General features: G+C 42.8%; 50 protein-coding genes, 4 pseudogenes and 1 riboswitch. Of the genes and pseudogenes, 43 read left to right on the top strand and 11 right to left on the bottom strand.

From position 1 onward, the window contains the following. Positions 1 to 1,196, top strand: a 1,196-nt coding sequence (locus Q0191_RS04655) for an LPXTG cell wall anchor domain-containing protein (protein ID WP_297664249.1), incomplete at its 5' end; no start/stop codon positions are given. Positions 1,197 to 1,313: 117 nt separating this feature from the next. Then, positions 1,314 to 2,462 (top strand): glycosyltransferase, encoded by a 1,149-nt coding sequence (locus Q0191_RS04650; protein WP_125371397.1) that lies wholly within the window; start codon positions 1,314 to 1,316, stop codon positions 2,460 to 2,462. Between the two features lie 172 nt (positions 2,463 to 2,634). On the opposite strand, the gene pepT is transcribed toward Q0191_RS04650, so the two are convergent. Next, entirely contained in the window at positions 2,635 to 3,858 is a 1,224-nt protein-coding gene (pepT, locus tag Q0191_RS04645; protein WP_297664246.1) for a peptidase T, read from the bottom strand. Between the two features lie 281 nt (positions 3,859 to 4,139). Between pepT and Q0191_RS04640 the strand changes: the two genes are divergently transcribed. The 4 genes from Q0191_RS04640 (at position 4,140) to Q0191_RS04625 (ending at position 9,052) form a co-directional block, all read left to right on the top strand. Continuing rightward, complete coding sequence (locus Q0191_RS04640) at positions 4,140 to 4,772, top strand: copper homeostasis protein CutC (RefSeq protein ID WP_297664244.1); 633 nt, start codon at positions 4,140 to 4,142, stop codon at positions 4,770 to 4,772. 11 nt (positions 4,773 to 4,783) lie between these two features. Further along, complete coding sequence (locus Q0191_RS04635; RefSeq protein ID WP_297664242.1) at positions 4,784 to 5,455, top strand: MmcQ/YjbR family DNA-binding protein; 672 nt, start codon at positions 4,784 to 4,786, stop codon at positions 5,453 to 5,455. Between the two features lie 112 nt (positions 5,456 to 5,567). Then, the gene (locus tag Q0191_RS04630) at positions 5,568 to 7,316 is read left to right on the top strand and encodes an ABC transporter ATP-binding protein (protein ID WP_297664241.1); all 1,749 of its coding nucleotides are present in this window, start codon (positions 5,568 to 5,570) and stop codon (positions 7,314 to 7,316) included. Then, entirely contained in the window at positions 7,313 to 9,052 is a 1,740-nt protein-coding gene (locus tag Q0191_RS04625; protein WP_297664239.1) for an ABC transporter ATP-binding protein, read from the top strand. The genes Q0191_RS04630 and Q0191_RS04625 overlap by 4 nt, the downstream gene beginning before the upstream one ends. A gap of 158 nt (positions 9,053 to 9,210) precedes the next feature. Here the strand turns inward: Q0191_RS04625 and Q0191_RS04620 are convergent, their stop codons facing one another. The 3 genes from Q0191_RS04620 to Q0191_RS04610 form a co-directional block, all read right to left on the bottom strand. Beyond that, positions 9,211 to 10,518 carry a PLP-dependent aminotransferase family protein gene (locus Q0191_RS04620; protein ID WP_297664237.1) on the bottom strand — a complete coding sequence of 436 codons (1,308 nt, stop codon included), beginning with the start codon at positions 10,516 to 10,518 and terminating at the stop codon, positions 9,211 to 9,213. Between the two features lie 138 nt (positions 10,519 to 10,656). Further along, positions 10,657 to 11,169, bottom strand: a complete 513-nt coding sequence (locus Q0191_RS04615; protein WP_297664235.1) for a transcription repressor NadR — start codon at positions 11,167 to 11,169, stop codon at positions 10,657 to 10,659. Positions 11,170 to 11,207: 38 nt separating this feature from the next. Beyond that, a complete protein-coding gene (locus Q0191_RS04610) occupies positions 11,208 to 11,732 on the bottom strand; it encodes a hypothetical protein (RefSeq protein WP_297664233.1) in 525 nt (174 codons plus the stop codon). Between the two features lie 207 nt (positions 11,733 to 11,939). Here Q0191_RS04610 and Q0191_RS04605 point away from each other — a divergent pair, with 207 nt between their 5' ends. From Q0191_RS04605 to Q0191_RS04585, 5 genes are all read left to right on the top strand, one after another. Further along, a complete protein-coding gene (locus Q0191_RS04605) occupies positions 11,940 to 12,278 on the top strand; it encodes a zinc ribbon domain-containing protein YjdM (protein WP_297664231.1) in 339 nt (112 codons plus the stop codon). A gap of 8 nt (positions 12,279 to 12,286) precedes the next feature. Beyond that, positions 12,287 to 12,916 (top strand): Pr6Pr family membrane protein, encoded by a 630-nt coding sequence (locus tag Q0191_RS04600; protein ID WP_297664229.1) that lies wholly within the window; start codon positions 12,287 to 12,289, stop codon positions 12,914 to 12,916. A gap of 284 nt (positions 12,917 to 13,200) precedes the next feature. Continuing rightward, on the top strand, positions 13,201 to 13,728 hold the full coding sequence (gene pyrR / locus Q0191_RS04595; protein WP_005590199.1) for a bifunctional pyr operon transcriptional regulator/uracil phosphoribosyltransferase PyrR: 528 nt from the start codon (positions 13,201 to 13,203) through the stop codon (positions 13,726 to 13,728). Then, positions 13,725 to 15,005 (top strand): uracil-xanthine permease family protein, encoded by a 1,281-nt coding sequence (locus Q0191_RS04590; protein ID WP_045497156.1) that lies wholly within the window; start codon positions 13,725 to 13,727, stop codon positions 15,003 to 15,005. The genes pyrR and Q0191_RS04590 overlap by 4 nt, the downstream gene beginning before the upstream one ends. A gap of 56 nt (positions 15,006 to 15,061) precedes the next feature. Further along, on the top strand, positions 15,062 to 15,979 hold the full coding sequence (locus Q0191_RS04585; protein ID WP_297664224.1) for an aspartate carbamoyltransferase catalytic subunit: 918 nt from the start codon (positions 15,062 to 15,064) through the stop codon (positions 15,977 to 15,979). A 144-nt stretch (positions 15,980 to 16,123) separates the two neighbouring features. On the opposite strand, the gene Q0191_RS04580 is transcribed toward Q0191_RS04585, so the two are convergent. Both Q0191_RS04580 and Q0191_RS04575 read right to left on the bottom strand, forming a co-directional pair. Beyond that, positions 16,124 to 16,690 carry a LytS/YhcK type 5TM receptor domain-containing protein gene (locus tag Q0191_RS04580; RefSeq protein WP_297664222.1) on the bottom strand — a complete coding sequence of 189 codons (567 nt, stop codon included), beginning with the start codon at positions 16,688 to 16,690 and terminating at the stop codon, positions 16,124 to 16,126. Positions 16,691 to 16,694: 4 nt separating this feature from the next. After that, positions 16,695 to 17,672 carry a nucleoside hydrolase gene (locus tag Q0191_RS04575; protein WP_297664220.1) on the bottom strand — a complete coding sequence of 326 codons (978 nt, stop codon included), beginning with the start codon at positions 17,670 to 17,672 and terminating at the stop codon, positions 16,695 to 16,697. A gap of 121 nt (positions 17,673 to 17,793) precedes the next feature. Further along, a riboswitch (PreQ1 riboswitch) is annotated at positions 17,794 to 17,838 on the bottom strand. Positions 17,839 to 17,971: 133 nt separating this feature from the next. Between Q0191_RS04575 and Q0191_RS04570 the strand changes: the two genes are divergently transcribed. The 4 genes from Q0191_RS04570 to whiA all read left to right on the top strand — a co-directional run bounded on the left by Q0191_RS04570 (position 17,972) and on the right by whiA (position 21,195). Next, positions 17,972 to 18,355: a RidA family protein gene (locus tag Q0191_RS04570; RefSeq protein ID WP_297664218.1), complete on the top strand. Its 384-nt coding sequence runs from the start codon at positions 17,972 to 17,974 to the stop codon at positions 18,353 to 18,355. A 67-nt stretch (positions 18,356 to 18,422) separates the two neighbouring features. After that, positions 18,423 to 19,313: an RNase adapter RapZ gene (rapZ, locus tag Q0191_RS04565; RefSeq protein WP_297664216.1), complete on the top strand. Its 891-nt coding sequence runs from the start codon at positions 18,423 to 18,425 to the stop codon at positions 19,311 to 19,313. Then, entirely contained in the window at positions 19,310 to 20,287 is a 978-nt protein-coding gene (locus Q0191_RS04560; RefSeq protein WP_297664214.1) for a YvcK family protein, read from the top strand. The genes rapZ and Q0191_RS04560 overlap by 4 nt, the downstream gene beginning before the upstream one ends. After that, a complete protein-coding gene (whiA, locus tag Q0191_RS04555; RefSeq protein ID WP_297664212.1) occupies positions 20,284 to 21,195 on the top strand; it encodes a DNA-binding protein WhiA in 912 nt (303 codons plus the stop codon). The genes Q0191_RS04560 and whiA overlap by 4 nt, the downstream gene beginning before the upstream one ends. Positions 21,196 to 21,228: 33 nt before the next feature. On the opposite strand, the gene Q0191_RS04550 is transcribed toward whiA, so the two are convergent. Continuing rightward, positions 21,229 to 22,197 carry an NAD(P)/FAD-dependent oxidoreductase gene (locus tag Q0191_RS04550; RefSeq protein ID WP_297664210.1) on the bottom strand — a complete coding sequence of 323 codons (969 nt, stop codon included), beginning with the start codon at positions 22,195 to 22,197 and terminating at the stop codon, positions 21,229 to 21,231. Positions 22,198 to 22,307: 110 nt separating this feature from the next. Next, entirely contained in the window at positions 22,308 to 23,624 is a 1,317-nt protein-coding gene (locus Q0191_RS04545; RefSeq protein WP_297664208.1) for an FAD-containing oxidoreductase, read from the bottom strand. Between the two features lie 173 nt (positions 23,625 to 23,797). On the opposite strand from Q0191_RS04545, the gene Q0191_RS04540 reads away from it, so the two are divergent. The 6 genes and pseudogenes from Q0191_RS04540 (at position 23,798) to rpsU (ending at position 27,142) form a co-directional block, all read left to right on the top strand. Beyond that, positions 23,798 to 24,154, top strand: coding sequence for a DUF1304 domain-containing protein (locus Q0191_RS04540; protein ID WP_297664206.1), 357 nt, complete (start codon positions 23,798 to 23,800; stop codon positions 24,152 to 24,154). Positions 24,155 to 24,266: 112 nt separating this feature from the next. After that, positions 24,267 to 24,644 (top strand): BlaI/MecI/CopY family transcriptional regulator, encoded by a 378-nt coding sequence (locus tag Q0191_RS04535; protein WP_125446606.1) that lies wholly within the window; start codon positions 24,267 to 24,269, stop codon positions 24,642 to 24,644. A 15-nt stretch (positions 24,645 to 24,659) separates the two neighbouring features. Further along, a pseudogene (locus tag Q0191_RS04530) lies at positions 24,660 to 25,138 on the top strand (M56 family metallopeptidase); the annotation flags it as partial. Between the two features lie 411 nt (positions 25,139 to 25,549). Further along, positions 25,550 to 26,167: pseudogene (locus tag Q0191_RS04525) on the top strand (class I SAM-dependent methyltransferase). 13 nt (positions 26,168 to 26,180) lie between these two features. After that, positions 26,181 to 26,806, top strand: a pseudogene (locus Q0191_RS04520) (Type 1 glutamine amidotransferase-like domain-containing protein). A gap of 159 nt (positions 26,807 to 26,965) precedes the next feature. Further along, the gene (gene rpsU / locus Q0191_RS04515; protein WP_000048054.1) at positions 26,966 to 27,142 is read left to right on the top strand and encodes a 30S ribosomal protein S21; all 177 of its coding nucleotides are present in this window, start codon (positions 26,966 to 26,968) and stop codon (positions 27,140 to 27,142) included. 253 nt (positions 27,143 to 27,395) lie between these two features. Here rpsU and mscL read toward each other — a convergent pair whose 3' ends face one another. Then, positions 27,396 to 27,782, bottom strand: coding sequence for a large conductance mechanosensitive channel protein MscL (mscL, locus tag Q0191_RS04510; RefSeq protein ID WP_061909123.1), 387 nt, complete (start codon positions 27,780 to 27,782; stop codon positions 27,396 to 27,398). Between the two features lie 170 nt (positions 27,783 to 27,952). Between mscL and dnaG the strand changes: the two genes are divergently transcribed. From dnaG to Q0191_RS04495, 3 genes are all read left to right on the top strand, one after another. Then, positions 27,953 to 29,722 carry a DNA primase gene (gene dnaG / locus Q0191_RS04505; protein ID WP_297664255.1) on the top strand — a complete coding sequence of 590 codons (1,770 nt, stop codon included), beginning with the start codon at positions 27,953 to 27,955 and terminating at the stop codon, positions 29,720 to 29,722. A 2-nt stretch (positions 29,723 to 29,724) separates the two neighbouring features. Next, positions 29,725 to 30,837: an RNA polymerase sigma factor RpoD gene (gene rpoD, locus Q0191_RS04500; protein ID WP_002895944.1), complete on the top strand. Its 1,113-nt coding sequence runs from the start codon at positions 29,725 to 29,727 to the stop codon at positions 30,835 to 30,837. A 122-nt stretch (positions 30,838 to 30,959) separates the two neighbouring features. Then, positions 30,960 to 31,298, top strand: a complete 339-nt coding sequence (locus Q0191_RS04495) for a metal-sulfur cluster assembly factor (protein ID WP_125381817.1) — start codon at positions 30,960 to 30,962, stop codon at positions 31,296 to 31,298. A gap of 83 nt (positions 31,299 to 31,381) precedes the next feature. On the opposite strand, the gene birA is transcribed toward Q0191_RS04495, so the two are convergent. Both birA and Q0191_RS04485 read right to left on the bottom strand, forming a co-directional pair. Next, positions 31,382 to 32,317 carry a bifunctional biotin--[acetyl-CoA-carboxylase] ligase/biotin operon repressor BirA gene (birA, locus tag Q0191_RS04490; RefSeq protein ID WP_297664198.1) on the bottom strand — a complete coding sequence of 312 codons (936 nt, stop codon included), beginning with the start codon at positions 32,315 to 32,317 and terminating at the stop codon, positions 31,382 to 31,384. Between the two features lie 14 nt (positions 32,318 to 32,331). Then, on the bottom strand, positions 32,332 to 33,333 hold the full coding sequence (locus Q0191_RS04485) for a LacI family DNA-binding transcriptional regulator (RefSeq protein ID WP_297664197.1): 1,002 nt from the start codon (positions 33,331 to 33,333) through the stop codon (positions 32,332 to 32,334). 199 nt (positions 33,334 to 33,532) lie between these two features. Here Q0191_RS04485 and Q0191_RS04480 point away from each other — a divergent pair, with 199 nt between their 5' ends. From Q0191_RS04480 to Q0191_RS04390, 19 genes and pseudogenes are all read left to right on the top strand, one after another. Continuing rightward, complete coding sequence (locus tag Q0191_RS04480; RefSeq protein ID WP_297664195.1) at positions 33,533 to 34,711, top strand: galactokinase; 1,179 nt, start codon at positions 33,533 to 33,535, stop codon at positions 34,709 to 34,711. 219 nt (positions 34,712 to 34,930) lie between these two features. Beyond that, the gene (gene galT, locus Q0191_RS04475; protein ID WP_297664193.1) at positions 34,931 to 36,412 is read left to right on the top strand and encodes a UDP-glucose--hexose-1-phosphate uridylyltransferase; all 1,482 of its coding nucleotides are present in this window, start codon (positions 34,931 to 34,933) and stop codon (positions 36,410 to 36,412) included. 76 nt (positions 36,413 to 36,488) lie between these two features. Next, positions 36,489 to 37,490: a UDP-glucose 4-epimerase GalE gene (gene galE / locus Q0191_RS04470; RefSeq protein WP_297664191.1), complete on the top strand. Its 1,002-nt coding sequence runs from the start codon at positions 36,489 to 36,491 to the stop codon at positions 37,488 to 37,490. Positions 37,491 to 37,623: 133 nt separating this feature from the next. Then, entirely contained in the window at positions 37,624 to 38,547 is a 924-nt protein-coding gene (locus tag Q0191_RS04465; protein WP_297664253.1) for a bifunctional riboflavin kinase/FAD synthetase, read from the top strand. Positions 38,548 to 38,666: 119 nt separating this feature from the next. Continuing rightward, entirely contained in the window at positions 38,667 to 39,065 is a 399-nt protein-coding gene (locus Q0191_RS04460; RefSeq protein WP_005590248.1) for a Spx/MgsR family RNA polymerase-binding regulatory protein, read from the top strand. A gap of 3 nt (positions 39,066 to 39,068) precedes the next feature. After that, positions 39,069 to 39,347, top strand: coding sequence for a UPF0223 family protein (locus Q0191_RS04455; RefSeq protein WP_297664190.1), 279 nt, complete (start codon positions 39,069 to 39,071; stop codon positions 39,345 to 39,347). Beyond that, positions 39,337 to 40,107, top strand: coding sequence for an inositol monophosphatase family protein (locus tag Q0191_RS04450; protein WP_297664188.1), 771 nt, complete (start codon positions 39,337 to 39,339; stop codon positions 40,105 to 40,107). The genes Q0191_RS04455 and Q0191_RS04450 overlap by 11 nt, the downstream gene beginning before the upstream one ends. Position 40,108: 1 nt before the next feature. After that, positions 40,109 to 41,422, top strand: a complete 1,314-nt coding sequence (locus Q0191_RS04445) for an RsmF rRNA methyltransferase first C-terminal domain-containing protein (protein WP_297664187.1) — start codon at positions 40,109 to 40,111, stop codon at positions 41,420 to 41,422. Between the two features lie 97 nt (positions 41,423 to 41,519). Next, positions 41,520 to 42,404 carry a phosphate ABC transporter substrate-binding protein PstS family protein gene (locus Q0191_RS04440; protein ID WP_297664185.1) on the top strand — a complete coding sequence of 295 codons (885 nt, stop codon included), beginning with the start codon at positions 41,520 to 41,522 and terminating at the stop codon, positions 42,402 to 42,404. Beyond that, positions 42,401 to 43,318 carry a phosphate ABC transporter permease subunit PstC gene (gene pstC, locus Q0191_RS04435; RefSeq protein WP_297664183.1) on the top strand — a complete coding sequence of 306 codons (918 nt, stop codon included), beginning with the start codon at positions 42,401 to 42,403 and terminating at the stop codon, positions 43,316 to 43,318. The genes Q0191_RS04440 and pstC overlap by 4 nt, the downstream gene beginning before the upstream one ends. Then, complete coding sequence (pstA, locus tag Q0191_RS04430) at positions 43,308 to 44,192, top strand: phosphate ABC transporter permease PstA (protein ID WP_297664181.1); 885 nt, start codon at positions 43,308 to 43,310, stop codon at positions 44,190 to 44,192. Before pstC ends, pstA begins: the two co-directional genes overlap by 11 nt. 10 nt (positions 44,193 to 44,202) lie before the next feature. After that, a complete protein-coding gene (pstB, locus tag Q0191_RS04425) occupies positions 44,203 to 45,006 on the top strand; it encodes a phosphate ABC transporter ATP-binding protein PstB (RefSeq protein ID WP_297664179.1) in 804 nt (267 codons plus the stop codon). Positions 45,007 to 45,033: 27 nt separating this feature from the next. Next, positions 45,034 to 45,792, top strand: coding sequence for a phosphate ABC transporter ATP-binding protein PstB (pstB, locus tag Q0191_RS04420; protein WP_045497249.1), 759 nt, complete (start codon positions 45,034 to 45,036; stop codon positions 45,790 to 45,792). Positions 45,793 to 45,803: 11 nt separating this feature from the next. Further along, positions 45,804 to 46,457, top strand: a complete 654-nt coding sequence (gene phoU, locus Q0191_RS04415) for a phosphate signaling complex protein PhoU (RefSeq protein WP_297664251.1) — start codon at positions 45,804 to 45,806, stop codon at positions 46,455 to 46,457. 321 nt (positions 46,458 to 46,778) lie between these two features. Further along, entirely contained in the window at positions 46,779 to 47,348 is a 570-nt protein-coding gene (locus tag Q0191_RS04410; RefSeq protein ID WP_297664176.1) for a hypothetical protein, read from the top strand. A gap of 132 nt (positions 47,349 to 47,480) precedes the next feature. Continuing rightward, positions 47,481 to 48,074: a hypothetical protein gene (locus tag Q0191_RS04405; RefSeq protein ID WP_297664174.1), complete on the top strand. Its 594-nt coding sequence runs from the start codon at positions 47,481 to 47,483 to the stop codon at positions 48,072 to 48,074. Positions 48,075 to 48,233: 159 nt separating this feature from the next. Next, entirely contained in the window at positions 48,234 to 48,827 is a 594-nt protein-coding gene (locus Q0191_RS04400) for a hypothetical protein (protein ID WP_297664172.1), read from the top strand. A 170-nt stretch (positions 48,828 to 48,997) separates the two neighbouring features. Then, positions 48,998 to 49,591 carry a hypothetical protein gene (locus Q0191_RS04395; RefSeq protein WP_297664170.1) on the top strand — a complete coding sequence of 198 codons (594 nt, stop codon included), beginning with the start codon at positions 48,998 to 49,000 and terminating at the stop codon, positions 49,589 to 49,591. 172 nt (positions 49,592 to 49,763) lie between these two features. Continuing rightward, positions 49,764 to 49,944 (top strand): annotated as a pseudogene (locus Q0191_RS04390) (hypothetical protein); the annotation flags it as partial.

Genomic DNA, 49,944 nt, shown 5'->3' with positions numbered 1-49,944 from the left:
CTGGCGCTACAGGAGCGACCGGTGCAACTGGTGCAGATGGAAAAGATGGTAAATCCTCATTAACTGAAGTAGTTAACAACAACGATGGTACGCACACTGTTAAGGTCGGTATCGATAAGAATGGCGACGGTAAGCTTGATCCAAGTGAGGTAACGTCAACGACTATCGTGAAAGATGGCGCAACTGGTGCTACAGGAGCGACTGGTGCGGATGGTAAAGATGGTAAAGATGGTAAATCATCATTAACTGAAGTAGTTAACAACAACGACGGTACGCACACTGTTAAGGTCGGTCTTGATAAGAACGGCGACGGTAAACTTGATCCAAGTGAAGTAACGTCAACGACTATCGTCAAAGACGGAAAAGATGGTAAGACACCATTAGCAGAAGTAGTTGATAACCAAAATGGAACACACACCATTAAGATTGGTTTTGATACAAATGGCAATGGTAAGCTTGATTCAGATGAAGTAACCTCTGCTACTATCGTTAAAGATGGCAAAGACGGAAAAGATGGCAAGGACGGCAAAGACGGAAAAGATGGTCAAAGCTCACTTGTAACTCTCGTTGAAAATGAAGATGGTAGTGTTACTATTCTTGTTGGAATTGATAAGAATAACAATGGTAAGGTTGATTCTGATGAAGTAACATCTTCTACAATTATCAGAAATGGTAAAGATGGTAAGGACGGCAAAGACGGAAAAGATGGTAAAGATGGTAAGGACGGTAAAGATGGCAAGGGTGTAACCGGTCCAACTGGTCCAACCGGCCCTACAGGTCCAACCGGTCCAACCGGTCCAACCGGTCCAACCGGCCCTACAGGTCCAACCGGCCCTACAGGTCCAACCGGCCCAACTGGTCCTACAGGTCCAACTGGTCCTACAGGTCCAACCGGTCCAACCGGTCCAACCGGTCCTACAGGCCCAACTGGTCCAACGGGCCCAACTGGTCCTACAGGTCCAACCGGCCCAACCGGTCCTACTAATCCAATAAAACCAGTAGTTCCAACAGCTCCAACAGTTCCAGCTAAGCCAACAAAACCTGCAGGAACAACCAAAGTAGTAGCTAAGTCAGGAACCCTTCCTAAGACTGGTGACAATAGCAACCATGAAGTAGGTGTGGTAGGCGCAGGACTTCTATCAGCTGCACTTCTAGCTGCCTTAGGTGTTTCTAAGCGAAAAGAAGAAGAACTCTAAGATATTCTCTTTATAAAATTTAAGCAATATCAAGTTTAGAGTAAAACAGAGGCTATTAGGATTATTAAAATTCTACTAGCCTCTAGTTTTGTTGTATTAATGTTTTGGAGGAATTGAATGTCATCAATTGTATTGAATATGATTGTAAAAAATGAAGCCCATATAATTTTGGAAACACTCCAAAATTTGGTCAATTCAATCACATTTGACTACTGGGTCATTTCTGACACTGGCTCCACAGATGGAACGGAAAACCTTATCTTGAACTTTTTTAGTGAGGTGGGAATTCCAGGAGAATTGCACAAAGATGAATGGCAAAACTTTGCACATAATAGAAATTTAGCCCTAAATTATGCAAGAGGAAAGGGAGACTATATTCTAATCTTTGATGCAGATGATTTCGTTGAAGGTAGTTTAAAAATTTCTACTGATCTTGAAGCAGATGCCTATTATCTCAATTTTTCAGATGAGAGTGGAGTTCTTTCATTTCGTCGTGTAGCTCTTGTTAAAAATAATCCAGAAATTTATTGGCGAGGAGTTGTGCATGAATTTATTGAATTGCCTGAAGGTGCCAGTTATGGAAATCTTGTAGGACCCTATTCAGTCATTGCAAGAACAAGAGGCGCACGAAGTCTAGACGATGATAAATATTATCATGATGCAACTGTACTTGCAAATGCTGTTTATAATAATCAAGACCCTGATTTAGAGCCTAGATATACCTTTTATTGCGCGAGATCTTATCGTGATGCAGGTTTATACCAGGAGGCCTTGTCTTGGTTCAAAAAACGTGCAGTTATGACGGATGGATGGTCAGAGGAAGCTTATTATTCTTGTCTAGAAATAGCGCAAATTTATGAAAATGAAGGGAAAGCTCTTGAAGGACGAGAGTATTTGGAAAAAGCTATCCAGATTAACCCTAATCGCGCTGAAGCATGGTCTCAATTAGCCAAATTATATAGAGAAGCAGGGCAGCATCACATTGCTTTTGCTTATGCTTATATGGCTAAGGATTTAGAATTGAATCCGGATAGTCTTTTCAGCTGGAACAGGGTTTATGACTATTGGATTCCATTTGAATTGTTAGAAAATGGTGTCAAAATAGGGAATTTTGAAGTTGCCTACCAAGGCTTCAGAGCTTTGATTATGGCAGGACAGGCCGATACTTATAAGAACTATTATGAATACTTGCCTCAATTTGAACAATATCTAGATAATGAGATTATTGAGAAGATTATAGAAGTCATTAACGGTACAGAAGCTTAATTGAATCTGCCGATACGGTTTTTTGTCGACTATAACGGCCTGATACATGCTAAACTTTGGAGAGGACCAATTGGTCTTCTCCTTTTTTGCTCTTGGAGCAGTTGGTGTTAGCTTAACTTTCAGTTTTAAAAGTCAAAAAAACAGAAATTCGTTATGAATTTCTGTTTTTTATTTATTCTTGATAAGAGACGATGCCAATGATGGTATCGACAGCGCGTTCCATGGTTTCTAGGCTGACATATTCAAAGCGGCCGTGCATATTTTCACCACCGGCGAAGAGGTTCGGTGTCGGGATGCCCATAAAGGAAATTTTAGAGCCATCAGTTCCGCCACGAATAGGCTCGATAATTGGCTGGATATCCAAACTTTCCATGACTGCTTTGGCGATATTGATCGGTGTCATGTCCTTTTCAATGACCTGCTTCATGTTGTAATACTGGTCTTTGAGGGTCAAGATGACGCGTTCGCTACCCAGCTCTTGGTTCATCTTATCAGCAATAGCCTGCATAGCAGCTTTGCGATTTTCAAAAGCTTCTGTCTCAAAGTCGCGGACAATGTAGCTGGCTTGGGCTTCTTCGACAGTACCGGTCAGGTTCATCAGGTGGTAGAAGCCTTGGTAGCCCTCGGTTTTCTCTGGTCGATCAGCTTCTGGCAGCTGGTTGTGGAAGTCAATAGCCAGCTGAAGTGCATTGACCATCTGGTCCTTAGCAGTTCCTGGATGGACATTGCGACCTTGGAAGGTCAATTCTGCGCTAGCAGCGCTAAAGGTTTCATACTGGAGTTCTCCTAGAGGGCCGCCATCTACTGTGTAAGCAAAGTCTACGTCGAAGTCTTCCGCGTCAAACTTATCAGCTCCGATACCGATTTCCTCATCTGGTCCAAATCCCACTCGGATTTCTCCATGCTTGATTTCTGGATGGGCAGACAGGTATTCGATAGCAGTCATGATTTCAGCAATACCTGACTTGTCGTCTGCGCCCAGAAGGGTGGTTCCATCAGTTGTAATCAGTGTTTGGCCCTTGTATTTATGGAGACTGGCGAAGTCTGCAGGATCTAAGTTAAAGCCAGATTGACCAAGCGGAATCACACCGCCATCATAATTCTCAATGACCTGCGGCTGGATGTTTTCTGCGTTGAAGTCCGCCGTATCCATGTGGGAAATAAAGCCAATCTTGCGGGTAAAGCTAGGGTCGTTGGCTGGCAGAGTTCCAATCGCAAAGCCGTTGGGCAGGTAGTAGACATTTTCCAAGCCAACTCGCTTCATCTCAGGAATGAGGATATTGTTAGCAAAGTCCACCTGACTCTGGGTACTGGGTGTAGTAGTAGACGTTTCGTCTGAGCGTGTGTTAACTTTGACATAGGTCAGGAAACGATCTAAAAGATTAGGGTATTTCATAAAAGCTCCTTGTTTTCATAGATTAAGTCTATTTTAGCACAATCTTGAACAAAAGACATCTGTAACTCACCATTTCTCTAGTTGAAAAGGCTTAGAATATAAACGTAATGGAAATAGGTGAAAATCAGGCTTGTAAGATTGAAGAATAGGATTTTTTGCAAGTCTATTAATATAAAATGGTTGAGAAAAGCGGTGGCAAATATGCTAGGGGTGCATTTTAAAAGAAATTTTGTGATATAATAAAAAGTAGAAAATCAATATAGTAAATAAGAGGTAGTGCCATGATTTATGAATTTTGTGCAGAGAATGTCACCTTACTAGACAAGGCTTTAAAGGCTGGAGCGAAGCGGGTTGAGCTGTGTGATAACCTATCAGTTGGTGGAACAACGCCTAGCTACGGTGTCATTGAGGCTGCAGTACGAATGGTTCAGCCTTATGATGCGACCGTGATGACCATGATTCGACCTCGTGGTGGGAATTTTGTCTATTCAGATATGGAAATCGAGATAATGCTCTCGGACATTCAGAAGGCACGTGAGGCGGGGAGCCATGGCCTCGTCTTTGGTGTTTTAACGGAAAATAACGAGATTGATTATCCAAAGATGGAGCGACTGCTTGAAGCGGCTCAGGGGCTGGATGTGGTCTTCCATATGGCTTTTGATGCGATTCCTGCTGAATATCAGTTTGGAGAGTTAGACTGGCTGGTTGAACATGGAGTTAAGCGGATTTTGACTCATGGCGGGCCAGCGTCAGAGTCCATTCTAGAGCATTTGGCTTGGCTGGATGAATTGATTGAGCATGCGGCAGGGCGGATAGAAATTTTACCTGGTGGTGGAATTAATCTAGACAATCGTGCTGAGATTGCCGACAGCTTAGGTGTTGATCAATTGCACGGCACCAAAGTAGTATTTTAGTAGGCAAGTTCATGTTGGATTTATTTGAAAAATACAGGCTGAAGGAAGAAAATTTGCTGGATTATGGCTTTGTCAGGTCTGGTGCAGAATACAGCTATTCGACCAAGATTATGGCTGGTGACTTCCAGATGAATGTGCTGATTTCCGATGGAAAGCTGAATTTTCAGGTGTTTGACTTGGATACAGGTGATGAGTATCGTCAGGTCAAGATGGAAAGTATGACTGGAGAATTTGTCGGTCAAGTCAGGGCGGCCTGTCAGGAGGTTCTGCTGTACATTCGGCAGCATTGCTTTGAGAAAGTAGGCTTTCTTTATGAGCAAAGTCAGCGACTGAGTAGCTATGTGGCGACTACTTATCAGGGGCAGTTGGAATATCTTTGGGAAAATTCTTCTCGTAAAAGCTCTAATGGGGCCGCTGTTTTTCGCCATCAGGATAGCAAGAAATGGTACGGAGCTTTTTTGACGACTGACTGGTCCAAGTTTGAAAAGGAGCGCAGTGGTCTGATTGAGGTTCTAAATGTCAAGAGTGACCGAGTTGCGGAACTTATTCAGCAAAAGGGAATTTATCCCGCCTTTCATATGAATAAAAAATACTGGCTCAGTCTTCCCTTGGATGGGACCTTGTCGGATCAGCAACTTTTTGATTTGTTGGACACCAGTTTTGTCCTGACTAAGAAAAGATGAGCATAGTTTGCCTGAGTTTCATTTTTAGATGAAATAGCGTATAATAGAGATAGTGAGAAACGGACAGTCGGATTAAGGGCTGTCCGTCCTTTGTTTGGAATGAGGAAACGAAATGAATCTAATCAGAAAACTAGACTGGTTTTTTAAACTGGAAAAGCGGCGTTATATGATCGGCATCTTAGCCTTGTCTCTGGTCAGTGTGTTTAATCTGATTCCGCCACGGGTCATTGGGCAGGTTATTGACCAGATTGCTAGACGGAGTCTGACTGCTGGAGAACTTGCTTATAATCTTCTCCTTTTGATTTTGGCTGCTTTTATTATGTATGGTTTGCGTTATGTCTGGCGGCTCTATATCTTTGGCACGGCAAATAATCTGGGGCGCATCTTACGCTTTCGGCTTTTTGAGCATTTTACGCGGATGTCGCCAAGTTTTTATCAAAAATACCGAACGGGTGACCTCATGGCTCATGCAACTAATGATATCAATGCGGTGGTTAGCGTGGCTGGCGGTGGTGTTATGTCAGCGGTAGATGCTTCTATTACAGCCTTGGTGACCCTCATCACCATGTTTTTGGTCTTGGACTGGCGACTGACCCTGATTGCTATTCTCCCTCTGCCCTTTCTATCCTGGGGAACCAGCTTGATTGGTCGGAAGAACCACGAGAGCTTTAAAGCGGCTCAGGAGGCCTTTTCAGATCTCAACAATAAAGTTCAGGAAAGCGTAGCGGGGATTAAAGTGACTAAGTCTTTTGGCTATCAGAATGCGGAGACTCAGTCCTTTGCAGCAATCAACCAAGAAGTCTATCAAAAGAATATTTTAGCTGCCAAGTACAATTCTCTGTTTGACCCCATGGTGCTTATTTTTGTCGGCTTATCCTATGTTCTGACCCTGATTTTTGGGGGAATGTTTATCTCCCAAGGTCAATTTACAGTCGGTGAGCTGGTTACCTTTATGACTTATCTGGATATGCTAGTGTGGCCGCTGCAAGCGATGGGTTACCTAGTGAATATCAGCCAGCGGGGAGCTGTTTCCTATGAACGAATTGAGAACTTGCTGGCTGAGGAGTCGGATGTCGAGGAAGCCCAGCAGCCACTTGCCAGTATTCAAAATGGTCGACTGGACTATGAAATAGATTACTTTGCCTATGAGAACGAAGTGACGTTAAAGGATATTCACTTTACATTAGACAAAGGGCAGACCTTGGGGATTGTTGGGCCGACTGGATCTGGGAAGACCACCTTGCTACGCCTTTTGCTGCGGGAGCAGGATATTCAGCAAGGAGCAATTTATCTGAATGGGCACGACATCCGAGAGTATGCTCTTAAGGATATGCGCAGTCTGATTGGTTATGTGCCTCAGGATCAGATTCTTTTTGCTCTATCCATTCGGAACAATATCCGCTTTGCCAATCCACAACTGTCAGATGAGCAAGTTATCCGAGCAGCCCAGCTTTGTGGTGTTTATGAGGATATTAAGGCTATGCCGGATGGTTTGGATACGTTGCTTGGTGAGCGGGGCGTCTCGCTTTCTGGTGGTCAAAAGCAGCGTTTGGCTATGAGCAGAGCCCTCATCATCAATCCAGAAATTTTGATTTTGGATGATTCCTTGTCAGCAGTGGATGCCAAGACCGAACATATGATTTTAGAAAATCTCAAGCAGGAACGAGCTGGTAAGACGACCATTATCACTGCCCATCGTCTGTCAGCCATTGTCCATGCGGATTTGATTCTAGTGTTGGAGAATGGCCGTATTAAGGAGCGAGGCAGTCACCAAGAACTTCTAGCAGCACAGGGCTGGTATGCTCAAACCTATCAAAATCAACAACTATATGAACGCTTTGAGGAGGAGTCTGCAAAATGACAAAACAATCAACTTTTAGACGCCTTCTAGATTATATGTGGCGCTACAAATGGATTAGTCTCCTGGCTCTAGTCTTTATTTTTGCGACAACTCTGGTGACAACGGCCTTGCCGCTCTTGGCTCGGTCTTATATTGACCAGTTTGTCAGCCGAGAAGCAGCCTCAAGTGGTCTCTATTTGCTGGGAATTTACTATGGTCTCTTTCTTTTGCGGGTGCTCCTTACTTTTCTGGGGCAGTATGCCTTTGCACGGGTGGCTTATAGCATTGTCCGCGATCTCCGGCAGGAAACTCTTGCGAATATGCAGCAATTATGTATGGCTTACTTTGACCAGACTGCAGCAGGGGCTATCGTTTCCCGCTTGACCAACGATACCCAGTCAGTGGCTGATATGTTTAGCAGTATTTTTTCAAATTTCCTTAGCTCTATACTTATCTTGGTAGTGACAATTGCAACCATGCTGGCTCTGAATTGGCGGCTGACTCTGCTGATTGTCCTCTTTTTGCCCATCATGCTTGGCTCGATTATCTTGTATCAGCGGCTGTCCAATCGCTTGCTCAAGCAAGTCCGAGCCAGACTGAGCGACCTCAATGTCAAACTTTCTGAGAGTATTGAAGGGATGCGGATCATCCAAGCTTTTGGTCAGGAAAAGCGGCTAATCGAAGAATTTGAAGCAATCAATGGAGAACACCTAGACTTTAGTAATCGCTATCTGAATGTGAACAGCCTCTTTCTGCGCCCAGCTATGTCCTTGCTGAAAATCTTGGCTTATGCCCTTATTCTGACTTATTTTGGCTTGAGTTGGCAAGTAGCTGGAGTGACTGCTGGTGTCATGTATGCTTTTATCCAGTATGTCAATCAGCTTTTCAATCCCCTGATTGATGTCATGCAAAATTACTCTGTTCTTCAGACATCCATGGTGGCTGCAGAGCGCGTTTTTGAACTCATGGATCGTCGAGACTTTGAGCCTGAGCAAGCAGAAGAGGGACCTGAGATTCAGGCGGGCAATATTGACTTTCAGCACGTGACCTTCTCCTATGACGGAAAGCGGGAGATTCTAAAGGATATTTCTTTTAGCGTCAAGCAAGGTGAGACGATTGCTTTTGTCGGATCAACGGGGTCGGGAAAATCCTCCATTATCAACCTTTTCCTGCGCTTTTATGAATTTGAGAAAGGCAAAATTCTTATTGATGGCAGAGATATCAGAGACTATAGTCAAGCAGAATTACGACGAAATATTGGTCTTGTTTTGCAGGATCCCTTCCTCTACCATGGCACCATTGCCTCCAATATCCGTATGTATCAGGAAAATCTATCGCGAGCAGAGGTCGAAGAAGCAGCTCGCTTTGTGGATGCCCATGACTTTATCAGCCAGCTAGCTCAGGGCTATGATAGTCCGGTTACTGAGCGTGGCTCCACCTTTTCTAGTGGCCAACGACAGCTTTTGGCCTTTGCCAGAACCATCGCATCCAAGCCTAAAATCTTGATTTTGGACGAAGCCACTGCCAATATCGATTCGGAAACTGAGGAGCTGATCCAGCATTCTCTTCGGAAAATGCGGCAGGGCAGAACGACTATTGCCATTGCTCATCGGCTGTCTACGATTCAGGATGCCAATTGCATCTACGTTTTAGATAAAGGGCGCATCATTGAGTCTGGTAGCCATGAAGAGCTTCTAGCGCAAAATGGGACGTATAAGAAAATGTACCAGCTGCAGGCTGGAATGTTGGATGCCTGAAAAACAAGGAAAAATTCAAAGAAAAGAGGCTGGGACAAAAGTCCTAGCCTCTTAATTGTCGATCAAGACGCAGTGGTTGAGTGGGCTCTACTCCGCTGATTTCATCAGTTTTTACAGTCCTACTCAACTGTGCGGAGGTGGGATGACGAAATCGAATTCTAACGAATTACCGATTTCTGTCCCCCTCTCTTTTTTAGATAGTCTTTAAATTTTTCCAGATTTTCTTTTAAATCATCAAACTGTAGCTTAGCGTAGTGGTAGGGGCAGGTCTGAATGTAGCTGCTTTCAAAAAAGTCCAGCGGCAGCTTGCTGTGTTTGAGGGAGCTGACTGAGGGGAGGGATTGGAGGTCAAAAATCACGCCATCTGTTGTCAACTGGTGGGGCAGAGGGAAATGAAGGTCGTCCAAGAGGAATTGTGCCTTAGTTTTTTCAGTTTCTAGTCGGTTAAGTAAGCCTAGACGATTCTTTTCAAACATCAGATTATCAATATAGAGGGAGAGAGCCTTTTGCATGATGAGGTTACTGTCGTAGTCAACCGCTATTTTATAGGACAGAAAGGTTTCTCGAATCTGAGGTGGCAGAACCAAGGCCGTGATGCGCAGGGCAGGAAAGAGACTAGTAGAAAAAGACTTGATATAGAGGACATACTGGCTGTCATCTAGATAATGAAAGGGTAGTCCCCGCTTGCTGTCAAAGTCAGCCAGATAGTCGTCTTCAACGATATAGACATCATAACGCTCAGCGAGGTCAAGGATTTCTTCCTTTTCCTGACGGCTGTAGGAATGTCCTAGTGGATAGTGGAAACGGGGAATCGTATAGAAAAACTTGATTTGCCCTGTTTGAAAAATCCTCTCTAACTCTTTCAGGTCAATGCCAGTCGGTTTACGTTCAATGCTCTCGTAAGGCAATTTCTGATTTAGCAGTAAATCATTGATTCGGTGGTAGGTGGGTTGCTCGACCAGAATGGTCTCTTTACCATTGGGGAAATCAATCTGAGAGAGAATGTAGAGGGCTTGTTGGGTACCGGAAGTCAGAATCAGACTGTCTGCAGAAGTGTAGACTGCGGAGTCCAAGAGCAAGCGCTGAACTGACTGTCGCAACTCCTCCAGTCCTTCTTGCTGAGAATAGTAGTTGAAAAGATAGTTTTCTCGACCAATCAGTGTTTCATTGACACACAGGCGGAAGTCTTCATAGGCTTGGTGGCGGTCGTCTGTCACAGCCAGTTCGATATCTTCCTTTTTATTTTGGTCATTTTCCAAGACATAGTAGCCGCTCTTAGGTACAGCATAGATGTACTTCTGATAACGAAGCTCAATCAAGGCCTTCTGGGCAGTATCCTTGCTGCAATGGTAGCGGTCTGCCAGCTTGCGGACGGAGGGAATCTTTTGCCCCCTAGTAAGTCTTCCCTTGTCAATGTCCCTAATAATTTTATCCATGATGACTTGGTATTTAGGTTTTGCTGCCATTCTGTCCCCCTACAGATTTCTTTCTCTTATTCTACCTTATTTCTAGGAAGTTGACAAAGTTTCTTGTTCATTTAAAATATAAAAACCAGCCTTGAATTCCCTTCAAAACTGGTTCAATATAGAATAATATCCTTGTGCTTATTCTTGCAGAAAGCCCAGTGTCGCTAAGGCTTCCTCGATATAGTCTAGGTCCTGCTGAGAGTCTGCCTCGATTAAATGGTAGTGAATTCCATTTGTTAGCTCGGATAAGGCACGAAAATCGCTCTCTGAAATTTGCTCTAAAAATTGTTGCACATCGCGGCGGCAGGCCAATTTCAGATAGGTCTGAATTTCCCCATAGACAGGATGCTCAATCATAATATTTTGCACTCGTCCGCCATTATCAACGATGGCCAAAAGTTCGGCTTCGATATCATCCGCCTTGTGTTTGAGTTTAAAAAGTCTGTGAAAATGAGCGGGTTGATTGCTTTCTTTATAGAGATAGCCCCTATTGGTACTGATAATGGGAGTGCCATCGGCTCGCAGTAGGGCAATATCCTGAACGATAATCTGACGAGTGACATGAAATTGTTCGGCCAAAAATTGTCCGTTTAAAGGTTGCCGAGCTTCTTTTAAAAGTTCTAATAAATCATTTCTTCGTTTTTTTGTCATATCTTCATTGTAAATCAAATCTATAGAAGATTCAAGGTTTAGCGAATCTTTTTCAGAGCCTGATAGACAAATTTAGCAATGACAAAGTCCACCATACTGTGAATGATTGTTCCAAATCCAACTAAACCGAAGAGGATATAGAAGGCATTGGCCGGATAGGCTGTCGTAGTGTAAAAGAGAATGCAGACCACAACCTCACCAAAGGCATGAATCAGGGCCAGCACGAAATTAAAGATCCAGGTCGTTTTCTGATTGTCTAATATACCAGGATGCTTTTGCAGGTAAAGAGCGCCGACAGTCCCGAAGAGCAGGTGAGACAGGGCTCTCAGGGTGATGATGAAAGGAAGACCGGACATGAAAAATCCGATGGTAGAGCCGAGAACGACAATCACTGTCATGAGTGGTGAGATGAACATGGCCAGAAAGATTGCAACGTGGCTGGCTAGAGTGAAGGAAGCAGGCGGGATGACAATCTTAATCGGCATAACCAGCGGGATAACGATGGCTAGGGCAGTCAAAAAAGCAGTTAGGGTCATAAACTGATTTTTAGATGTTGGTTTCATAATAAACTCCTTTTATCTACTGTATATACACTAGAATAGTACATTGTTTTGTCATAAAAGTCAAGAAAGTTTTTTGAAAACAGGTGATTTTCTTTGCCCATTTGTCAAATAAGATAAAATATCGTATAATAAGACGGTAAAATATGGCTGTCACTCAGTTCTTATTCTTTTCTGAATGTCTGCCCACTTATAAGGAGAAATGATTTAATGAATAATTTACCAAATTGCCCAAAATGTAACTCAGAATACGTTTATGAAGATGGTGTCCTCTTGGTTTGTCCAGAATGTGCCTACGAATGGGATCCAGCAGAAGTTGCAGCAGGAGAAGCTGGTCCAGTGGCTATTGATGCGAACGGAAACCAGTTGGCCGATGGGGATACAGTTACCTTAATCAAGGACTTGAAAGTCAAAGGTGCTCCTAAGGATCTCAAACAAGGAACGCGCGTGAAAAATATCCGCATCGTCGAAGGCGACCACAATATTGACTGTAAGGTTGATGGATTTGGTGCTATGAAGCTTAAGTCAGAATTTGTCAAGAAAATCTGAGAAATCTTATGAATAAAAAAATAATTCTTTCTTATCGCCTTCTTCTTCTGGTTTTAGCTTTTGTCGGAGTCTATCTGGAACTTGCTAAACTTGGCGTAGGAATGCTGATGTACTACACGGTCTTGTCTAATCTTCTGGTTCTGTTATTCACAGCCTATCTCATTTTCAGAATGTGGACGGACAATAACTGGGAGAGTTCCAAGCTGTTGCGCGTGAAGGGCGGTGTGACCATGTGTATCATGATTACCTGCGTAGTCTATCACTTGCTCCTAGCTCCGATTGCGACCGATTTTTATCGTTTGGAAAATTTCCTTTGCCATTATATTGTGCCCCTCATGTTTTTCTTTGATACTCTTGTATTTGATAAAACTCGGCAGTATCGTTGGTTTGATCCCATTTCTTGGACAAGTGTTCCGCTAATTTACATGATTTTTGCCCTTATTAACGGCTTTTTCTTGAAAATTGATATTCCCAATGCCAAGGATAAACCCTTTCCCTACTTTTTCCTTAATGTCTATAAGCACGGTTGGCCTTATGTCATCAAGATGTGCCTGATTATCTTTGTGGCCTATCTAGTCTTCGGTTATATTTTTTACGGAATCAAATCTATCTCATTTTCAAAGAAGCAAAAAGCTTAGATAGTTATAATGGGAATAGAAAACAGATGTTCTCTCTTTTTTATTTTGTTGAAATGGATAGCAATTTATCGTGAAAAAAGTTCATTTTTTTCTTGAAATGGAAATGAAATTGTGGTATAGTTATAAACAATTAAATAGTCCTTTAATTCTATCCAGAGAGATAGGCAAGGAGCAAAGTAAAAATGATAGGTGGAGTGTGACAAGTGCGTCTTGTTTCAGCCTGTCTCTATTTTCTGAGGTCTCCTTGCAAAAGGAGGCTTTTTTAATGTTTTTAGGAGGTTTAGATGAAGACAAAGGAAGTTGTCGATGAGATCACTATGAATCGTGCCATCACGCGAATCACCTATGAAATCATCGAGCGCAACAAGGATTTAAGCCAAATCGTTTTGGCAGGCATTAAGACCAGAGGGGTTTTCATTGCCAAACGTATCCAGCAACGACTGGCTCAGCTAGAGAAAATTGAGATTCCAGTTTGCGAAGTGGATACAAAGCCCTTCCGAGACGATATCAAGGTCAAGGAAGACACGACAGTAATTCCAGTTGACATTACTGATCGTGAAGTGATTATCGTTGACGATGTGCTCTATACAGGCCGGACTATCCGCGCAGCCATTGATAATCTTGTCAGCAATGGACGGCCATCACGCGTCAGCCTCGCTGTTCTAGTGGACCGCGGGCACCGTGAGTTGCCGATTCGGGCAGACTATGTTGGCAAAAATATTCCAACGAGCCACCTTGAAGAGATTATTGTTGAAATGACTGAAAAAGATGGTCAGGACCGAGTTCTGATTGTAGAGGAGGAGACAAGATGAGTCAAGAAGTTAAATACGATGTCCATGATATGCCAAAACCTGGCTTACTCTTAGGACTTTCATTCCAACATTTATTCGCTATGTTTGGGGCGACAGTGTTGGTTCCGATTCTGGTGGGAATTGACCCAGCAGTAGCCCTGTTTTCAAGTGGTTTGGGAACGCTGGCCCACTTGACAGTGACCAAGTACAAAATCCCTGCTTATATGGGCTCCAGCTTTGCTTATATCGCTGCCATGCAAATCTTAATGAAGACAGATGGGATTGCTGCGGTTGCGCAAGGTGCTATCACGGGTGGTCTGGTCTATTTTATCGTGGCCCTCATCGTGAAATTCGCAGGTAACGCCTGGATTGATAAGATTTTGCCACCGGTAGTGGTAGGGCCTATCATCATGGTGATTGGTCTGAGTCTAGCGGGTACAGCTGTTGGCGATGTGATGTATAAGACTGTTGGAGACCAGAAGGTTTACGATATCACCTACTTTGCTATCGGGATGGTAACTCTTCTCTGTGTTATTCTCTTTAACATCTACGGTAAGAAAATCGTTGGTATTATTCCAGTTCTGCTGGGCTTGATTGTTGGCTATATCTTCGCTCTGATTGTCGGAGCGGTGACAGGTCAGGAGATTATCTCATTTGCCAACGTGACAAAAGCTTCTTGGTTCCACGTTCCGCCAATGAATCTTCCGTTTATAGATTATGATTTTAAATTGTATCCAAGTGCAATCCTAACAATGGCGCCGATCGCCTTTGTAACGATGACAGAGCACTTTGGGCATGTTATGGTTCTGAATAGCTTGACAGGCAAAGATTTCTTTAAAGAGCCTGGTTTGGATAAGACTTTAGCTGGAGATGGTCTGGCTCAGGTTATCGCGGGTATCTTTGGTGCTCCGCCAGTGACCAGCTACGGTGAAAATATCGGGGTTATGGCGCTCAATAAAATCTACAGTGTTTATGTGATTGCTGGTGCTGCTGTATTAGCGATTGTCATGAGTTTTGTCGGGAAAGTATCTGCCCTGCTCCAATCGATTCCAAGTCCAGTTTTGGGTGGCATTTCCATCGCCCTCTTCGGGGTAATTGCTTCTAGCGGTTTGAAAATTCTGATTGAAGCCCAAACCAATTTTGACAACAAAAAGAACCTGCTGATTGCCAGTGTCGTTCTGGTATCTGGTATCGGTGGTCTGACCCTGCAACTATCAGGTCTGCAAGTTTCAGGAGTTGCCTTGTCAACTGTTCTCGGAATTGCCCTCTACCTCATCCTGCCAGAACCTAAAAATTAGGCTGACGAGATTGCTACATTTGTCCAAAGTTTTTAATAAAAAAGGAGTATAACATCATGTCATCAAATCAAATCGCACTTAAAAATCTTGTATCTATGGAACACCTTACGAACGAAGAAGTAATGGCTTTGATCAAGCGCGGGATTGAATTTAAAAACGGCGCAAAGGTTCATTATGATGAGCAGCATATCATTTCGAATCTTTTCTTTGAATCTTCGACTCGGACCCACAAGGCTTTTGAAGTAGCTGAATTAAAACTTGGGTGTGACCTGCTTGACTTTGATGTCAAGACAAGCTCAGTCAATAAGGGAGAAACCTTGTATGACACGATTTTGACTATGTCAGCTCTCGGTGTTGATGTCTGTGTTATCCGTCACCCCGAGGTCGATTACTATAAAGAATTGATCGAAAGTCCAACAATTACAACTTCTATCGTAAATGGTGGTGATGGTTCTGGTCAGCACCCAAGCCAAAGTTTGCTTGACTTGATGACAATTTACCAAGAATTCGGTCATTTTGATGGTTTGAAGGTAGCCATTGCTGGTGACCTTGATCACTCACGTGTAGCCAAATCTAATATGCAAATCTTAAAACGTCTCGGTGCGGAGCTCTTCTTTGCTGGTCCAGATGAGTGGAGAAGTGAGGAATTTGCTGACTATGGTAAATTCGTAACGATTGACGAAGTGATTGACCAAGTGGATGTCATGATGTTCCTCCGCGTACAGCACGAACGCCATGACTACAACTCCATTTTCTCTAAGGAGAATTATCATAAACTCCATGGTTTGACGCAAGAGCGCTATGATCGTATGAAGGATACTGCAATCCTGATGCACCCAGCGCCTGTCAATCGCGATGTAGAAATTGCAGATCATTTGGTTGAAGCTCCAAAATCTCGAATTGTAGAACAAATGACAAATGGCGTCTTTGTCAGAATGGCTATCATTGAAGCTGTTCTCAAGGGACGCAACTAATCTCAAAATGTAGCTTGTGAGTAGGATTGGACTCAAGAAGAGTCTGCCTACTCCTTTTTTAAACTTAACCTTAAAGACTTATAAAAGACAATGTTAAACTAAAAGAACTACTCGAAATTACGTTTTCTGAGTAGTTCTTTTGATTTATGCATTGCTGGATTTTGCAAAGATTCTTGGAATGACTTTTTTGAGTTGTGGGATGAAGACGAGACTGACTCCAATAACGATGAGTCGGTCTGCATAGTCGGTCAGCGCTTGAACGATGATAGTGCTGGTGACCAAATCTAATCCTAAGCCATGTAAACCTTGTACGATAATACTGGAACCACTAGGAGTAATCCCTTTGAAGACAATGACGGTAATCAGAGAGGCCAAAGCAGTAGCTGGCAGAGAGACCAGAACCGTTTTCCAGAGAAGGTTTAGTCTGGGTTTTGAATCAGCAGTGAAAAAGACTGAGACGAGCAGGGCCAAAAGAATAGCTACCGGAGAGAAATAAATAGCAGAAATGTCTGTTGTAAAGGCGCTAATAAGAGCACTAGCAACCGCAGTTCCTACTCCGAAAATAGGTCCTAAAACGAGGCTGGCCAATATCGTTCCAAATGTATCCAAATAAACAGGAAGTTTTAGAAAAAGTGCGATGTTGGCACCGATATAGTTTAGAGCGATGCAGATTGCTGTAAATGTAATGGTGAATGGTGATGTTTTTTTCATAGTTTTATCCTAAATTTAAGGTTTCTAGATCTTGGCAGATGATTTCCTTTGAAGTGTTGAGTATCACGGAGAGAAAATCCTGAAAGAAGAGGTGGGTGTTTACTTGGGTCAGCACCTTAGCATTGGCTTGCTTACCATAAAAATGATAGGCATCAACTAGCGTTTGTCCCATGGCAATGCCTTCCGTTGCGAGATCGACGAAGGAGTCAAAGCCTTGACAAAGGTCTTCATGTAGGAAATGGGCAACGGCCAATGGATCGTTGATGACACAGCCGATGATATGTTCATACTCCCAATGAAAATCCCAGTAAAAACGAGTGATTTTTCCGATAAAGTCAGCGACTTCAGGATTGATAAATCGCATATATTCCAAGAGATTAGGCGTCAAGACAATCTTTCGAGTGACATCTAGACCGACCATTTCGATCTTCTTTCCAAGTTTTTCGTAGGTTTCTTGGGCTGCATGTGGATCGCACCAGTAGTTGTACTCAGCTACGGGTGAACAGTTGCCGTGCGATTTGTAGCTGCCGCCCATGCTGACAAACCGGTCTAGATGCTGACCAAGTGTAGGATTTTTCCTAAGAGCCAAGGCAATATTGGTCAAAGGCCCCAGTGCAATGATGGAAGTATCTTTATTTTTCTGGAAATAGTCAGCCAGAAAGTCATAAGCTGCTTGTGGTTGGGCCTGGGTGGAACTGCTTCTTGTTATTCCGCTTTCCCCCAATCCATCCATGCCGTGGGTGTCCTGAGCAGAGACGAAGTCACGAACCAAGGGCTTATCGGCTCCTACATAAACTGGAATATCCAGCTGATTCAGCCTTTCTAGGATTTTAAAGGCATTTTCAAGACCAAGTTCTACTGGGACATTTCCAGCGACTATGGTCAAAGCAACGACCTCTAAGTCAGGGTGTTGCAGGGCATAGAGCAGGGCTAGGCTGTCGTCTATGCCGGGGTCGCAGTCAATAATAACTTTTCTTTTCATAGGCTCTCCTTTTGAGAAATAAAATAAGGCTGAAACCTCAGTCTCAACCTCTCAGTTAGTTCTGCCAAAGTGGCAGGACACCAGAAAAAACTATGCGCAATTACATTACTTTAGAATATAAGGGTACTTAGTTTTTTATACTGGGAAGTTTGCGAACCAGTCCAAAACAAGTGTTTTGAATTATGCATTTACTATCATAAAGAAAAATTGCCTAAAAGTCAATGGGAAGGAGGACAAGAATAGTCAGTCTTTTGACTTTATGATATAATAAGTAAGATAAAAGAAATGAGGAGAATACAATGGCAAAAATAGTACAAACAGATAAAGCACCAGCAGCAATCGGACCTTATGTCCAAGGAAAAATCGTTGGCAACCTGTTATTTGCAAGTGGTCAGATTCCTTTGTCACCAGAGACGGGAGAAATTGTAGGTGCAACGATTGAAGAGCAGACCCAGCAAGTTTTAAAAAATGTAGGAGCCATTTTAGAAGCAGCTGGTACAGATTTTGAACATGTGGTCAAGGCAACCTGCTTCCTAAGCGACATCAATGATTTTGTGCCATTTAATGAGGTCTACAAAACGGCCTTTAAGAGCGAGTTTCCAGCTCGTTCGGCAGTAGAAGTGGCTCGCTTGCCTCGTGATGTAAAAATCGAAATCGAAGTCATTGCTGAGATTGTAGAATAAATGATTGGGACCGGGAGAAGTTTCCCGTCCTTTTTTAGAAATAAAATGTTAGATGAAGGGAGAAAGAATGGCTGAACACAAGATTCAATTAGTGATTGTGACAGGAATGAGCGGTGCCGGAAAGACTGTCGCCATCCAGTCTTTTGAGGATTTGGGCTATTTTACCATTGATAATATGCCGCCGACCCTAGTACCAAAGTTTTTGCAGTTGGTCGAAGGGACAAAGGACAATGATAAGTTGGCTCTGGTTGTTGATATGAGGAGTCGCTCCTTCTTTTTGGAGATTCAGGATATTCTGGATGAGCTAGAAAGAAGCACGGAAATTGATTTTAAAATTTTATTTTTGGATGCGGCCGACAAGGAGTTGGTGGCTCGCTATAAGGAAACTAGACGCAGTCACCCTTTGGCAGCTGACGGGCGAATTTTAGATGGGATTAAACTGGAGCGCGAACTTTTAGCCCCTCTGAAGAATCTCAGTCAAAATGTTGTAGATACGACGGAACTGACACCACGGGAGCTCAGAAAGACCATCTCTGAACAATTTTCAAACCAGGCTGATCTGCACAGTTTCCGCATTGAGGTTATGAGTTTTGGTTTCAAATATGGTTTGCCTCTGGATGCAGACTTGGTTTTTGATGTGCGTTTTCTGCCTAATCCCTACTATAAATCTGAGCTGCGCAATCAGACAGGATTGGATAAGGATGTCTTTGACTATGTCATGAACCATGCGGAGTCAGAAGAATTTTACCAGAACCTGCTAGGCTTGATTGAGCCGATTTTGCCAGGCTATCAAAAGGAAGGAAAATCTGTACTGACCATCGCAGTCGGCTGCACGGGCGGACAGCACCGCAGTGTGGCCTTTGCACAGCGTTTGGCGGATGATTTAGCGAAAAATTGGCCAGTCAATGCCAGTCATCGCGACAAAAATCGTCGGAAGGAAACGGTGAACCGCTCATGAGAAAACCGAGAATTACAGTTATCGGCGGCGGTACAGGAATTTCAGTTATTTTAAACAGCCTACGGAAAAAGGATGTGGAGATCACAGCCATTGTCACAGTTGCAGATGATGGCGGTAGTTCTGGTGAGCTGCGTAAAAACATCCAGCAGCTGACGCCGCCGGGTGACTTGCGAAATGTTTTGGTGGCCATGTCCGACATGCCAAAGTTTTATGAGAAGGTCTTCCAGTATCGCTTTGCCAAAGGAGACGGCGTTCTAGCAGGTCATCCCCTGGGGAATTTGATTATTGCTGGCATTTCCGAAATGCAGGGTTCGACCTATAATGCCATGCAGCTTCTGACCAAGTTTTTCCATACGACAGGTAAAATCTACCCTTCGAGCGACACTCCACTGACTTTGCATGCTGTGTTTACAGATGGGACGGAAGTTGTCGGTGAGAGCAATCTAGCTAGTAAGGCTGGTATGATTGAGAGGGTCTATGTGACCAATACTTATGATGATGAAAAGCCTGTTGCCAGTAGAAAGGTGGTCCAGAGTATTTTGGATAGTGATATGGTGGTACTGGGGCCGGGTTCCCTTTTCACCTCTATCTTGCCAAATCTCGTGATTGAAGAAATCGGCCAAGCTATTTTGGACACTAAGGCAGAAGTAGCCTATGTTTGCAATATTATGACTCAACGTGGCGAAACCGAGCACTTTTCAGATAGCGACCACGTTCAAGTCTTGCATCGTCATCTGGGCAAAAAGTTCATTGATACTGTCTTGGTCAATATAGAACCAGTCCCACGCGAGTATATGAATAGCAATAAATTTGATGAATATTTAGTTCAGGTTGATCATAATTTTCGAGGGCTGCAGGAGCAAGTTCCACGAGTCATTTCCTCGAATTTTCTTCGTTTGGAAAATGGCGGAGCTTTCCATGACGGCAAGTTGCTTGTTGACGAATTGATGCAGATTATACAGGTGCGCAAATGAGTTTTACAGTGAAGGTAAAAGAAGAGCTTTTAAGCTTATCTGTAAAAGACAAAAACGAGTTGGCTGCCATCATCAAGATGGCTGGTAGCTTGGGAATTTCTTCGTCTGGCCTTACCTTATCCATTTCAACAGAAAATGCTAAGATTGCCCGCCATCTCTATGAGTTGCTGTTGGACCTTTATCAGGTCAAGTCAGAAATCCGTCACCATCAGAAGACCAATCTGCGCAAGAATCGCGTTTATACAGTATTTCTGGATCAGAAAGTTGAAGAAATCCTTTCTGATCTGCACTTGGCTGACTCCTTTTTTGGTATCGAGGCAGGGATTGACCAAGCCATTTTGTCAGATGACGAAGCCAGCCGAGCCTATCTGAGGGGGGCCTTTCTCTCAAATGGCAGCATGCGGGAGCCAGATTCAGGTAAGTATCAGCTGGAAATCCTGTCCGTTTATCTGGATCATGCTGAGGATTTAGCTGACTTGATGCGCCGTTTTCTGCTGGATGCCAAGACCATCGAGCGCAAGAAGGGGGCTGTTACTTATCTGCAGCGAGCTGAAGACATCATGGATTTTCTCATTGTCATCGGGGCTATGGAAGCCATGGCTGAGTTTGAGTCTCTTAAGCTCATGCGGGAAGCGCGCAATGACCTCAATCGCGCCAATAATGCGGAGACAGCGAACATCGCTCGCACGGTCACAGCCAGTATGAAAACCATCAACAATATTGCCAAAATCAGCGATAATGTCGGCATTGAGAGTTTACCTATAGACCTGCAGGAGGTTGCTCAACTTCGTATCCAGCATCCGGACTATTCGATCCAGCAGCTAGCTGATAGTCTGAGCCGGCCTCTAACTAAGAGCGGTGTCAATCATCGCTTGAGAAAAATCAATAAAATCGCAGATGAATTATAAAAGCTGCTGAGCTTGAGCTCGGCAGCTGTTTTTTTATAGGCTTGTAGAATGTTTGGGTTGGACTTTTTGCTCAGGATAGATATGGTTAATGGCATTGTTGACAGCAGTAGGTGCCTCACCTAGCCCAGTCGCAATCAGGTCAATTTTCCCCTCATAGCTGCAGCAGTCACCAGCTGCATAGATACCTGGCACGGAAGTTTCTTGCTTGCTGTTTACCAAAATCTTGTGACGGTTGAGCTCCAAGCCCCAATCTTTGAGATTGCCGACAGAGGATTTAAAACCGTAGTTGACAAAGAGATGATCCAGAGGCAGAAGCTGACTTTCCTCTCCCTTGACTTGACTGATTTCCAAGTGGGTAATCTTGCCATTTTCGCCGACCAAGCGACTCGGTACAAATGGTGTCTTAATCTCAACACTAGAAGCCTTGAGTTCTTCCACACTATGCTCTAAAGCCCGGAAGTTATCCCGACGGTGAACTAGGCTGGTTTCTGCAATCTTTTCAAAAGCCAGCGCCCAGTCAACAGCCGAGTCGCCGCCTCCCAGAACAACAACCTTTTTGCCTGCGTACTGGCTGATGTTTGAAACATGATAGTGAAGGTTGCTGTAGGATTCAGCATCGTCTAACTCCAAAGCTCTTGGTTTAAAGGCGCCGCCTCCCATGGCGATGATAATGGTTTTGGTCTGATGCTGAGCTTGAGAAGTCGTGATGGTGAAGCCATCATCAGATTTAACGATATCAAGTACTGTTTCATTGAGACAAATCTCAGTCTGGAAAGTTTCCAGTTGCTCATTCAGGCGCTGAGTCAATTCTTCGCCAGTCAAATTAGTAAAGCCCGGCACATCCAGAATCTTCTTCTCTGGGTAGAGAATGGCCGGTTGACCACCCAGCTGAGGCAGGGAATCAATGATTTTCACCTTGGCTTGGCGCAAATGAGCGTAAAAAGCTGCGAATAAGCCAACTGGACCGCCGCCGACAATCGTAATATCATACAGTTCAGACATAATTTTCCTCAATCTTTTTAAAATAAACTAGCATTATTGTATCACAAAAATAGGTCGAAATGTAGTTAAATCTTTGTAGGAATTATAAAAGCCCCATCAGGGGCTTAAAATTAGATAGCAAATAAATCATTGAGGTTTTCAGCCAGCGTTGGGTGGGTGAAGATTTGCTTGCTCAAGTAGGTATAAGGAATCTTATTATCCATGGCTACAGTCAGGATATTGATAATTTCCTGAGCCCCTGCTGAGAAGATAGTCGCTCCAACGATTTCCTTGGTCTCTGTGTTGACAACGGCCTTGAAGGCACCGCGTAAGTCAGCATTGACATGTCCGCGAGGCATTGCTGCGACTGGAATCTCCTTCACTGCAATCGGCAGTCCTTGCTCTTTGGCTTCCTTTTCAGTCAATCCGATTTGAGCCAAAGGCGGTGTGATGAACATGCTGGTAGGGACGTTTTTACGGTCTTCCAGTGTGTAGCTGCCGTCGCCAGCCAGATAGCTATAAAGGATACGGAAGTCATCCAGTGAGATATAAGTGAACTGCAGACCGCCATTGACATCTCCCGCTGCAAAAACTCCAGGTACAGATGTTTCCAAGTGTTTATTGACCTTAATAGCGCCGCGCTCTGTCAGCTCAATGTCAGTATTTTCTAACTGCAGTGGTTCAACATTGGGCTTGCGGCCAGTAGCATAGAGCAGGGCATCAAAGCGGAATTCTCCATCCTCAGTCACAACGACAACTTCAGCACCATCATTTTTAATCTGCTTAGTTTGCACATTTTGCAGGAGTTGGATACCGTCTTCTTCCATATATTGCTTAGCTAGAGCAGCGATAGAAGGCTCTACTCGAGGGAGAAAGACAGGAGCAGCATCCAGCACAGTCACCTGACTGCCCAATTTGTTGTAGAGTCCAGCAAATTCTAGGCCGATATTACCGCCACCCAGAACTCCTAAGCGTTTAGGAAGTTCTTTCAGATTTTGGATGCCAGTTGAGTCATAGACATGCTCAGTTTCAGTCAGTCCTGGAATTGGCAGGACATTGGAAACAGCACCAGTATTGATGACAATAGTTTCAGCCGTCAGTTCCTCTTTTTCATCGCCAGCTGTGATTTCGATGACTTTATTGGAAAGGAAATGAGCTTCCGCATCGATGATGTCAACACCAGCGCCACTGATTGCTGCGTAGTTCTTGCCGTTGAGACGGCTGGTTACAGCGTTCTTTTCAGCCATGACTTGGTCGAAAGACAGGCCTTTTTCAGCTGCGACAAGCAGGGTCTTGGTTGGGATGCAGGCGATATTGATACAGGTTCCTCCGTACATAGCCTTGCTTCGCTCAATCAAAGCAACTTTTTTTCCTTGAACCGCCATTTTAGCCGCCAATGTTTTACCGGCCTTACCAAAGCCGATGACAATTAAATCATAGGTTAACATAATTTACCTCCATCTTTCAAAAAGATTGTATCACATCTAGTCGGAAAATGCTCATTTCTGCTACGCCTATTTTAAAAAAGTGTCGTAAAGCATTTTATTGGAACCAAATTTTAGCGCTTTTTCATGCTCTATGTTATACTTGATCCGTCATAAATTTTTATAAGGAGAAGGAAATGTCTATTTTTACACTGATTTTGGCAAGTTTGGTTGCCTTGGAATTTTTTTATATTATGTACTTAGAGACCATCGCAACGACTTCAGCTACGACAGCACGGGTCTTTGGTATGTCACAAGAGGAGTTGGAGCAGAAGTCGGTCAATACTCTTTTCAAAAACCAAGGAATTTACAACGGATTGATAGCTGTTTTGGTCTTGATTGCGGCCTTTGTGCAGCCTAGTCCAGTTTGGCTGGGAATTTTTATGGTTTATATCATCTTGGTAGCGGCTTACGGTGCAGTTACCAGTGATCCGAAAATTCTGCTTAAGCAGGGTGGTTTGGCAATATTGACTCTGCTGAGTTTATTTTTCTAAAAAGGAGCGGGAAATAGCGATTTCCAGCTCTTTTTTTACATAATGATTGACTTTTTTATTAGACATATGTAGAATAAAATTAGAAGAAGACTCTAGAAAGTATGGAAATATAATGAATCATTCAATTAAACGTTTACCAGATGGTGAATTTGCCATCTTAAAGATTATTTGGCACCTACCAAATCCAACGACCTCTGCCCAAATCATGGAAAAGCTGGGTGAAGATAACCATTGGAAGCCTCAAACTTTGTTGACAGTCTTAGCTCGCTTGACGGAAAAGGGCTTTTTAGAAAGTGTTCGCAAGGGGCGTGAAAGGCAATACACGGCCTTAATTTCGGAAGATGAGTACCTAGAGGTAGAAACGTCAGACTTTTTGAAGCGCTATAGCGGTCATTCCATGGGAGGCTTTGTCAAGACCCTCTTTTCGTCCAATTCTTTTTCAGAAAATGAACTGGATGAGCTACGCAATTTACTGAATCAGAAAGAGTAAGATCAGGTAGTATCCATGAAACAGTTCCTTTTGTCTTTCCTCTTAACCAGTCTATCAACGTCGATTTTGGTTCTGTTTTTGAGCCTTCTTTTTGCAGTCCTCAAGACCAAAATTTCAGTCAAGGTCAAGTATTTTATTTGGATTTTAATCTTGCTGAGCTTTTTATTCCCATTCCGTCCTCAGTTTGGTTCTGGTTTGATTCAGCTGAATACTGGAGCGACTATTCAGACAACTGTTAGAGCTAGCCAGACAAGTGGAGGGCAAGCTGTTTCTCAAGTAGCTGAAAAAGCTTGTCAGTCCAATCTCTGGGAGGCTTTTCTAGGGCGCCTTGGTTTGAAATATTCTTTGCCATTTAGCTGCTTGGTTGTGCATTTAACCTAGGTAAATATGCCTATTCTTATATCCGTTTCAAAAGGATGTTGCAACGTTGGGGGACAGAGGTTGAGGACGAAGAAACTTTGTTCCAGTTGCATTTGATCAAAGAAAAGATGGGATTTAGTTCGGTTAGTCAAACCAGACGTTATGTCCAAATTCAGTTTCTAGCTGAATTATACTATGAAATCCTTTTTGAAGCAATCTTTGAAACAGCCTGCAAAAGCTTTGAGTTGACCTCTGTCCAGTCAGTTGACAATAAGTTTATCAAGTTGGACTACGTGGTTGATTTGAAACCAGATGTAAGCGACCAGCGCCTCATCCAACGCTTCTTACGCTATGAGAAGATTAAGAATATTTCCTTCTCGAAAGAAGCCAAAAAACGAAAGACCTTGTAAGGTAGAAAACAGTCGTTTTGAATAACTTGCATCCCAAAAGTTATTTTTTGGGATGCAAGTGTTTTGTTGATTGATTTAGCTGTAATCTCTCTAAAAATGGTATAATGTAGCTATCCAGAAGTGGAGGATTGAAGAGTGCTTCATATAATAATTATCATTTCTATCATACTTTTATTACTCATGTTTCATTCTTTGATTCAGCAATCAAAGAACCCTTCAGGTTTTCTAGGAAAATGAATGATGAAATTGTGGAATCGAGCCTATATCCCCATGTTTGTATGGGCAATTCGTCATCTGGATAGGACATTTTACCCTGTAATCTTAGATGTAGGAGTTGGAAATGGTCGTTCAACCATTCTACTGAAAGAAACCTTTCCGCGAAGTACTGTAACTGGAATCGATATTTCAGATACTGCAATAGCTCAAGCTAAACAGATAGAGATGACTAATCTAAATTTTGAACGAAGAGATGTTAGGGAGACAGGTTTTTCTGATGAAAGTGTTGATTTAATCACAGCTTTTCAAACTCATTTTCATTGGCAGGATTTAGAGGCTTCTTTTATGGAACTTCGAAGAATACTCAAATCAGACGGGATGCTCTTACTAGCTTGTGAATCTAACAAGCTATCTTATTTTTTACCGAAATTTCAAAGAGAAGAAGTATTTAAACGATTCTTGTTATCAATAGGCTTTGAGCTCGTAACTAGTCAAAGAAAGGGATCGTGGATCCTTTATAAAATCATTAAAAACTAATGGAGGTACAATCATGAAACAATTATTTTTATGTTCATATTTTGCTGGTGTCAAGGATCTTTTTAGTGATTATGCAAAGGAAAAGAATCTAGAAAAAAAGGTTTTATTTATTCCTACCGCTGGGAACAAAGAGGACTATACTGCCTATATCGATGAGGCTCAGCAAACATTCAGAGATTTAGGCTTTGAGATAGAGATTCTGGATATTGCTTCTTGTGATCGAGAAATCGCGCAGGCAAAGATTTTCCAAAGTAAGGTTCTTTATGTCTCAGGCGGAAATACCTTTTATTTATTGCAAGAATTGAAGAAAAAGCAACTCCTATCTCTCATCAAAGAACAAATACGAGATGGGTTGGTTTATGTAGGAGAATCAGCAGGGGCTATTATTACACAGCCAAGGATATTGACTACAATAAACTCATGGACGACAAGACGGTAGCAACAGAGTTATCTGATACAGCAGGATTGGGTGAAGTGAATTTTTATATCCTTCCACATTATGGTGAGGAGCCTTTTACTGATAGTAGTCAGAAGACCTTTGAAATGTATAAAAATCAGCTCAGTTTAATGCTAATAAACAATTCCCAAGCCGTAATTGTAAATGGTGAAGAAAGAGAAGTCGTTTCTGAACAGACTTAAAATAAATTTCTTTTTGCTATTATGATGTTCATTCTAATAATTTGTTGCTTTTAAAAAAGAAAGTGAAGATAATATAAGTTTATGGCAGTTTTTTTCTTGACATTTATCCATTTTGCGTGTAGAATAGAATAGATCTTGGACTTGAAGGGAGTGAAAAAAATGTCAAAAACAGTAGTACGTAAGAATGAATCTCTTGACGATGCTCTTCGTCGTTTCAAACGTGCGGTTACTAAAGCTGGTACTCTTCAAGAAACACGCAAACGTGAATTCTATGAAAAACCTTCTGTAAAACGCAAACGTAAATCAGAAGCAGCTCGTAAACGTAAAAAATTCTAATAACTAGAATGAGAAAGCAGCCAATTTGGCTGTTTTTTTCTTTTGACTGGGAAGCGTATAATAAAACAGAGAGTGGGACAGAAATCGGTAATTCGTTAGAATTCGATTTCGTCGTCCCACCTCCGCACAGTTGAGTAGGGCTGTAAAAGCTGATGGAATCAGCCTAGTAGAGCCCACTCAACCACTGCGTCTTGCTCGACAATCCAAAGACAATTGAGAGGCTAGGACTTTTGTCCCAGCCTCTGTTTGGATATTAGTTTTGTTTTTCAAGCAAGCTCTTGATTTCTTGCAGAACTTCAAGTTCTGTTGGTCCAGCTGGTGCTTCTTCAGCAGCTTCTTCGTTCTTTTTAGCAAGGCTTTGTGCTTTTTCAGCAGACTTAACGATGAAGAAGAGAACAGTACCGATTACTAAGAAGTTGATCACGGCGCTCAAGAAGTTACCATAAGCAATTCCGTTCCATTTCAATTCAGCGATTTGCTTCAAGTTTGCAGCTTTCAAAATTGGGTTGAGGAAGAGGGGAGTGATAACGTCAGTAATCAATGAGTTGACGATTGCTCCGAAAGCATTCGCAATGATAACCCCGACTGCCAAGTCAATCACGTTACCGCGTAGCAAAAATTCTTTAAGATCCTTTAACATTTTCTTTTCCTTTCAAAAAATAATTTAATATTTGTGGTTATATTATAGCTTAAAGTAGCAATTATTTCAAGTCATTTGCCTATCAAATGTTTTACATTTGCGGCAAATTATTATAAAATATAGAGTGATATTCTGTGATAAATTGGAGGTATTGTCTATTGGATAAAGAAATGATTTCTGAAATAAAAAATAGTGTCAATATCGTCGATGTCATAGGAGAAACAGTGGCCTTGACCAAGGCTGGGAGAAATTTTCTGGGACTTTGTCCCTTTCATGGCGAAAAGACGCCCTCTTTCAATGTTGTAGAGGACAAGCAGTTCTATCACTGCTTTGGATGTGGCAAGTCGGGGGATGTTTTCAAGTTTATTGAGGACTACCGAGGCGTATCCTTTATGGATGCTGTGCAGATTGTCGCAGACAGAGCGGGCATTTCATTAGGTATGGAGAGAGCTAGCGCAGATCGACCGAGACAGGATCATCCGCATCAGGCGCTCTATGATATTCATACAGAAGCAGCGAAGTTTTATCATGCGGTTCTGATGACGACCAAGATAGGAGAAGAAGCGCGCGCTTATCTCTATCAGCGTGGGCTGACGGATGAAGTCATTAAGCATTTTCAAATCGGGCTGGCTCCCAATGAAGGCAACTATCTTCATAAGAGTATGGCTGGTAAGTTTGATGAGTCCACTATCATGAACTCGGGTCTTTTTAATTTGGCAGAGAATAATCTTGTCTACGATGCTTTTCAGAACCGGATTATGTTTCCTTTGACCAATGACAAGGGTCAGGTTGTCGCCTTTTCTGGTCGGATCTGGCAAGATTCGGAGGCTGGTTCGCAGACTGCTAAGTATAAGAATAGTCGCAGCACCCCTATTTTTAATAAAAGCTATGAGCTTTATCATCTGGATAAGGCCAAGCCGGTGATTAAAAAGAGCCATGAGGTCTATCTGATGGAGGGCTTCATGGATGTGATTGCGGCCTATCGGGCTGGAGTTGAAAATGCAGTCGCATCTATGGGAACAGCTCTGACACCTGAGCATGTCCAGCATTTGCGTAAGTATTGCAAGAAGATCATTCTGACTTATGATGGAGACAGGGCTGGTCAGGCTGCGACAGCCAAGGCTTTAGAGGAGCTGCGAGATATGTCGGTAGAGATTGTATCCTTTCCCGACAATATGGATCCCGATGAGTTTATTGCAAAAAATTCTGCCGAGGAATTGCGACAATTTCTGACCAAAACGCGAATTAGTGATGTAGAGTTCCTTTTGCGTTATCTCAAGCCGGATAATATTGAAAATTTGCAGGCTCAGATTGAATTTGTAGAGCGAATGGCGCCTATTATTGCTCAGACGCAGTCTATTACAGCTCAGAATTCCTATATTTATATGTTGGCTGAGTTACTGCCAGATTTTGATTACCAGCAGGTAGAGAATACGGTTAACAATAGTCGTTTGATTGAGAGAAGTAGTCGAAGCGGGCAGCAGTCGGAATCTCTAAGAAGACCTGTACTGGTAGATCTTCCGCTTTCTAAACAGCTATCACGGTTGATAAAGGCAGAAATCCATATCCTTTATCGGATGGTACATAATCCGCTGGTTTTAAATAGCTACCGGCTTCGTACAGATTTTGCCTTTGATACGGCGGAACTGCAGGAGCTATACGAGCTTTTACTGGCCAATGGTGAAGTGACTTCGCAGGATTTATCTAGCTTACCAGAAAGAGTCCAGCAACTTTGGTATCGGATGTTGGAGGAAGATTTGCCAGAGGAGATGGAAGACGGAGAGTTAGCAGAAGTTGAGCTGACTAGGGAACGCGAATTGCTTCGTAAGAATAATCAGCTGATTAGCAAAAAGGTTCGAGAAGCTTTGCATACTGGAGATGAGAATGCCGCTATATTAGAAGTGGAGCGCTTAATCGCACAAAAAAGAAGAATGGAGTAGGTATGGCTACAAAACAAAAAGAAGTAACAACATTAGACGTTCAAATTGCAGAATTCATCCGCAACCATAAGCAGACAGGTGTAGCGACAGATGATGAAATCAATGACCAACTGGTCATTCCTTTCACGTTGGACGCTGATGGGATTGAGGATTTGCTGCAACGCATTCAGGATGCAGGTATCTCGATTACAGATAAGGAAGGAAATCCCAGCGCGCGCGTCTTGAATACTGAAGAGGAAGAAGCGGAGCTGACAGATGAAGAGCTCTTGGGCAGCAATTCAGCCAAGGTCAATGACCCAGTCCGCATGTACCTGAAAGAAATCGGGGTTGTGCCCCTTCTCAGTAATGAAGAAGAGCAGGAGTTGGCTATCTTGGTAGAACAGGGAGACTTGGAAGCCAAGCAGCGTCTGGCTGAGGCCAATCTTCGTCTGGTTGTTTCTATTGCTAAGCGTTATGTCGGCCGTGGGATGCAGTTCCTTGACTTGATTCAAGAAGGAAATATGGGGTTGATGAAGGCTGTTGATAAGTTTGACTACACCAAAGGATTTAAGTTTTCAACTTATGCGACTTGGTGGATTCGTCAGGCCATTACCCGTGCAATTGCTGATCAAGCTCGGACTATTCGGATTCCAGTTCACATGGTGGAAACCATTAACAAGCTAGTCCGCGAGCAACGCAATCTCTTGCAGGAATTAGGTCAAGATCCAACACCAGAGCAAATCGCTGAGCGCATGGATATGACACCAGATAAGGTTCGTGAGATTCTCAAGATTGCTCAGGAGCCGGTTTCTCTGGAGACGCCAATCGGTGAGGAAGATGATAGTCATCTGGGAGACTTTATCGAGGACGAAGTGATTGAAAATCCAGTTGACTACACAACTCGTGTCGTCCTTCGTGAGCAGTTGGATGAAGTCCTAGATACGCTGACAGACCGCGAGGAAAATGTCTTGCGTCTGCGCTTTGGTCTGGACGATGGAAAAATGCGGACACTAGAGGATGTCGGCAAGGTCTTCAATGTCACCCGTGAGCGGATTCGCCAGATTGAAGCAAAAGCCCTGCGTAAACTCCGCCATCCAAGCCGCAGCAAACCACTCAGAGACTTTATCGAAGATTAAGAAATGAAGAGCAGCGAGGAGCAGAAATCTTTCAGCAGGAAGCGTCAAGACTGAAAACCTAGCTGAAAACAAAGCCCCTCAAGTTAACTTGAATTTTTGTCATATCTATAAGGAGGATATGCATGTCAGAAAAAAAATATAGCCCTGAAGAGGTTGAAAAGATTAAAACGCGGATTTTAGAGAGCTTGGAGCAAGTCATTGACCCAGAGCTGGGGATTGATATTGTCAATCTCGGCTTGATTTATGAGATCCGTTTTGACGAGACCAATGGGGAAACGGAAATCGATATGACCTTGACCACTATGGGATGCCCTCTGGCGGATCTTCTGACTGACCAGATTTATGATGCCATGTCAGATGTTCCAGAGGTTACTAAGACAGAAGTCAAATTGGTTTGGTATCCCGCTTGGACAGTAGAAAAGATGAGTCGTTATGCTCGAATCGCTTTGGGGATTAAATAGCGGCATCATACTGGAAGAAAGACTATACAGAAAAGCACTTGAAATGGAACATCAAGTGCTTTTTGAATGCAATTTTGTACAAACTACCAGCTAGTCAGTGAAATTTCCCCGCTGTTGAGCCAGATATTTTGGCCGTTCTCCAACTGGACTAGAAGTTGACCACTGTCCGAGATATCGCTAGCAATTCCCTTATAGGTTTGATTATTTTGCTGGAAGCTCACTTGGCGACCGAGGACTAGGGAGTGCTTTTTGTAAAGATAGAGCAGGTCTTGGGGATCGCTTTCGTAGAAACATCTCCAGATTTCAGCAATCAGCTCATTTCTGCTTATAGGAGCTCGCTCTGTAAAGAGTGAGCCAGCCTTAGATTGCAATTCTTCTGGAAAATCATGAACGCAAAAATTAAAACCGACCCCGATAATAATGTCTGTGACTAAGCCTGTCTCGACTGAAGTAGTAGCCTCGGTTAAAATACCTGCGATTTTTTTATCCTTGTAGTAAATATCGTTGACCCACTTGATATCTATGTCTATGAAGGTTAGATTTTTTACAGCCTGATAGATGGCTCCAGCTGTCAGGAGAGTATAAGCAGGGATTTGATCAAAAGACAGGTTGGGCTTGAGATGGAGGGACATATAAAAGCCGCCCTGTTTTGGAGAGAAAAAATCTCGGCCGAAGCGACCGCGACCAGCGGATTGAGCAGCAGCTAGATAGAGGGTATTGGCTTCGTTGCCCGCTTCCAGACCTGCTTTGGCATCTATCTGAGTAGATTGGCAGTTGGGGTTGAAGGAAACCTTGATAGGTGCCTTTTTTTCAATGATTTTTGGGATTAGTAAATCCCCTGCTTTGAGCTTATAGCCACGGTTTTTTACGGAATCAATCTTGATTCCTTCTTTTTCCAAGCGCTGAATGGCCTTCCAAATGGATGTCCTGGAAATGCCTAATGTCTGAGCCAAACTTTCTCCGTTGGCATAATCGTCAGCTTGGTTGAGAATGGTAAATAATTTTTCGTAGGTTTTCATTCGTTCTTTCTCTGTTAAATACTGCTTTCTCGAATGGTCAGCTTGGTAGAAAGTTTGACCATATAGGGAATGGAATCCTCTTCGGATGTTAAACTTTGATTCAGAATGTGCAGAGCCTGCTTGCCCATTTCTTCTGTAAAAACGGTGACCGTACTGAGACTGGGATAGATGTACTTAGCAATAGAGGTATCATTAAATGAAATGATGCTGACATCTTGAGGAACATGAATTTCGTGTTCTTGCAGAGCCCGCAAAGCACCGATAGCCAAAGCATCGCTGGAGATGAAGAAGGCGGATGGCAGCTTGTCCTTGTGCTCGCTAAGGAGCTCTGTCATCATCTGATAGCCTGATTCCGAAGAAAAGCTGCCTACCTTAACCAAGTCAGCTTGAAAGATTCCTTTTTCAGACAGATACTGCTGAAAGCTGGCTAGGCGAGGGTCGCTGATGAGCCTAGCCTGGTCAGAGGTTCTTTCTTGCCCAGCAATCATGCCAATCTGGTCAAAACCAGCATTTATGAAGTGCTCAAGTACCTTCCTTACAGCATTCTCAAAATCAACCGTCACACAGCTGTGGTCTGCATTAAGCGTATCACTATCGACAAAAACTAAGTGGTTGCTGTACTGCTCCAGCTGTTGAATTTGAGCTGGGCTGAATTTACCGATGGCAATCAATCCATTAATGTCTTTCAATATCTCAAGAGAATCGTTTTGAAAAACTCTGAGAATCTCATAACCCAATTCTTGAGCTTTTTTTTCAATGCCCAAGCGAATAGAGTAGTAGTAGAGGTCATCGAGTTCTTCCTGTTCGGTGTACCATTCGATGAGTCCGATACGGTAGGCTTGAGTCCTGTTTGGCTTAGTTTTTCTTGATTTTTTATAGTTTAGCTGCTCAGCAATGTCAAAAATCTTTTTTCGAGTGCCATCACTTACTGACATGGCTGGGTCGTAATTGAGTACGCGGGAAACTGTAGCGGGAGAGACCCCAGCAGCTTGGGCAATATCCTTAATCGTAGCCATTTTTTACTCCTATTTTTCTTATATGGGCTATTATACCTCAAAAACAAGTAAATAACAAAGAGGAATTTAGTAAATATTACTCAATTGCTTTATTAGGTAAAAATTTACTAAATTAATTGAAGTTTTACTCGAAAATAGTTATAATAAAGATAAGAAAACGATTACAATATCGATCATTCATTTTAAAGGAGTTTAGTTTATGTCAAATGTACTTTCAGCGGAGCAAATCCGTTCAGATTTTGCTAAAGTTTTTGGAGTAGAAGCGGATCACACATTCTTTTCACCTGGTCGGATCAATCTGATTGGTGAGCATACGGACTATAACGGCGGCCATGTCTTTCCTGCAGCAATTTCTCTAGGAACTTATGGAGCGGCTCGCAAGCGGGACGATCAGCTCTTGCGATTCTTCTCAGGGAATTTTGAAGAAAAAGGGATTATTGAAGTGCCACTGGAAAACCTGCACTTTGAGCCTGAGCATAACTGGACCAACTATCTGAAAGGAGTTTTGTACTTTCTACAGGAGGCAGACCATACGATTGACCAAGGAATGGATATCTATGTTTATGGAAATATTCCCAATGGATCGGGCTTGTCTTCTTCTGCATCTCTAGAGCTTTTGACAGGTGTCATTGCTGAGAAACTCTTTGATTTGCGGTTGGAACGTTTGGACCTAGTGAAAATCGGTAAATTAACTGAGAATGAGTTTATCGGGGTTAATTCTGGCATTATGGACCAGTTTGCTATCGGAATGGGAGCTGACCAGCGGGCTATTTACTTAGATACAAATACTCTTGAATATGATTTGGTGCCGCTTGATCTCAAGGACAATGTCGTAGTGATTATGAATACCAATAAGCGTCGTGAGTTGGCGGACTCTAAGTACAATGAGCGCCGTGCTGAGTGTGAAAAAGCTGTTGAAGAGCTCAATCGCAAGCTGTCTATCGCAACCTTGGGTGAGTTGGGCGAGTGGGACTTTGATGAGTATAGCTATTTGATAGAGGACGAGAACCGACTCAAACGAGCTCGCCATGCAGTTTTAGAAAATCAACGCACTTTGCAAGCGAGGGTAGCTTTGCAAGCAGGCGATCTGAGCAAGTTTGGCCGTCTCATGAATGCCTCCCATGTTTCATTGGAGCATGACTATGAAGTGACCGGCCTAGAGCTGGACACCTTGGTTCACACAGCCTGGGAGCAAGAAGGTGTTCTGGGGGCTCGTATGACTGGGGCTGGCTTCGGTGGCTGTGCTATTGCTTTAGTGCGTAAGGATGCTGTGGATGCTTTTAAGGAAAAGGTCGGCTCTAAGTATCAAGAAGTCGTTGGCTATGCTCCTAGCTTTTACATTGCAGAAGTAGCTGGCGGAAGCCGGGTGCTGGACTAAATCACAGAAAAGGAACTTGGGTCTGGGACAAAAGTCCTAGTCTCTCAATTATCTTTGGATCGTCGAGCAAGACGCAGTGGTTGAGTGGGCTCTACTACGCCGATTTCATCAGCTCTTACAGCCCTACTCAACTGTGCGGAGGTGGGACGACGAAATCGAATTCTAACGAATTACCGATTTCTGTCCCACTCTCTTTACTAGCAAAAGAAAGGAAGAACTATGCCCAAGAAGTTACTGGATGCTTTTGTATCAGCAGTGATTGACAATAGCACTTTTGAGGAAATGGACGCCATTTATCTAAGCAATCGTGTCATGGCTCTGGTTGGAGAGACAGTGGCAGAACAGGAGACGAAGGGTGAGCAGCTAATTGACCTGAAGGATAACTTGGTAGCTGCGGCTGTCAAGAATGGGAAGATTGGTGATACTCTGGCTGAGCAGGATATACTGGGAGCTGAGCTCATGAACTTGATTACACCTGCCCCTAGCCAGCTCAATCAGGACTTCTGGACGACCTATGCTTCCAATCCCGAGCAAGCTGTGGCTGATTTTTACCAGCTTAGTCAAAAGAATGACTACATCAAGGTCAAGGCTATTGCTAGAAATATTGCTTTCAAAGCACCGACTGCCTATGGAGATTTGGAAATCACCATTAATCTCTCTAAGCCAGAAAAGGATCCCAAGGAAATTGCGGCAGCTAAAAAGGCTAAGAACAGCCATTATCCAGCCTGCCAGCTCTGCATGGAAAATGAAGGCTACCAAGGCCGCTTGAATCACCCTGCCCGCGCTAACCATCGGATTATTCGATTCGATTTGGCCGGACAGGAATGGGGCTTCCAGTATTCGCCCTATGCCTACTTTAATGAGCATTGCATCTTTCTGCACAGCCAGCACCTTCCTATGGCTATCAGCCGGCTGACCTTTGAGCGCCTGCTGGACATCGTCGAGACTTTTCCAGGCTATTTCGCAGGTTCTAACGCCGACCTACCTATTGTCGGTGGCTCCATCCTGACCCACGACCACTATCAGGGCGGACGTCATACCTTCCCTATGGAAATAGCAGAGCTGGATTGCAGCTTTACTTTTAGCGGATTTGAAGAGGTGGAGGCAGGTATTGTCAAATGGCCTATGTCCGTCATTCGTATGAAATCTGAGAAGAAGGAACAGTTGATTAAGTTGGCTGGCAAGATTTTGCAAGCTTGGCGGACTTATTCTGATCCCAGTGTGCAGGTGTTGGCAGAGTCTGAGGGTGAACCGCATCATACCATCACACCGATTGCCCGCAGGAAAGATGGATCTTTTGAGCTAGACTTGGTCTTGCGGGACAATCAAACTTCCTCAGAACATCCGGACGGCATTTACCACCCTCATAGAGATGTTCAGCATATTAAGAAAGAAAATATCGGCCTGATTGAGGTTATGGGGCTGGCTATTCTGCCGCCTCGGCTCAAGGAAGAGCTCAAGCAGGTGGAGCTGTTTCTGCTGGGAGAAGACTGTCAGGTTGCTGCCTATCATCAGGAGTGGGCCAATCAACTCAAAAACCAGCATCCGAAAGTTACCGCTGAAACGGTGGAAGGAGTAGTTCAGGCATCGGTTGGACAAATTTTTAGCCGTGTGCTGGAAGACGCGGGAGTTTACAAGCGAACAGAGGAGGGGCAAGAAGCTTTCATGCGCTTTGTCCAATCTGTTGGTTTGGAAGAATAATTGCAGCAAGAGTTTTCATTCGTCCTTATTTTTGATAAAATAGTTAAATAAAAATCAAGACAAGAAAGTGAGAGACATGGCAATTTTAGTATTAGGTGGAGCTGGCTATATCGGCTCGCACATGGTAGATCGTCTGGTAGCAGCAGGCAAGGAAGAGGTGGTCGTCGTTGATAATTTGGTGACTGGTCATCGGGCAGCAGTTCATCCTCAGGCAGCCTTTTATGAGGGGGATTTGGCGGATAAGGACTTTATGCGTGGCGTTTTTGACAAACATCCATCCATCGATGCAGTCATTCACTTCGCTGCTTTTTCACTGGTGGCAGAGTCTATGGTGGACCCGCTCAAGTATTTTGACAATAACACAGCTGGCATGGTTTCTCTCTTGGAAGTCATGCAGGAATGCGGCGTTAAGAACATTGTCTTTTCTTCGACAGCGGCGACTTATGGCATTCCTGAAGAAGTGCCGATTCTGGAAACGACCCCGCAAAAGCCGATCAATCCTTATGGTGAGAGCAAGCTTATGATGGAGACTATTATGCGTTGGGCAGACCAGGCCTATGGCATCAAGTTTGTAGCCCTGCGTTATTTCAATGTGGCCGGTGCCAAACCTGACGGTTCAATCGGTGAGGACCACGGACCTGAAACCCATCTCTTGCCAATTATACTTCAGGTGGCTCAGGGCAAACGCGAGAAGATTGCTGTCTTTGGCGATGATTACGATACTCCGGACGGGACCAATGTCCGCGATTATGTCCATCCTTTCGACTTGGCTGACGCTCATATTTTGGCTGTTGAGCATCTGCGTGCTGGTCAACCTTCGGATGCCTTTAACCTTGGCTCCTCGACTGGCTTTTCTAACCTGCAGATTGTAGAAGCAGCCCGCAAGGTGACTGGACATCCTATTCCTTTGGAAATAGCAGAGCGGCGCCCAGGGGATCCGGATACGCTGATTGCTTCCTCTGAGAAAGCAAGAAATGTTCTGGGCTGGCAGCCGAAATTTGACAATATCGAAACCATTATCGAAACCGCTTGGAAATGGCATTCCAGTCATCCAAACGGCTATGATGATCGTCAGTAACCAGTGTAGTTTCAAATATTTACAGAGACACTTTGTTAAAGATAGCAAGGTGTTTTCTTGGGGCAATAGAAGTTCTTTTCATGGGATTTAATTTGTTGTAAAAAAAGCGGATACATAGTAAAATAGAAAAATGATGAAAATAAGACGAATAAATAATGAATTAGAGATAAAGCAGGAAGAAGATACAGTCTTGGTGCTAGGATATTTTGACGGCCTGCATAAGGGACATCAGACACTTTTTAAGGAAGCAAGGAAAATCGCAGAAGAGCAAGGACTGAAGATTGCTGTACTGACCTTTCCTGAGTCACCCAAATTGGCCTTTGTCCGCTATCAGCCAGAGTTGATGTTGCATTTGAATCATCCAGAGGAACGAGCTGCTCACTTAGAAAATTTAGGTGTGGACTACCTTTACTTGATTGACTTTACTAGCCATTTTTCTAAAAATACAGCCCAAGAATTTTTTGATAAGTACGTTGCTGCACTTAAAGCGAAGGCAGTTGTGGCAGGTTTTGATTACCATTTTGGGTCTGACAAGAGAAAGGCAGAGGAGCTTGCAGACTATTTCGATGGTCAGATTGTCATCGTCTCATCAGTTAATCAAGATGAGGAAAAGATTTCTTCTACTCGGATTAGAGAGACTATTCAAAACGGTGATGTTGCCAAGGCGCATCAGCTACTAGGCTATCCTCTCTCTACTCGTGGCATTGTGGTTCATGGCAATGCTAGAGGGCGTACCATTGGCTATCCAACGGCCAATCTAGCACCATTGGATCGCGTGATTTTGCCAGCAGATGGCGTCTATGTGGTAGATGTTGAGCACAATGGTAAGATTTATCGAGGTATGGCTAGCGTTGGCAAAAATGTGACCTTTGAAGGAGATGAGCTTCGTTTTGAGGCCAATCTATTTGACTTTGCGGAGGAAATCTATGGCGATACGATCAGGATTATCTGGCTGGATAAGATTCGTGATATGGTTAAATTTGATGGTATTGAAGAACTGGTTGCTCAATTAAAGAGTGATGAAGAAGTGGCAAGAAATTGGGAATGTTCGGAATAAATATCAGTTCTTGATATTTTTCTTAGTATTTCAAGCTGATTCTTAAAAATATCTAGTCAAGAGAGATAAAATTTAGTATAATAGAGTTAGTTACTATATAAAAATAAGAAGAGAACAGCATGATTACATTATTTTTATCGCCTAGCTGCACTTCCTGTCGCAAGGCGCGTGCTTGGTTGATTGGTCATGAAGTTCCATTTACGGAGCATAATATCATGACGAGCCCTCTGTCTGCTCCAGAATTGCAACATATTCTTTCATTGACAGAAAATGGCACTGATGACATCATCTCAACCCGCTCAAAAATTTTTCAAAAACTAGATTTAGACGTAGAGGATTTATCGATTTCAACGCTCATTAAGCTGATTGAGGAAAATCCTAGTCTTTTGCGTCGCCCAATTATCCTTGATGGTAAACGAATGCAGATCGGCTTCAATGAAGATGAAATCCGTGCTTTCTTGCCTAGAGGCTATCGGAAAGAAGAACTCAGAGCCGCAACCATGCGTGCTGATATTTAAAATATGGAAAAAAATTATAGTTACCCACTAGACTTATCGTGGAGCACTGAAGAGCTTGCTTCAGTGCTTTCTTTTTTTAATGACGTAGAGCAAGCCTATGAACAGAAGATTCAAGCGGAGAAACTGCTCCAGTCTTATGCAGTCTTCAAGAAAGTTGTTCCCAGTAAGGGAGAAGAGAAGCGACTCGGTCGTGAGTTTGAAATGGTCAGTGGCTATTCTTTTTATCGGGCTGTTCAGGAGGCAAAAAGAAAAGGGAAAGGAATGATTTCTCTTGGAAAATAAATTTCATTTTGCGAAAGAAATAGTTTATCAGGCAGGCGCTTTTTTAAGGGAGCATCTCTATGATGACCTGGATGTCCTACAAAAGAGCAGTCCGACTGACTTGGTGACTCAAATGGATCGGATCATCCAGGATGACTTGGTCGGGAAAATTTTAACTCAGTATCCGAACGACGCGATTTTGGCCGAGGAAAATGACCTGCGACACGACATCGCGGATGGCAATGTATGGGTGATTGATCCCATTGATGGTACCAATAATTTCATTACCCAGCAGGCTGATTTTGCTATTATGTTGGCTTATTTCGAAAATGGGCAGGGCAAGTTCGGTTTGATCTACGATGTGACAAGGGACCAGCTTTTTCATGGAGGCGGGGCTTTTGATGTTTACTGCAATGACAGAAAGTTGGCTACTTTTATCGATAAGCCCTTGCAGCAATATTTGATTGCTTCAAATGCCTGTATGTTAGAGCATAATCACTGGGGACTGGCTGACTTATCTCGTGCTTGCCTAGGCGTGCGTGTCTATGGCAGCGCTGGGATTAGTTTTGGCAAGGCTCTGGCGGGTGGTTTGGCGGCCTATTTCTCTTATAATTGGCCTTGGGACTACGCAGCTGCCTATGTGATGGCTGACAAACTGGGCTTTGTCATTCAGACCCTAGATGGCAATCAGCCGAATTTTCAGACTCAGGAGCCGATTATGATTGCGCCGAAGTGCAAGTTGGACGAATTACAAGAGTATTTACGAAAGGGAAAAGGCTAGTATGGACTTTCCAGTAGGTTTTAAGGAAAAGTATAGGGAGCTCTTGGGTCAGGAAGCAGAGGCTTTTTTTGCGACTTTTGATCAAGAGCCTATTTCAGCCTTTCGAAGCAATCCTTTAAAAGAAACTCAGAAAGAATTTGCGGCTGCTATCCCAAACACAGATTGGGGCTATTATGGAAAAGTGTCAGGTAAGTCGGTGGAACACGTCACGGGGCTGGTTTATTCTCAGGAGCCAGCTGCGCAAATGGTTGCCCAGGTTGCAGCACCACAAAAGGGAATGAAAGTTTTGGACTTAGCGGCTGCACCAGGCGGAAAATCTACCCAGTTACTCTCTTATCTGGAAAACACAGGTTTGCTGGTTTCTAACGAAATCAATGCCAAACGAAGTAAAATCTTGGTAGAAAACATTGAGCGGTTTGGAGCGCGAAATGTCCTTGTCACCAACGAATCTGCCGATAGATTAGCTAAGGTTTATCAGGGCTATTTTGACCTCATTGTTCTGGATGCTCCTTGCTCTGGCGAAGGGATGTTTCGCAAACAGCCAGATGCTACCCAATATTGGAGTCTGGAATATCCGGCTCAGTGTGCGCGTCTCCAGCGAGAAATTTTAGCGGACGCTATCAAGATGTTAGCAACGGGCGGGCAGCTGGTCTATTCGACCTGCACCTGGGCACCTGAAGAAAATGAAGAAATTGTCGCTTGGCTTTTAGAGAATTTTCCTTTGGAATTGCTTGAAATACCAAAAGTCAATGGCATGGTGGCAGGGATTGATTTTCCAGAAACAGCTCGTATGTATCCCCACCATTTCAAAGGAGAAGGACAATTTGTAGCGAAATTTCGTTTTACAGGAAGTCAGTCTGCTAAAAAAATCAAGGCTGCCAAAAATAAATTGACAGCTGAGCAAAGAAAACTCTGGCAAGATTTCCAGAAAAAGCATCTAAAAATTGAGCTAGAAGGACATTTAGATATCTTTGGCAACAATCTGTATCTGCTGCCAGCCGGATTGCCAGACATATCCAAGCTGAAAATCGCTCGCAATGGCCTGCATCTGGGTGAATTTAAGAAAAATCGCTTTGAACCGAGCTTTGCCTTAGGTTTGGCCTTGAGACCTAGTGAAGTCGTCTCAGTCCTTGAGATTGACGATGAGGCCTTTAGCAAATATGTAGCAGGCGAGACGGTTCAACTCTCTCAAAACTATCCAAATGGCTGGTATCAAGTGCTTGCCCAAGGCAATGGTCTGGGCTTTGCAAAAATTACTGGAAATACCTTGAAAAATTATTTCCCAAAGGGGCTTCGCTTTCGTTCAAAAGACTAGGCAAAGCCCTCTTTCTATGTTATAGTGGATATAGTGGGATTTTCAGTTTCTTTCAAATAGACATTCCACTATCATTCTCAAGATTTCGAGGAGAAAAATGGTGAAGAAAAAATATAAGCTGATTTTGTCAGCGGTTCTAGTGCTATTTGCAGTCAGCCTATCAGCCTGTTCCAGCTGGATTGACCGAGGGGAGTCCATGACTGCCGTTGGTTCGACAGCTCTTCAGCCGCTTGTTGAAGCAGCCGCGGATGAGTTTGGTTCAGCCAATATTGGAAAAACAGTCAATGTTCAAGGTGGCGGATCAGGTACTGGCTTGTCTCAAGTTCAGTCTGGTGCAGTTGAAATTGGTAACTCAGATGTCTTTGCTGAGGAAAAAGAAGGGATTGATGCTTCAGCCCTTGTTGACCACAAGGTAGCAGTCGCTGGAATTGCCGTGATTGTCAATAAAGAAGTGTCTGTCGATAATTTAACGGCGGAGCAACTGCAGAAGATTTTTACTGGTGAAGTGACCAACTGGAAGCAGCTGGGTGGGAAAAACCTAGAGATTTCCATCATCAACCGTGCGGCAAGTTCTGGTTCTCGAGCTACGTTTGACAGTGTCATCATGAATGGTAAATCAGCTGTTCAAAGTCAGGAGCAGGATTCAAATGGGATGGTTAAGTCCATTGTTTCTCAAACACCGGGAGCCATTTCTTATCTGGCCTTTGCTTATGTGGATGATTCTGTCAAGATTTTGAAGCTCAATGGCTACGAGCCAACGGCCAAAAATGTTGCGACCAATGCTTGGCCCCTCTGGTCTTATGAGCATATGTATACATTGGGCAAGCCGACTGGTCTGGCAGCAGAGTTTCTGGACTACATGCTGTCAGATGAAGTTCAGGATGGAATCGTCTCAGGAATGGGCTATATTTCCATCAAGGAAATGCAGGTCAGCAAGGACTCTGATGGAAATGTTACGAGCTTAAAAGGAGATAGCAAATGAGAAATGAAGAATTAGCAAAGAAATTACTATCCCCTTCGAAAAACTCTCGTCTGGAAAAATTTGGTAAATATATTACCTTTGCCTGCCTGTCTTTAATCGTATTGATTGTAGCCATGATTTTAATCTTCGTAGCACAAAAAGGGCTGTCGACCTTCTTTGTCAACGGAGTCAATGTGTTTGAATTTTTGTTTGGCTCCACTTGGAATCCGTCAGGTAAGGAATTCGGTGCTCTGCCCATGATCTTGGGGTCTTTCATTGTTACGATTTTGTCAGCATTGATTGCAACGCCATTTGCTATTGGAGCAGCCGTCTTTATGACTGAAGTGTCGCCTAAAGGGGCCAAGATTCTTCAGCCTGCGATTGAGCTCTTGGTTGGAATTCCGTCTGTTGTGTACGGATTTATCGGCTTGCAGGTTGTGGTTCCTTTTGTTCGGACTGTTTTTGGCGGTACCGGATTTGGGATTTTGTCTGGAATTTTCGTACTCTTTGTTATGATTTTGCCGACTGTTACCTTTATGACAACAGACAGTCTTCGTGCTGTGCCGCGTCATTATCGTGAAGCAAGTCTGGCTATGGGGGCTACGCGCTGGCAGACTATTTGGCGGGTAACGCTCAAGGCTGCTCGTTCCGGTATCTTTACAGCTGTGGTTTTTGGAATGGCGCGTGCCTTTGGTGAAGCCTTGGCTATCCAGATGGTTGTCGGGAACTCTGCGGTGATTCCAACCTCTTTGACAACACCTGCGGCGACGCTGACTTCCGTTTTAACCATGGGAATCGGGAATACCATTATGGGAACAGTGGATAATAACGTTCTCTGGTCTCTGGCTCTGGTGCTCTTGATGATGAGCTTAGCCTTTAACAGTACCATTAAACTGATTACAAAAGAAAGAGGTAAGAAAAACTATGCACGCTAAGAAATTAGATAAATTGGCGACTGGTGTTCTCTACACGATAGCTGGTATCATTGTTGCTATCCTTGCCTCCCTGATTCTTTATATCCTGGTAAGAGGATTGCCACATATTTCTTGGTCTTTCCTGACTGGAAAATCTTCTTCTTATCAAGCTGGCGGGGGTATTGGGATTCAGCTCTACAATTCCTTCTTCCTGCTGGTGATTACTCTGATTATCTCTGTTCCCCTTTCGATGGGAGCGGGAGTCTATCTGGCTGAGTACGCTAAAAAAGGTCCAGTGACTAATTTTGTCCGTACCTGTATTGAAATCCTGTCCTCTCTTCCATCCGTGGTAGTCGGACTCTTTGGTTATTTGATTTTCGTTGTGCAGTTTGAGTATGGCTTTTCTATCATCTCAGGTGCTCTGGCGCTGACTGTCTTCAATCTGCCTCAGATGACTCGGAATGTCGAGGATAGCTTACGTCACGTTCACCATACACAGCGTGAAGCTGGTTTGGCCTTGGGAATTTCCCGCTGGGAAACAGTCCTACATGTGGTCATTCCTGAAGCTCTGCCAGGGATTGTGACAGGAATTGTTCTTGCTTCTGGTCGGATTTTCGGTGAAGCAGCTGCCTTGATCTATACTGCGGGTCAATCTGCGCCAGCTCTGGATTGGTCTAACTGGAATATTTTCAGCATTACCAGCCCGATTTCGATTTTCCGGCAGGCGGAGACGCTGGCTGTCCATATCTGGAAGGTCAATAGTGAAGGAACCATTCCTGATGGAACTGTCGTGTCAGCAGGATCAGCAGCAGTGCTTCTGATTTTCATCTTGATTTTCAATTTTGGAGCCCGTAAACTCGGTGCCTACTTGCATAAGAAATTAACCTCTGCATAAAGGAGAAGCAATGACAGAATATAATTGGAGTGAAAAACATATCATTACTTTTCCTGAAGAAAAGGTAGCCCTTTCGACCAAGGATTTGCATGTTTACTATGGTAAAAAAGAATCCATCAAGGGTATTGATATGCAATTTGAAAAGAATAAAATCACAGCTCTTATCGGTCCCTCTGGCTCAGGGAAATCTACCTATCTCCGCAGTCTTAATCGTATGAATGACACGATTGATATTGCCAAGGTAACAGGGCAAATTCTTTACCAAGGAATAGACGTCAATCGGTCTGATATCAACGTTTACGAAATGCGTAAGCACATCGGCATGGTCTTTCAACGGCCCAATCCATTTGCCAAGTCTATCTACCGCAACATTACTTTTGCTCACGAACGTGCAGGTGTAAAAGATAAAAAGATCTTGGATGAGCTTGTTGAAACTTCGCTCAAGCAAGCCGCGCTTTGGGACCAAGTCAAGGACGATCTTCATAAATCAGCCTTGACCTTGTCAGGCGGCCAGCAGCAACGGCTCTGTATTGCCCGAGCTATCTCGGTCAAGCCAGATATCTTGCTTATGGACGAGCCAGCTTCTGCGCTGGATCCAATTGCGACCATGCAGCTGGAAGAGACCATGTTTGAGCTCAAAAAGGACTATACGATCATCATCGTGACTCACAATATGCAGCAGGCTGCCCGTGCCAGTGACTACACCGGCTTCTTTTATCTGGGGGATTTGATTGAGTACGACAAGACTGCCAATATTTTCCAAAATGCCAAACTGCAGTCGACCAATGACTATGTTTCTGGTCATTTTGGTTAAAGGTGAAGAAACTAAAGGAATGAACTTATGACAGAACCTATTTTGCAAGTCAAGGACTTGTCGGTTTATTATAATAAAAAGAAAGCACTTAATAGTGTCTCCTTGGACTTTATGCCTAATGAAATCACTGCCTTGATTGGGCCATCAGGTTCAGGGAAATCTACCTTGCTCAAGGCTATCAACCGTATGGGTGATTTGAATCCAGAAGTAACAACGACAGGCACGGTCATCTATAACGGACACAATATCTACAGTCCTCGGACAGATACGGTGGAGTTGCGCAAGGAAATTGGTATGGTTTTCCAGCAGCCTAATCCCTTCCCAATGACCATTTATGAAAATGTTGTTTATGGACTGCGCATTAACGGTGTCAAGGATAAACAGGTTTTAGATGAAGCGGTAGAGCGTTCCTTGATTGGGGCTTCTATTTGGGACGAAGTGAAAGACCGTTTACATGATTCGGCTATCGGCCTCTCTGGTGGTCAACAGCAGCGGATTTGTGTAGCGCGCGTTTTGGCTACCAGCCCGAAAATTATCCTCTTGGATGAGCCAACATCGGCGTTAGATCCAATCTCTGCTGGTAAGATTGAGGAAACTCTCTACGGTCTCAAAGACACCTATACCATGCTTTTGGTGACGCGCTCCATGCAGCAGGCTTCACGGCTGTCGGATAAAACGGGCTTCTTCTTGGGCGGCGATTTGATGGAGTTTAATGATACTAAGGAGATGTTCCTCAACCCACAAAACAAGGAAACAGAAGATTATATTACAGGAAAATTTGGATAAGGAGTTGAATGATGTTACGATCTCAATTTGAAGAAGATTTGGAGAAATTGCACAATCAGTTTTACGCAATGGGACAAGAAGTGCTCTCACAAATCAACCGCACCGTGCGTGCCTTTGTCACGCATGACCGTGACTTGGCAAAGGAAGTCATCGAAGATGATGCAGAAGTAAATGAATATGAAGTGAAATTGGAAAAGAAATCATTTGAAATGATTGCTCTCCAACAACCTGTTTCTCAAGACCTTCGTACAGTCTTGACCGTTCTGAAGGCTGTTTCAGACTTAGAGCGTATGGGAGACCATGCAGTATCCATTGCAAAAGCAGCTATTCGTATGAAGGGTGAACAGCGTATTCCAACTGTCGAGGACGAAATTAAAAAGATGGGTCGCGATGTGAAAAATTTCGTTGAAGCTGCCCTTGATCTCTACCTGAATGGTTCTGTAGATCAAGCCTATGAAGTAGCAGCCATGGATGAAAAAATCAACCATTATTTTGATAGCATTCGTGACCTGGCAACGGAAGAAATCAAGAAAAATCCTGAAGCCATCGTTACAGGCCGTGATTACTTCCAGGTTATTTCTTTCTTGGAACGTATCGGCGATTATGCCAAAAACATCTGCGAATGGGTCGTTTACTTTGAAACGGGTAAAATTGTTGAATTATAATATATGTTAAAGAGACAGGCTAAGCTTGTCTTTTTGTTTTGAGGAGGAGAAAAGGTGAGATGAGACGAATTGGGATTTCAAAGGGCTAAAAACCTAAAATAAACCAGTGCATTTTACCTAGATGATTGAGGAAGCCACCTTTACTTAAAACGATAGAAAAAGACGATAGGGGACAATGCTAAAAATTATGCTACAATGTAGGAAAGTGATAGCTGAAAGCCTTGTTTTATAGAATACTGTAATGGAGGTATAATCATGAGAAAAAAGGTTATTGTCGTTCTGGTAATTTTGTTCGTTCTAGTTTCAGGAGGGGGATACTGTATGACAAAATGGATTGAATATCAAAACTCACCGTATAATGTTAGTGACGTTTTAGACGATAAAGAAGTAAAACTTTACAAACGCGGATTTCGTTTGTTGGAAGAACAGTTGTCAACTTATATCAAAGAGCACTATTCAGGAGTCAGTAAAATAGAGTTTTCGCCAATTTTTGTTCAAGGTGGGGATGGACAGACAATGTTTGGTGCTAGTATAATCGCAGCTATAACTGATTCAAATGGAAATAAAACTTATTTAGGGAAAAAAATAGGAGACACTACCTATGCTGCCTATGGTGATTCGTGGGATTTGCTTCTAGGATTTGATGGAGCGACTGGTGAAGAAGCCATTGACCTGAGGATTGATGAAAATACAACAGTAGAAGTGTCTAATCATAAACATTTGCCTGAATTCGCTAAATTGTCTTCCCTTCCCAAATTAGATAAGAATATTGAGGTGCTTATCCAGAACGGTCAGTTGAAAGGTGTAAAGAAGAGTGAAAGTGGTAGTCCAAAAGCAAAGATAGAGTATAACATTGAAATCAGAAGAGGGTACTACTCAGAATGGGAATGATCCTTGATTAAATGGGGAGGTTTCTGTTTATGGATAATATGGCAGAAATACTCGGCAAAAAATACAATATTGTAATATACTATAAACAGAAAAAATGGATTCGTTTTCATATAGATGTAAGGAGGTATACTTGTGAAAAAAAAGATTATTACGGGTTTAATAATTCTATTCGTTGTAATTTCGGGAGGTATCTATATGTATAACAAATTAACAAAGCCCAACCTTAGCTCCAAAACCACCAAGCTCTATCAGCGAGGCTTTCGACTCTTAGAAGAACAAATTAGCACTTATATTAAGGATAAATATTCAGGTATTGAAAAAATTGAATTTTCTCCAATTTATGTGACTGGAGATGAGGATTCTTCTATGTTGAATGCCTATGTACGTCCGACAATTTATGATAAATATGGGAATAAGGCTACTTTGGGTACGCAAATAAAAAAATATGTCCCAAATAGTTTTGGGATTGAAGCAGATTTTGTTCTTGATTTTGACTGGGATGGTAATGAAGTCATTGAGTTGTTAGATTCAGAAGATAATAGTATTGATGTTTCAAATGCTAAAGAACTCCCTAAAGAAGCTAGATTAACAGATGCAAAAAGTATAGATATAAATATTCAAATGTTAGTAGAAGATGGTCAGTTAAAAGATGTTGTCAAGGATGAAAAAGGAAGCCCGGAAGCTGAAATCATTTACAATGTTAAGCTAAGTAAAGAGGAAGGATGATATTACATTAACTCATTAAGGAATGAAACTTTTATCGATGTAACAGAGTATTTTTAGCGGAAGTGATAAAAAATTTTATATTACAAAGGCGAGACACTATGATATACTGTTAGAAAAACATGTGAGCATTTTTACGGATCGGTGTAAGGAGGTATATTAGTGAAAAAAAAGATTATTATTGTTTTAACAATTCTATTCGTTGTAATATCAGGAGGAATCTATATGTACAATAAACTTACAAAACCGAACTTTGGCCCGAAAACAACCAAACTCTATCAGCGAGGCTTTCGATTTTTAGAGGAACAAATTGGAACCTATATCAAAGAACACTATAAAGGTATTGAGAAGATTGAATTTTCTCCAATTTATGTTACGGGGGATGACGGATCTTCTATGCTGAATGCTTATGTACGTCCGACAATTTATGATAAATACGGGCATAAAGCGACGTTGGGAGTACCAGTAAAAAAATTTATTCCATTAAGTTATGGTCTAAGTTCAGATATTATTCTTGATTTTGACGGGAGTGGTGACGAAGTTATTGAGTTAATGGATTCGGAAGACAGACTAGTAGATGTTTCAAAAGTAAAGCATTTACCTAATGAAGCAAAGCTCACGAAGGCTAGAAGTACAGATGAAAATATTTCTTTATTGGTTCAAGACGGTCAGTTAAAAGATGTTGTGAAAGATGAAAAAGGAAGCCCAGAAGCTCAGATTATTTACAATGTTAAGCTAAGTAAAGAGGAAGATTGATGTGGCGTGAATTAATCAAGAAATATATTCATTTTTTTAGATGGTTGAGAACAAAGTTTTGCAAGAACAATGAAAAAATTTTATATGACAATATAAATGTATTATGCTTTTCTATTAGAAAAGAACTTTGAAACCGCTCTCTTAAAAATCATTATAATGGAGGTAGTCTTGTGAAAAAAAAGATTATTATTGCTTTAACAATTCTATTCGTTGTAATTTCGGGAGGCATCTATATGTATAACAAATTAACAAAACCCAACCTTAGCCCCAAAACCACCAAGCTCTATCAGCGAGGTTTTCGACTCTTAGAAGAACAATATGGAACCTATTTCAAAGAACACTATAAAGGTATTGAGAAGATTGAATTTTCTCCGATTTATATTGAAGGGGATAATGGTGGTTCTATGCTAAATGCCTATGTACGTCCGACGATTTATGATAAATATGGGAATAAAGCAACATTAGGAACAACAATAAAGAACTACACACCTAGTAGCTATGGTTTGGTTACTCATATATTTCTTGATTTTGATGGTTCAGGAAATAATGTTATAGAATTAATGGACTCAGAAGGTAATGACATTGATGTTTCAAATGCAAAACATTTGCCAGACGAAGCAAAGCTCACGAAGGCTAGAAGTACAGATGAAAATATTTCTTTATTGGTTGAAGACAGTCAGTTAAAGGATGTTGTTAAGGATGAAAAAGGAAGCCCAGAAGCTGAAATCATTTACAATGTTAAGCTAAGCAAAGAGGAAGGATGATGTGGCGTGAACTAAGCGACAAAGACAACTATTTTCTTAGGTAGTTGAGGATAGAAGTTTGCCAAAGATAATGAAAAATATTTTATATGACAATACTAAGGTATTATGCTTTTCTATTAGAAAAGAACTTTGAAACCGCTCTCTTAAAAATCATTATAATGGAGTTAGTCTTGTGAAAAAAAAGATTATTATTGCTTTAACAATTCTATTCGTTGTAATATCAGGAGGAATCTATATGTACAACAAATTAACAAAACCTAACCTTAGCCCCAAAACAGCCAAACTCTATCAGCATGGCTTTCGACTTCTGGAAGAGCAACTAGGAACTTATATAAAAGAGCATTACTCAGGGG

The sequence above is a fragment of the uncultured Streptococcus sp. genome (assembly GCF_938036805.1).
In the GTDB taxonomy this organism is placed as follows: Bacteria; Bacillota; Bacilli; order Lactobacillales; family Streptococcaceae; genus Streptococcus.
This window is presented reverse-complemented; position numbering and strand designations above follow the sequence as displayed.

What these genes read in the sequence shown, in the direction of transcription:
- Q0191_RS04455 (WP_297664190.1), top strand. Translation starts at nt 39,069, where the DNA reads ATGGAAAAAAATTATAGTTACCCACTAGACTTATCGTGGAGCACTGAA.
- Q0191_RS04600 (WP_297664229.1), top strand. Translation starts at nt 12,287, where the DNA reads ATGAATAAAAAAATAATTCTTTCTTATCGCCTTCTTCTTCTGGTTTTA.
- Q0191_RS04495 (WP_125381817.1), top strand. Translation starts at nt 30,960, where the DNA reads ATGTCAGAAAAAAAATATAGCCCTGAAGAGGTTGAAAAGATTAAAACG.
- Q0191_RS04480 (WP_297664195.1), top strand. Translation starts at nt 33,533, where the DNA reads ATGTCAAATGTACTTTCAGCGGAGCAAATCCGTTCAGATTTTGCTAAA.
- birA (WP_297664198.1), bottom strand. Translation starts at nt 32,317, where the DNA reads ATGAAAACCTACGAAAAATTATTTACCATTCTCAACCAAGCTGACGAT.
- Q0191_RS04440 (WP_297664185.1), top strand. Translation starts at nt 41,520, where the DNA reads ATGGTGAAGAAAAAATATAAGCTGATTTTGTCAGCGGTTCTAGTGCTA.
- Q0191_RS04465 (WP_297664253.1), top strand. Translation starts at nt 37,624, where the DNA reads ATGAAAATAAGACGAATAAATAATGAATTAGAGATAAAGCAGGAAGAA.
- Q0191_RS04560 (WP_297664214.1), top strand. Translation starts at nt 19,310, where the DNA reads ATGAGAAAACCGAGAATTACAGTTATCGGCGGCGGTACAGGAATTTCA.
- rapZ (WP_297664216.1), top strand. Translation starts at nt 18,423, where the DNA reads ATGGCTGAACACAAGATTCAATTAGTGATTGTGACAGGAATGAGCGGT.
- Q0191_RS04620 (WP_297664237.1), bottom strand. Translation starts at nt 10,518, where the DNA reads ATGGCAGCAAAACCTAAATACCAAGTCATCATGGATAAAATTATTAGG.
- Q0191_RS04570 (WP_297664218.1), top strand. Translation starts at nt 17,972, where the DNA reads ATGGCAAAAATAGTACAAACAGATAAAGCACCAGCAGCAATCGGACCT.
- mscL (WP_061909123.1), bottom strand. Translation starts at nt 27,782, where the DNA reads ATGTTAAAGGATCTTAAAGAATTTTTGCTACGCGGTAACGTGATTGAC.
- Q0191_RS04615 (WP_297664235.1), bottom strand. Translation starts at nt 11,169, where the DNA reads ATGACAAAAAAACGAAGAAATGATTTATTAGAACTTTTAAAAGAAGCT.
- pstB (WP_045497249.1), top strand. Translation starts at nt 45,034, where the DNA reads ATGACAGAACCTATTTTGCAAGTCAAGGACTTGTCGGTTTATTATAAT.
- Q0191_RS04410 (WP_297664176.1), top strand. Translation starts at nt 46,779, where the DNA reads ATGACAAAATGGATTGAATATCAAAACTCACCGTATAATGTTAGTGAC.
- Q0191_RS04545 (WP_297664208.1), bottom strand. Translation starts at nt 23,624, where the DNA reads ATGTTAACCTATGATTTAATTGTCATCGGCTTTGGTAAGGCCGGTAAA.
- pstC (WP_297664183.1), top strand. Translation starts at nt 42,401, where the DNA reads ATGAGAAATGAAGAATTAGCAAAGAAATTACTATCCCCTTCGAAAAAC.
- pstB (WP_297664179.1), top strand. Translation starts at nt 44,203, where the DNA reads ATGACAGAATATAATTGGAGTGAAAAACATATCATTACTTTTCCTGAA.
- pyrR (WP_005590199.1), top strand. Translation starts at nt 13,201, where the DNA reads ATGAAGACAAAGGAAGTTGTCGATGAGATCACTATGAATCGTGCCATC.
- Q0191_RS04535 (WP_125446606.1), top strand. Translation starts at nt 24,267, where the DNA reads ATGAATCATTCAATTAAACGTTTACCAGATGGTGAATTTGCCATCTTA.
- Q0191_RS04635 (WP_297664242.1), top strand. Translation starts at nt 4,784, where the DNA reads ATGTTGGATTTATTTGAAAAATACAGGCTGAAGGAAGAAAATTTGCTG.
- phoU (WP_297664251.1), top strand. Translation starts at nt 45,804, where the DNA reads ATGTTACGATCTCAATTTGAAGAAGATTTGGAGAAATTGCACAATCAG.
- Q0191_RS04590 (WP_045497156.1), top strand. Translation starts at nt 13,725, where the DNA reads ATGAGTCAAGAAGTTAAATACGATGTCCATGATATGCCAAAACCTGGC.
- Q0191_RS04580 (WP_297664222.1), bottom strand. Translation starts at nt 16,690, where the DNA reads ATGAAAAAAACATCACCATTCACCATTACATTTACAGCAATCTGCATC.
- Q0191_RS04640 (WP_297664244.1), top strand. Translation starts at nt 4,140, where the DNA reads ATGATTTATGAATTTTGTGCAGAGAATGTCACCTTACTAGACAAGGCT.
- Q0191_RS04625 (WP_297664239.1), top strand. Translation starts at nt 7,313, where the DNA reads ATGACAAAACAATCAACTTTTAGACGCCTTCTAGATTATATGTGGCGC.
- galT (WP_297664193.1), top strand. Translation starts at nt 34,931, where the DNA reads ATGCCCAAGAAGTTACTGGATGCTTTTGTATCAGCAGTGATTGACAAT.
- Q0191_RS04445 (WP_297664187.1), top strand. Translation starts at nt 40,109, where the DNA reads ATGGACTTTCCAGTAGGTTTTAAGGAAAAGTATAGGGAGCTCTTGGGT.
- rpsU (WP_000048054.1), top strand. Translation starts at nt 26,966, where the DNA reads ATGTCAAAAACAGTAGTACGTAAGAATGAATCTCTTGACGATGCTCTT.
- pstA (WP_297664181.1), top strand. Translation starts at nt 43,308, where the DNA reads ATGCACGCTAAGAAATTAGATAAATTGGCGACTGGTGTTCTCTACACG.
- Q0191_RS04605 (WP_297664231.1), top strand. Translation starts at nt 11,940, where the DNA reads ATGAATAATTTACCAAATTGCCCAAAATGTAACTCAGAATACGTTTAT.
- pepT (WP_297664246.1), bottom strand. Translation starts at nt 3,858, where the DNA reads ATGAAATACCCTAATCTTTTAGATCGTTTCCTGACCTATGTCAAAGTT.
- whiA (WP_297664212.1), top strand. Translation starts at nt 20,284, where the DNA reads ATGAGTTTTACAGTGAAGGTAAAAGAAGAGCTTTTAAGCTTATCTGTA.
- Q0191_RS04460 (WP_005590248.1), top strand. Translation starts at nt 38,667, where the DNA reads ATGATTACATTATTTTTATCGCCTAGCTGCACTTCCTGTCGCAAGGCG.
- dnaG (WP_297664255.1), top strand. Translation starts at nt 27,953, where the DNA reads ATGATTTCTGAAATAAAAAATAGTGTCAATATCGTCGATGTCATAGGA.
- Q0191_RS04550 (WP_297664210.1), bottom strand. Translation starts at nt 22,197, where the DNA reads ATGTCTGAACTGTATGATATTACGATTGTCGGCGGCGGTCCAGTTGGC.
- Q0191_RS04610 (WP_297664233.1), bottom strand. Translation starts at nt 11,732, where the DNA reads ATGAAACCAACATCTAAAAATCAGTTTATGACCCTAACTGCTTTTTTG.
- Q0191_RS04485 (WP_297664197.1), bottom strand. Translation starts at nt 33,333, where the DNA reads ATGGCTACGATTAAGGATATTGCCCAAGCTGCTGGGGTCTCTCCCGCT.
- Q0191_RS04540 (WP_297664206.1), top strand. Translation starts at nt 23,798, where the DNA reads ATGTCTATTTTTACACTGATTTTGGCAAGTTTGGTTGCCTTGGAATTT.
- Q0191_RS04650 (WP_125371397.1), top strand. Translation starts at nt 1,314, where the DNA reads ATGTCATCAATTGTATTGAATATGATTGTAAAAAATGAAGCCCATATA.
- rpoD (WP_002895944.1), top strand. Translation starts at nt 29,725, where the DNA reads ATGGCTACAAAACAAAAAGAAGTAACAACATTAGACGTTCAAATTGCA.
- Q0191_RS04575 (WP_297664220.1), bottom strand. Translation starts at nt 17,672, where the DNA reads ATGAAAAGAAAAGTTATTATTGACTGCGACCCCGGCATAGACGACAGC.
- Q0191_RS04585 (WP_297664224.1), top strand. Translation starts at nt 15,062, where the DNA reads ATGTCATCAAATCAAATCGCACTTAAAAATCTTGTATCTATGGAACAC.
- galE (WP_297664191.1), top strand. Translation starts at nt 36,489, where the DNA reads ATGGCAATTTTAGTATTAGGTGGAGCTGGCTATATCGGCTCGCACATG.
- Q0191_RS04630 (WP_297664241.1), top strand. Translation starts at nt 5,568, where the DNA reads ATGAATCTAATCAGAAAACTAGACTGGTTTTTTAAACTGGAAAAGCGG.